Source organism: Streptomyces sp. NPDC091292 (assembly GCF_044757265.1).
GTDB lineage: Bacteria > Actinomycetota > Actinomycetes > Streptomycetales > Streptomycetaceae > Streptomyces.
In genome coordinates this window covers 1-56,361 of the sequence record NZ_JBIVUQ010000034.1, presented here as the reverse complement: position 1 = coordinate 56,361, position 56,361 = coordinate 1, and the positions used below count along the sequence as shown (strand labels likewise).

Genomic DNA, 56,361 nt, shown 5'->3' with positions numbered 1-56,361 from the left:
GACACGGCTGCGGCTTGAGTCGATCGTGGCCGGCTACGGCGACACCACCGTGCTGCGCGGCGTCGACCTCGCCGTACCGGCGGGCTCCGTCGTGGCACTGCTCGGTGCGAACGGCGCCGGAAAGACGACACTGTGCGCCACCGCGTCCGGTTCACTGCGACCACGCGGCGGAAGAGTGCTGCTGGACGGCCAGGACATCACCGCCTGGCCCGCGCACCGCCGGGCGCGCGCCGGGGTGTTCCTGGCCCCCGAAGGCAGAGGCGTCTTCCCCGCGTTGACGGTCGAGGAGAATCTCACGGTCAGCCTGCCACGCGAGTCGGACCGGCAGTCGGTGTACGAGCGCCTTCCGGTCCTGGACGAGCGACGACGTATTCCCGCGGGGACGCTGTCCGGGGGCGAGCAGCAGATCCTGGCGCTCGCTCCCCTCCTGGTCCACCCGCCGAAGGTCCTGATCGCGGACGAGCCGTCCCTCGGTCTCGCGCCGCTCGTCGTGGAGCAGATCTTCCGGCTCTTCGGAGAACTCAGGGACAAGGGCGTCGCCGTCGTCGTCGTGGAGGAGAGGGCCACCGAGGTGCTCGGCCTGGCCGACACCGTCGCGTTCATGAGCCTGGGGCGGGTGACGTGGCTGGGGCCGCGGTCCGATGTCGACGAAGAGCGCCTTGCCACGGCCTACTTGGGACTTGAGGGAAAGGAGCTGACCGGTGATCAGTATTGACGATGTCAGCGTCCGCTTCGGCGGCGTCCACGCCCTGACGGATATCGGGCTCACCATCGGCGAGGGCGGGATCTGCGGACTGATCGGTCCCAACGGTGCCGGAAAGACCACCCTGTTCGACGTGGTGAGCGGACTGCGCCGGCCGACCACCGGATCGGTGTGTATAGGCGGCGTGGATGTCACGGGCACCGGCGCACTGCACCGCTCCCGCCTCGGCGTCCGCCGTACCTTCCAACGTCCCCAGGTATTCGGCCGGTTGACGGTGCTCGACAACGTCCTCGCCGCGCTCGAATGGCACGGCGGACGCGGTGGACTCGCGGCCGACCTGGTCGGCTGGCGCCCCCGTCGCCGACTGGCGGACGAACGGCGCGCCCGCGCCGAGGAGGCGCTGCGCCGCTGCGGTATCGAGGAGTTCGCGGGCGTCTACGCCGCAGACCTGCCGATCGGCCGGCGCCGGATGGTCGAGCTGGCCCGCGCCATTGTCGACGACCCCGCCGTACTCCTGCTCGACGAACCCACCTCGGGCCTGGACGACGACCAGCGCGCGCTGTTCGCCGAGGTGGTCCGCCCGCTCGACACGACCATCCTGCTGGTGGAGCACGATGTGCCGTTCGTGATGAGCCTGTCCCGGCGGGTGGTGGTGCTGAACCTGGGCAAGGTCATCGCCGACGGCCGTCCCGACGAGGTTCGTGCGGATCCCGCGGTCAGAGCCGCATACCTGGGCTGACCGGCCGGCTGCCGGGCCCCCGCGAGAAGGGGCGGGCCGTCCGCGACTGGGGGGCGACGAGTTGCCCTCAGAAATCCGAGCCCCCGTCGACATTGACGTCGGCGCCCGTCATATAGGTGTTGGTGCGTGAGGCGAGGAAGGCGATGACCGGGCCGATCTCCCGGGGCAGTGCCACCCGTCCGAGCTGCGCGGGGTGCCCGAAGTCCGCTCCGATGACGCGCATCGCCGCGGCCAGATCGCCGTCCTCGATCCGACGTTCCGCCGGCAGTGCGGCGAGATAGTCCCGCATACCCTCGGACAGGAAGGAGCCGGGGGAGACCGTGTTCACGAGGATCCCCTCCGGGGCCAGTGTCTGGGAGAGGTTCTTGCTGAAGCTGGTCAGCGCCGCCTTGGCCGCGGTGTACGCGACGAGCCCGGGTGACTGTCTGCGTACCGAATGCGCCGACACGTTGACGACCCTGGCCCACTCCGCACGGCGCAGCCAGGGAAGCGCTGCCCGGGCGCAGCGGGCCGCGCTGACGATCCCGATGTCGAAGGTGGCATGCCACTCCTCGTCGTGGAGTTCACCGAAGGTGCGGCCCACGCCCACGTCCGTCGGGCCGGCGGAGTTGATCAGCACATGGATCCGGCCCCAGTGGGCCCCGACCTCCTCGAAGGCGGCGTCGACGGCGGAGCGGTCGCGGAGGTCGGTGGCGAGTCCGACCGCGTCAGCCGCTCCGCACGCACGCAGCGCGCGTACGGTCTCGTCCAGGGCAGGTCTGCCGCGCGCCAGGACAGCCACCTTCGCGCCTTCCGCGGCGATGACCTCCGCAGCCGCGCGGCCCATGCCCTTGGAGCCGCCGTTCACGACCACGACGGCGTCCTTCAAGCCGAGATCCACTCGTGCCCTCCCGTTCCCTTCCCGTGCGGTGCCGTACGGGGAACCTGTTCAGCGTGCCCGCCACGGGATGCGCCGACCCGAGGCGAACAGGGCCTGTCCGTCGGCCAGATCCTTCTCGTCGGTTCCGAGCTGCACCACCGCCTTGCCCACGTTTAGAGCCTGGCGGTAACCGAGTTCCTGCGCGTACCAGATGGCCCGGACGGTCGCCTGGACGGCGCGGGCCGGCTGTGAAGCGATCACTTCTGCGACGCGCGCCGCCGCTTCGGCCAGCTCGTCCGACGGCACGACTTCCTGGACCAGGCCGATCTCATGGGCTCGTCGGGCCGACATGCGCTCATGCGCCCCCATGAGCGAGATCCGCAGGGCCTCCCCGAGGGGGACGCGCTGCAGCAGCATCATCGACTCGAAGACGGCAGCCATCCCGTAGGTGGTGTGCGGGTCGAAGAACGTCGCATGCTCCGCGGCGATGATGATGTCCGCTTCGGCCAGCAGATAGAACGCACCTCCGCAGGCCATGCCGTTGACCGCCGCGATCACGGGCTTCCACAGGCGGCCCGCGGTCTTCGGCGGCAGCCAGTCCCCGGGGTCGTCGAAGTGGAGCGGAGTCGCGCCCTGTTGACCGAGGTCCCGGGGGCGGTCGGCGTCGCCGATCGCCGCGGCGTTGCGGTCCACACCGGTACAGAAGGCGGTGTCACCGGTCGCGGTCAGAACCACCGCGTTGACGTCGTCGTTGGTTCGCAGATCGGACCAGCACCGGTGGATCTCGTGCATCATCACGGTGTCGAAGGAGTGCAGTACGTCGGGGCGGTTCAGGGTGATCCATGCCACGCCGCCGCGTTCGTCGTAGCGCAGTGTCTTGAAGTCGTTCACCGTTCAGCCGTCCTTGGCCACGACCAGGGGCAGGGTCGCGAGCCCTCGCACATTGCTGTTGTACACCCGCGTGATGCCGGACTCGTCCATGCCGAAGTCCGGAAAGCGTTTGAGCAGTTCCTCGAAGGCGATACGGAGTTCGAGCCTGGCCAGCGGTGCGCCGAGGCACAGATGACGGCCGAAGCCGAAGGCCACATGCCGGTCGATCTCCCTGTGAATGTCGAACACTTCGGGATCGGGGTACTTGCGTTCGTCGTGGACGGCCGCACCGGTGATCAGGATGACCCGCGAGTCCTTGGGGATCACCGTCCCGTGCAGGGGGATGTCCCGCGTGCTCCAGCGGCCCTGGTAGTGGGACGGGGGATCCCAGCGGAGCATCTCCTCGACGGCGTTGGGGATCAGGCCCGGATCGGCGACCAGTTCGCGGCGCTGCTCGGGATACCAGCACAGGGCGACCACACCGTTGGGGATCATCCTGGCCACCGTCTCATGGCCGGCGAAGGCCAACTCCATGAGCCGCAGAGTGAGCTCGCCGTCATCCAGAAGCCGGGTGCTCCCGTCCGGCTCCTCGACCGGCGTGGTCATGAGCAGGGACATCACGTCGTCACCCGGGTTGCGCCGGCGCTCGGCGATCAGCTCCGAGAACATGCCGAGCAGCTCGATACTCGCGTTTCTGGCGTCCTCGGAGATCGAACCGTCCTCGCCGCGGTGAGCGAGCCGGTCGCTCAGCAGATGGACCCGCTCGCGCAGAGCGACCGGGATGCCGACGAGTTCGCTGATGACATCGAGGGGGAGCCGGAAGGAGAACTCGTGCACCACGTCGAAGGAGTCCCGGCCCACGACCTCGTCCAGGAGCCGTCCCGCTGTCTCGCGTACGAAGGCAGCCAACTGGTTCACGCGCCGGGGGGTGAACATCCGCATGGCCACCTTGCGGTGGAACGAGTGCTCGGGCGGGTCCTTGACGATGAGGAACGGAAGGCCGCGGTCCTGCCCCTCCAAAGTGACGCCCTGCGCACTCGAATAGATCTCCGGTGCGAGATGCCCGGCGACGACGTCCTCGTAGCGCGACAACGCCCAGAAGTCGTGCTTCTCGCTGTAGTAGGCGGGTGCCTCGTCCCTGAGGCGCTGGTAGACCGGGAAGGGATTGTGCGCGGTCAACCGGTCGAAGGGGTCGTACTCCAGCATCGGCTCTCCTGGTCGGGCTGCGTTGTCGCAGGGGGCAGGGTCGGTGGTCAGGATGCGGACTGCGAGAAGGTCGCCGCCGCGGCGGAGGGCGCGACGGTCAGCTCCTCGACGGTGACGGACGGAAAGGCGGCCGCCATGGAGAACAGCCCGACCAGCGCTCCCGCGACCGCATCCGGAGACATGTAGCGATCCACGAGAAGGCCGTCGTTGCCCCATGCCTCGAATGCCTTGCCGAGTGCCTCACCGTCGAACTCGCTGCCGAAGTTCGTGGGAAAGGTCTGGCCCACGCGTATGCGGGTGATGCGCAGCTCCGGGTGCTCGGACTGCCAGGCCCGCAGGATGCGTTCCAGGGCGAGCTTGCTCGTGGCGTACGCGCCCAGTGCGGCCCTGTGCTGGTCGACCGCCTCGGAGGAGAGAGCCGTGACCAGGGCGTTCGGCGCGAGGAAGGGCAGACTGGAGCACAGGACCCGATGGAATCCGACCGCGTTCGTCTCCAGCGCCCACCGCCAGTCCTCAAGACCGGTCTCCGCGATGGGCCGCAGGCGCGCTGCCCCGACACACGAGATCAGGAAGTCGATCGCGCCCAGCCGGTCGGCGGCCTCGCGCGCGAGACGCTCGCAGTCGGCCGGGTCCCGTACGTCGGCACAGACCGCCTGGCCGCCGGCCGCCTCCGCGACGGTCTTCTCCAGTTCGTCCCCGCGGCGGGCTGCCACGACCAGTTCGGCCCCTGCGGCCACGAGCCGGACGGCCAGGGCGCGCCCGATGCCCGCGGAGGCTCCCACGAGCAGGACGCGGCTTCCGGCCAGGGGCGCGGACGCACGGTCACTCAGCGGCGTCGTCACCCTCGGACCGCCTCAGCCATCGCTTTGATCTGGAGGTACTCCTCGAATCCCGCGACACCGCTCTCGCGCCCGATGCCACTGTTGCGGTAGCCGCCGAACGGGACGTCGAAGCCGTAGTAGTTGCCGCCGTTGACGGAGACGGTCCCGACCCGCAACCGCCGGGCCACGGCCTGCGCCCGCTCCGGCGACGCACTGATCACGCCACCGGAGAGGCCGTACGCGGAGTTGTTGGCGATCCGTACGGCCTCGTCGTCGCCGCCGTCGTACGGGATGACGCACAGCACCGGGCCGAAGATCTCCTCCTGCGCGACGGTGTCGTTCTCGCGGACGCCGGCGAGAACCGTGGGTTCGACGAACCAGCCCCTGGGGCGGGCGGCAGGGATTCCGCCGCCCAAGGCTATCCGCGCGCCCTCGGCCACCCCTCTTTCGACGTAGCTGAGGACGCGCCGGCGCTGGTGTTCACTGATGAGCGGTCCCATCAGGGTGCTCGGGTCGGTGGGGTCGCCGTACGGCCAGCCGCGCAGTGTCTCCACCAGCGTCGTCAAGGTCGCCTCGTACCGCGCCCGTGGTACGAGCAAGCGGCTCAGAATCGCGCAGCCCTGGCCCGCGTGGGTGGTGATGTGGAAGGCCGCGGTGACGGCGGCCGTCGCGGGATCGGCGTCGTCGAGTGCGATCAGCGCCGACTTGCCGCCGAGTTCGAGGAACACCTTGGTGAGGTTCTGCGCGGCGGCGCTCATCACTGCCCGGCCGGTGGCGGTCGATCCGGTGAACGAGACCATGTCGACCCGGGGGTCGGCGGCGAGTTGGTGGCCGATCTCGTGCCGGGAGGACGCCACGACGTTGAGGACACCGGCGGGTATGTCGGTCTCCTCGGCGACGATCCGGCCCAACGCGGTCGCTGCCCAGGGGCTGTCGGGTGCGGGCTTGAGGACGACCGTGCAGCCCGCGGCCAGCGCGGGGGCGACCTTGGCCAGGTTGATCTGGGTGGGGAAGTTCCAGGGGGTGATCGCACCGACGACACCGACCGGCTCGCGACGCAGCAGCCGCCGGGACGTCCCCGTCGGGCCCGGAGCTTCCCCCAGCTCGACCTCCCAGGCATAGCGTTCGGACAGGTCGGCGACCCAGCCGACGCCCTCCACCGGGGTGTCGAACTGGGGACCCCCGGTCAGGACGACCGGGGTCCCGATCTCGGCCACGAGGTCAGCCTTGAGTTGATCGGCGTTCTTGATCAGGGCTGCCTGTAGTTGACGAAGGCAGTGGACACGGAACGCCGGATCGGTGCTCCAGGAGGTGTTGTCGAACGCCTTGCGTGCGGCTGCGATGCCCCCGTCCATGTCCTCGGAGGTGCCGTCCGCGGTGGAGCCCAGAACCTCCTCCGTGGCCGGATTCACGTTGTCGAAAGTGCCGCCGTCGGAGGCGGGCACCAGCCGGCCGTCGATCAGCAGGAGCTCCGTGCGGCCTGTCCGGGGCATCAAGCCTCCCAAGGATTGGATTTTATATATCTTATGAAGTGCTGTATTCGCGGGCAATGCTCGGTACTCGGTGAGGTGTGGGGTCGCCGGGTGGCGTGCGAGTAGTCCGACGGCGGTCGGCTCGCGACCTGCTCGTCAGGCAGTGGCGTTCGCGGCCAGGTCCGCGAGTGTGGCCCCGGAACCGCTCTGCTTCCTGCCGCGCGCCTTGATCGAGACGTCGTGCCCGGCCGCCTCGGCGCGCAGGCCGCCCACGGTCGAGTTCTGAGGCGTGCGCCCGCCCACGAAGGGATCGAAGGAGTACCAGCGCATGGCGTTCCGGTAGGTGATCTTGTTGAGTTCGTCGTCCGGTACATCGGCGGCCACGGCCGACAACTCCTCGGGAGCGTGCGGCCAGGACGAGTCGGAGTGCGGGTAGTCGCATTCCCACGCGATGTTGTCGAGTCCGATGTCGTGCCTCAGCCTGATCCCGATCGGGTCGGAGATGAAGCACGTGAGGAAGTGCTCGCGGAAGACCTCGCTCGGCAGCTTCCCGCCGAAGTCCTGGCCCGTCCACAGCCGATGCATGTCGTACGTGCGGTCGATACGGTCGAGGAAGTACGGGATCCACCCCGTACCGCCCTCGGACAGCGCGAACTTGATGCGCGGGAACTTCTTGATCACCCGCGACCAGAGCAGGTCGGCCGCCGCCTGGCAGATATTGATGGGCTGGAGCGTGATCATCACGTCCATGGGCGCGTCCGGCGCCGTGACCGCCAGCTTGCCGGAGGAGCCGAGGTGGATCGACAGGACGACATCCTCGTCACTGAGCGCCTGCCACAGCGGATCCCAGTAGTCGCTGTGGAAGCTCGGGTATCCGAGAGTGGCGGGGTTCTCGGTGAACGTCATCGAGTGGCAGCCCTTGGCAGCCACCCGCCGTACCTCGGCGGCACAGGCATCGGCGTCCCACAGCACGGGAAGGGCCATCGGGATGATCCGGCCCGGGTGTGTGCCGGCCCATTCGTCGACATGCCAGTCGTTGTACGCGCGGATCACCGCGAGGGCGAGTTCCTTGTCCTCGGCCGCGGCGATCAGACGGCCGCTGAAACCGGGAAAGGACGGGAAGTTCATGGACGCGAGCAGCCCGCCGGCGTTCATGTCCTTGATGCGTTCGTCGATGTCGTAGCAGCCGGGCCGTATCTCCTCGAAGGAGGTCGGGTCGACGCCGTACTCCTCCTTGGGCCGTCCGGCGACCGCGTTGAGCCCGATGTTCGGGATCACGGCTCCGTTGAACGTCCAGACGTCCAGGCCGTCCTTGCTCACGACCTTGGGTGCGCGGTCGCGGTACTTGGCGGGGATGTGCGCGTCGAACAGGGTCGGGGGTTCGACGACGTGGTCGTCGACGCTGATCATGATGAGGTCTTCGGGATTCATGAACTCTCCCAGCGGGTGCCCGTCGCTGAACCAGGTTTCAGCGGAGTGAACTACGGTTCACTTCTCGCCGCAAGGGTTCGCGCAACAACTCATGGCCTCGACGATCGCCAGGTCTGCGGCCCGGCCTGCCGCCCGGCCTGACGGGTCCCGCCCTGGTGCCTGCGGCCGGCCGGGACCGGATCAGTCGGCGGCGAAGAAGGCACGCGCGAGCAAGGCGTGGAACTCCTCGGCGGGCAGGGGAAGCCGGGAGGAGTCCGCCGTGTCCAGCTCGGCCGTCTGATAGGCGGCGATGATCCCCGAGAACATGAGCGCGAGAACTGCGGGCGACCCGGCGATCAGCTCACCGGTGATTTGACCGCGCACGAAAAGATCTGCCTGCAACTGCTGTGCCTCATGGAAGTTCTTCATGATCTGCGGATCGGTCGTGGGCTCCGCCAGTGGTGGTGCGATCGCGCCACCCCGCAGGACGAGTCGGGCGAAGTTCCGGTGGGTGCGGAAGAACCCCACCTGCCAGTCCGCGAGCGCGATCAGTTGCTCGCGAGGCGATGGGTGGGAGGAGAGGATGGCGTGCATCTGCGGCATGAACTCCGCGCCGCGGCGGCGGAAGGTCTCGCGGTACAGATCGTCCTTGCCGCCCGGGAAGAAGGTGTAGACGGATCCGACCGCGTACTCGGCCAGCTCGGCTATCTCTCGAAGTGCCGCGTCGTGGAAGCCGTCGCGGGCGAAGACCTGCTCGGCGACGTCGAGGATCCGGCCCCGGCTCAGCTCCCGGCGCCGCTGGCGCCGCTCGTCGCGGAGGCTGTGCTGGGCCATGGATGCCGTCGTCTCCCTCGGGTCGTCCGCGGAGCTGGAGCGCTCCGAATCCGAACATCGTAGTCAGGCCCGCAAGGGTGGGGCGCAGGGAGTTGCATGTTATATAAAATATGCAACACACTTGAAGGGGGAAGGGATCTTGACCGAGGACGTGCTCTGGGACGTCGGTATCGACGGCGTTGCCCGGCTCACTCTGAACCGCCCGGAGGCGGGCAACTCGCTGACACCCGCGATGCGCGAGCGCGTCATCGAACGGCTTGAGCAGGTCGGCGCCGATCAGCGTGTCCGCGTGGTGGTGCTGGGCGCCGCGGGGGAGAGGCACTTCTGCACGGGCGCCGATCTGAGTGGTTCGAACGACGACAGCGATCTGCCCGCGGGGGCCCCGGCTCAGCCAGCGGGATCCGTGGCGCGCGCGATCGCGAGAGGCGCCCAGCGCCTGATCGCCGCGGTCCTCGACTGCGAGAAGCCGGTCATCGCCGCGGTCAACGGGACCGCGGCCGGCATCGGCTGCCATCTCGCGTACGCCTGCGACCTGGTGCTGGCGGCCGAAGGCGGGAAGTTCGTCGAGGTGTTCGCGCGGCGCGGTCTGGTCGTCGACGGGGCGGGAGCCTACCTGCTCACCCGGCTGATCGGGCCGCAGCGTGCGAAGGAGCTGATCTTCTTCGCGGATGACCTCCCCGTGGCGGACGCGCATCGTCTGGGTCTGGTCAACAAGGTCGTGCCGCGCGGCGAACTGGAGGCCGAGGCGGACAACTGGGCGAAGCGGCTCGCCGAGGGGCCGACGGTGGCGCTCGCCCTGGGGAAGCGGCTTGTCAATCAGGCACTGGACGGCGATCGTGGTGCGGCGTTCGCCCATGAGGCGATGGCTGCCGAGATCAACATGCGCAGCGCCGACGGGCAGGAGGGCCTGCGGGCCTTCATGGAGCGTCGCGCCCCCGTCTTCCACGGCTGGTAGCGAAGGACGGTGGTCAGCAGAGTCCGGACGGTTCTACGGTACGAGGGTGAGGGGCCCCGCATGGAACTGCGCTACACCGATGCCGAACTGGCGTTCCGCGAGGCGCTGAGGGACTGGCTCGCCGAGACACTGCCTACCGTGCCGCCTGCTCCGGACCGTGACGACTGGACCGGCCGAAGGGCGTACGACAGTGCATGGCAGCGCCGGCTGTTCGACGCGGGGTACGCGGGCGTCGACTGGCCGGCCGAGCACGGCGGGCTCGGCGCGTCACCGACCGAGCAGCTCATCTTCCTGGAGGAATGCGCGCGCATGCGGGCGCCGGGTGTCGGTGCCGGATTCGTCGGGCTGCTGCACGCGGGTCCGACGCTGATCGCCGCGGGGACACAGGAGCAGCGCGCACGCCATCTGCGCGGGATCCTGCGGGGCGAGGAGGTCTGGTGCCAGGGCTTCTCGGAGCCGGATGCCGGCTCGGACCTCGCTTCCCTCCGTACGTCCGCGATCCGGGACGGCGACTCGTATGTGATCAACGGGCGCAAGCTGTGGACGTCCTACTGCCAGGTCGCCGACTACTGCGAACTGCTCGTACGGACGGACCCGCACGCGCCACCGCACCACGGCATTAGCTGGTTGATCCTGCCGATGGACACACCGGGCGTCCTGGTGCGGCCACTGCGCAACGCTGTGGGGAACGACGAGTTCGCGGAACTGGTTCTGGACGAGGTGCGCGTTCCGGCCGAGAACCTGGTCGGTGCCGAGAACAACGGCTGGCGTGTGGCGATGGTGACCTTCTCCTTCGAGCGGGGCACGGCCTTCATCGCCGACGTCCTCGAATCCCGCCACCTCCTCGAAGAGATCGCCCGCATCGCCCGCGACAGCCCCGGTCCTCGCGGCGAAACGCTGTGGGCCGATCCGGGACTGCGCCGCGACGTCGGCCGCCTCACCGCCGAGGTCTCCGGACTCTGGTCCCTCATCCTGAAGAACGTCTCCGAGGCGTCGGCCGGCGCGGTACCGGAGCAGGGTGCCTCGGTCTTCAAGCTGCGATTCACGGAGAACCGGCAGCGGATCGGCGACCTCGCCGCCCATGTGCTGGGCCGCGCCGCCCTGTCCGTGAGTGAGCTGCCCGGCCTGGACAACGCCCGCATCGTCGTGGACCGGCTCACCACACTCGCGTACACCATCGCCGCGGGAACCTCGCAGATCCAGAAGAACATCCTGGCCGAGCGCGCCCTCGGCCTGCCCAAGGAGCCTCGATGGACCTCACGCTGAGCCCCGATCAACTCGACCTGCGCGCGGGCCTCGTCGACTTCCTCGACGGGGAGTGGTCCGCGGAGCGGCTGCGCGCCTGTCTGTCCGACCCGGCCTGGGACGGCGCGGCTTGGCGCCGGCTCGCCGAGTTGGGCCTGTTCGGGGTGGCCGTCCCGGAGGGAGCCGGCGGGATGGGGCTCGGCTGGACGGAAGCCTCCATTCTGTGCGAGGAGTTGGGCCGCTTCCTCGTTCCCGGTCCGCTGGTGCCGAGTCTGCTCGCGGCGGAGCGCGTGCCGGGCGTCCTGACCGGCGAATGTGTGGTCGCCGTCCTGGACGGACGCGACCCGGCAGCGGTGGCCGAGCATCTTCCGAATGCCACCCACGTGCTGGTGGTCGAGGACTCCGGGCTGTTCCTGCACCCGGTGGACGGCGTGCGGACCGTGGTCCCGGCCAAACCGCTCGACCCGCTCACGCCCGTCGCGGTGATCGCCGGACCTCTGGGACCGGGCGAACGGATCGGATCGGCGCGCGACGCCGCACACTGGCGCGAGACGGGCGCCCTCCTGACAGCGGCCCTCCAGACGGGCGTCGCCCGCGGAGCCCTGGATCTCGCCACGCGATACGCCACCGAACGCGTTCAATTCGGCCGCACGATCGGCTCGTTCCAGGCGATCAAGCACCTCCTGGCGGAGGCCCTTGTCCGGGTCGACCTCGCGCGCGCCGCGGTGTACGTCGCGGCGCTGACGCTCGACGAACCCGGCGTGGGAGACCCGGGCGAGGCCGTGGCCGCCGCCAAGGTCCTCGCGGACGACGCCGCCTGCGCCAACGGCCGCACCTGCGTTCAGGTCCATGGTGGAATGGGCTTCACCTGGGAGGTCCTGGCCCACCTCTACCTCAAGCGGGCGTGGGTCCAGGAGACCGCGTTCGGCAGCGCGGACGAGCACGCCCTGCGACTGGCGGAGACCGCACTCCGCTGAGCGCTCGGCTGGAACTCCGGTGCACTGCCCGCGGGTCCGTTGTGGCTGGTCGCGCGGTTCCCGGCGCCCCTTCAGGGCGCTGCCGAGCCGCAGCGGACTTCGCCGGACCCCCTCAGCGCGTTCCTCAAGTGGCGGCCTCTTTGAGCAGGCCGATGTCCCGTACGCGTTGTGCGTGCGTCGCGGCCAGGGGCCTGGCGTTGAGCTGGGTGACGCCGGCCAGGGCGAAGGCGGCGACGCGCTCCCTGATCCGGCCGATGGGGCCGATCAGTGAGACGCCGTGAACGAGCGCGTCCGGGACCGCTGCGGCGGCCTCGGCCCTGTGACCGGAGAGATAGAGGTCCTGGACCGTGGCGGCGGCCTCGTCGAAGCCGTAGCGTCTGGCCAGATCGTTGTAGAAGTTCTTGCCTCTGGCCCCCATTCCGCCCATGTACAAGGCAAGTTGGCGGCGGACGTACCCGGTCGCCTCGGCCATCTCGGCTTCGTCCTCGACCACGGCGACCTGGGTGTCGACGGCGATCCGCAGCGCGCCGAGCGACGGATCGCGAAGGGCGAGGCCGGCGTCGAGGGCATCGCCGAATGCGGTACGAGCGGCTTCCGGGTAGAAGAAAATGGGTTCCCAGCCCTCGAACAGCTCGGCCGCCAGGGCGACATTCCTCGGTCCCAGTGCGGCCAGGGTCATCGGGATCCGCTCCCGCACGGGCTCGTTGATCAGCTTGAGCGGCTTTCCGATGCCCGATCCGCCGTGGTCGCGATCCAGCGGGAGATGGAAGAACGTGCCGGTGTGCTCGACCGGCTCTCTGCGCCAGACCTTTCGGCAGATCTCCACCACCTCACGGGTGCGGGCGAGCGGCGACGTGTACGGCACCCCGTGGAAGCCCTCGACGACCTGCGGCCCGGAGGCGCCGATGCCGAGGGTGAAGCGCCCGTCTGATATGTAGTCGAGCCCTGCGGCCGTCATCGCGAGCAATGCGGGTGTCCTGGAGTAGATGTTGAGGATGTTGGAGGCGATCTCCAGCGTGCTGGTCCGCGCGGCGAGATAGCCGAGCTGGCTGACGGAGTCGAAGCTGTATGCCTCGGGCAGGAGCACGACGTCCAGGCCGGCCCGCTCGTAGTCGGTCAGCCGGTCCGCGGTCTCGGTGAATCCGCCGCTGTAGGCCAGCGGCATCCCTATACGCACGAAGGTGCTCCAGTCATTCGGTGGGGAGGGGCCGGTCGGAGTTCGACGCGTCCGGCGGCTACCACTCGTCGACAACTCAATGTTATATATAGTATTCAAAAATCTGGGATTCTTGAGTCGGAATCAGGGGAGGGGCCGCAGTATGCGCTTCAAGGACAAGATCGCGATCGTGACCGGGGCGGGTCAGGGGATCGGCGAGGTCTATGCCAAGTCGCTGGCCGCCGAGGGCGCCCGCGTCGCCGTCGCCGACCTCAACTCCGAGCAGGCCGACCGCGTCGCCAAGGAGATCGAGGCCAGCGGCGGCACCGCGCTCGCGGTCAAGGTCGACGTGTCCGACCCGGCGAGTGCTCTCGCCATGGCCGAGACCGTCAAGTCCGCCTGGGGCGGCATCGACTACCTGGTCAACAACGCGGCCATCTACGGCGGGATGAAGATCGCATCCCTCCTGACCGTGGACGCCGACTACTACAACCGCTTCCTCGCGGTGAACATGAACGGCGCGCTCCACTGCACGCGCGCGTGCTACGAGTCGATGGCCGAGCGCGGCGGCGGTTCGATCGTCAACCAGTCCTCGACCGCCGCATGGATGGCCGGCGGCTACTACTCGATCGCCAAGGCAGCTCTGAACGCGCTCACCGTGAACCTCGCCTCCGAACTCGGCGGCCGTAACATCCGGGTCAACGCGATCGCTCCCGGCCCCACGGACACCGCGGCCACGCGCACCGTCGTGCCGGAGGCGTACATCGAGCCTCTGGTCAACTCTCTGATGATCAAGCGTCTCGGTACTCCGGAGGACCATGTCGGTGCGCTGCTTTTCCTGCTGTCGGACGACTCGTCGTGGGTGACCGGTCAGATACTGGCGACCGATGGCGGGCAGATCGTCCGGCACTGACTGGCGATACGGGGGCGTGAGGGGCTGCGGTCACGCGACCGCAGCCCCTTCGGACCGCCCTCCGGCGAGTCGGAAGCGTTCCCGGAACGTCAGCGCCCGCGCTCACGTGCTGTCTTGAGGGCCTGCTTGGCGATGACCACCTGCTGCACCTGGCTCGTGCCCTCGTAGATACGGAAGAGCCGGGCATCCCGGTACAAGCGCTCGACCGCGACGCCCCGCATATAGCCGGTGCCGCCGTGCACCTGGACGGCGCGGTCGGCGACGCGACCGACCATCTCGCTCGCGAAGTACTTGGCGCAGGACGGTCCCAGCCGGGTGTCGGTGCCCTGGTCGTACGCCTCGGCCGCGTTCAGTACGAGGGCGCGGCCGGCGTACACCTCGGTCTGCGAGTCGGCGATGAGGCCCTGGATGAGCTGGAACTCGGCGATGGGACGCCCGGACTGCTTGCGGGCGAGGGCGTACGCGGTCGTCTCGTCGAGGAGCCGTTCGGCCATGCCGACGCACAGCGCGGCGATGTGCAGACGGCCGTGGGCGAGACAGGCCATGGCGGTGAGGTAGCCGCGGCCCTTGCCCTCGGGTCCACCGACAAGCGCATGGTCCGGGATCTCGACCCCGTCGAGACGGACCTCGGCGGTCCAGGCGCCGTGCTGGCCCATCTTGGCGTCCTTCGGCCCTACGGTCAGGCCGGGCGTGCCGGCGGGCACGAGGAAGACCGAGATGTCGCGGGTCGCACGCTCCTCGTCGCCGTGCCGGGCGAAGACCATGAAGATGTCGGCGACCGGGGCGTTGGTGATGAAGCGCTTGGAGCCGGTCAACGAGTAGCCCCCGGGGATCCGCTGTGCCGTCGTCCGCAGGCCGGCGGGGTCGGAACCCGCCTCGTCCTCGGTGAGCGCGAACGAAGCCGTCCATTCGCCCGATGCCATCCTCGGCAGATACTCCTTCTTCTGCGCCTCGGTCCCGCCGAGCATCAGGACGTGCCCGGCGATGCCGTTGTTGGTGCCGAAGAGCGACCGGAACGCCGGGGTCGTATAGCCCAGCTCCATCACGAGGCGGGCCTCGCGGGCCATGCTGAGCCCGAAGCCGCCGTACTCCTCGGGCAGCGCGAATCCGTAGAGGCCGACCTGCGCGGCCAGCGCCTTGAGGTCGTCCGGTATGCGGTCGGTCTCGTCGATCCCGGCCTCCGCGGGTACGACCTGCTCCCGCACCAACTGCCTGGTGGTGCGGAGCATCTCCTCGAAGTCCCCGTCGTCCATGGCGGTCATCCGGCCTCCTCAGCCTCGTGGTACCTCGCGCCACGGCTTGCCCTCCCAGGGGTCGGGCTCCTTGGGAAGGCCGAGCACGCGCTCGGCGAGGATGTTCTTGTTGACCTCGGTCGTGCCGCCCTCGATCGTGTTCGCGCGACTGCGCAGCATGGCGCGGACCTCGGCGGGCATGTCCTCGGCGTAGCCGCCGGGGTCGCCCGGCCACGCGGTCGCTCCCAGGCCGAGCATGCGCGCGGCGGTCTCCTGGAGCCGCTGGTTGAGTTCGGAGCCGTGGACCTTGCCGATCGAGCTCTCGGGGCCGGGCGAGAAGCCGGCCGCGATCCCGGCGCGGACACGGGAGTTGGTCCACGACCGGATCTGCTCCTCGCACCACAGCCGTACGAGCGTGTGGCGTGTGTCCGCGTCGTCCCAGCCGTAGAGGAGTCCCTGTTCCTCGCGCTCCTGTGCCAACCGGATGAGCCGTCCCGCTCCCGTGCCGCCGATACGGTCGACGCCGCCGGAACCCGCACCGGACACCATCTGCCGCTCTCCGCTGAGCGTGGAACGGGCCACCTTCCAGCCGGAGTTGACCTCCCCGACCCGCTGGACATCCGGCACCGCGGCCCCATCGAGGAACACCTCGTTGAAGTCGACCTCACCGCCGATGTGCCGCAGCGGGCGGACGTCGACACCCGGCTGACGCATGTCGATGAGGAAGTACGTGATGCCCTCGCGCTTGGGCACATCGGGGTCCGTCCGCGCCAACAGGACACCGAAGTCGGCCAGATGGGCCCAGGTCGTCCACACTTTCTGCCCGGTGATGCGCCACGTGTCGCCCTCGCGTACGGCCGCGGTGGCGAGGGAGGCGAGGTCGCTGCCGGCCCCCGGCTCGCTGAAGAGCTGACACCACACCTCCTCGTTGGAGACCAGCGGCGGCAGGAAGCGCAGACGCTGCTCGTGGCTGCCATGTGCGAAGAGCGCGGCGGCCGTGAGATTCAGGCCGAGCGGATTGAGCCGCGGCAGATGGTACGGGCGCAGCTCGGCCTCGGCGGCCTGGGCCAGTTCCATGGTCCAGCCGAGGCCGCCGTACTCCGCGGGCCACTGCGCGACGACCAGGCCGCTGCGGGCGAACTCCGGGTACCAGAGGCGGTATTCGTCGGGTGTACGGATCCGTCGCACCGCACTCCGGCCGCCGGACTCCGCAGCCGTGCGCCAGGGTGCCGGCACGCTCCGCCGTATCCAGCCGTGAACGGCGGCCCTCACTTCGTCGGCGGTTCGGCACCGCGCCAGCACGTCACTCATCGCGTCATCCCTCTCGCGTCGCTCAAGCCGGTCTCCCACGCGTGCCACAGGGCGGTCTTCCTCGCGGCGGCCGACAGCGGATGGCGGGCGGTCGCCTCGGCGAGTTCCTGCGCCCGTTCCTCCAGGCGGTCGGCCGCGACGACCTCGCCGACCCAGCCGAGGCGCAGTGCCGTCCGCGCGTCGATCCGTTCGTGCGCGCCGGTGAAGGCCATCCGGGCCACCGCACCGAACGCGGCACGGCGGGCGAGGCCGATCGTCTCGAACGCGCTCACCTGTCCGAGGCTCACATGCGGATCGAGGAAGGAAGCCGTCTCGGCGGCCACGACCAGATCGGAGTCGGCGACGAAGTGCAGACCGCCGCCGGCGCAGACTCCGTTCACCGCCGTGACGACCGGCTTGCTCACACCCAGGTGCCAGCCGGTCAGCCGCAGATCGGCCTGCTTGGTGCGGCGGGACATCGCGCGCAGAGCTTGCGGGTCCCGGCTGAGCTGGCGCACGTCGAGACCGGTCTGGAAGGAGGTGCCGCGCCCGGTGACCACGATCGCCCGCACCGCGTCATCGTCCTCGAACCGTTTCCAGGCTTCGGGTAGTTGCTCCATCATCCGGGCGTTCATGGCATTGCCCACGTCGGGCCTGTTGAAGACGAGCCAGCCCACGGGGCCGCGTCTCTCGATGAGGAGGGGATCGTCGCTCGGCACATTGATTGTATATCATATCGATGATACAAGATTCCTGGGTGTGGGCCGCTTCGAAGGCATGGGAGGCCGTGGATGTCGGAATCGGCGACCGTCGGAACGATCACGGATGAGGGAGTCGCCCGGCTGCGCGCGCGGATCGGGCTGCCACAGGTCTATCCGGTGCCTCCGCACTACCTACGGCCGGGAGCGGACGCCTTCCGTCATGTGGCGAGGTCGTACGGGGACGACAATCCGCTGTGGAGCGTTCCGTCCTACGCGCCGACCACGCGATGGAAGGAGCAGATCGCGCCGCCGCCGCTGATCGGCGGCGACAGCCTCATCGGTGAAGATCAGCTCACCGAGGCGGAGTGGGAGCAGCAGAAGGAGCTGCGCGGTGATCCCCTGCGCGGGGTGCACGCCTTCTACGCGGCGAGCGAGCGCGAGTGGTGGGCCCCGCTCACCGCAGACCAGCGGATCTTCCGCAGGACCGCCCTGGTCGGCGTGGTCGACAAGCCGAGTGAGTTCGGTGGGCGCGGCGTTCAGGAGTGGACATCGCAGGCGTACCGCACTGAAGCCGGGGTGCTCCTGGGCGTACAGCACCGCATGATGTACCGCACCGAACGCAGCAAGGCGCGTGAGCGCAAGAAGTACGCGGACGTCACCGTCGCACCGTGGGACGAGGACCAACTGGCCGCGCTGGACGAGCAGTTGGCCGCCGAAGGCCCACGGGGGAGCGAACCACGCTGGTGGGAGGACGTACGGGTCGGAGACCCGGTGGGGCCCTTGGTGAAGGGCCCGCTGACCGTGACCGACATGGTCTGCTGGCACGTCGGCATGGGGATGGGCATGTACGGGGTGGCCCCACTGCGTCTGGCCCACCGGAACCGCCAACGGATCCCGCGCTTCTATCACCGCGACGAACTCGGGATACCCGATGCGATGCAGCGCGTGCACTGGGACCCGTCGTACGCCCGCAGGTCCGGCAACCCCACGACCTTCGACTACGGCCGCATGCGCGAGTCCTGGCTCATCCACGCGTGCACCGACTGGATGGGCGATGACGCCTGGCTGTGGCGGTTGCGCGTCGAATTCCGCAAGTTCAACTACGTAGGGGATGCGCAATGGGTCGAAGGCGAAGTGACCCGGCGCTACCTCGCCGAGGGTGACCGGCCGGCCGTCGACCTGGACCTGCGCACCCGTAACCAGCGCGGGGAAGTCACATCGCCGGCGAGCGCCACGATCCTGCTGCCGAGCCGTGAACACGGGCCCGTGAGACTCCTTGACGCGCCTGGAAGCACCCTCGACGAGGCATTCGACGCGACCATCGAGTCCTTCTCCGGGGGCCGGGCATGACGGCCGACGACCTCCGGATGCTCCGGCGGACCGCACGTGAGGCGCTCGCCGACCTCTCGTCCTCGGAGGAAGTGCGCCGGCAGATGGCCGACGGCTGGGACAAGGACACCTGGCGACGGCTGTGCGGCGAACTCGGTGTGACGGGGCTGACCGTACCCGAGGAGTACGGCGGCGCCGGGCTGTCGGCTGTCGAGCAGGGCGTCCTCTTCGAGGAGGCCGGGCGGCGCATGCTCTGCGGACCCCTCCTGTCGACGGCGGGCCTGGCCATTCCCCTCCTGCTGCTCTCGGACGACGACGCGGCCCGCAAGCGCCACCTCCCGGGCCTCTGTGCCGGCACGATCACCGGGACCGTTGTCACCAGCGACGGGACGGGCCGTCCCGCACACCTCGGCCGTCCGGTCGAGGCGCGGGCCGACGGCAGTGGATACGTACTGGACGGTGTCGCCGGTCATGTGGTGGACGGCTGCACCGCGGACCTCATCTTCTGTCCGGCGCGACTCGGTGGTGATCTCGCCCTGTTCGCAGTCGAGGCGGGAGCCGACGGGCTCGACCGTCAGCCGCTCGTCTGCCTCGACCAGACCCGTCGCCAGGCGCGGCTCACGTTCTCCCGCGTACGGGCGACGCTCCTGGCAAGTCGGGAGCCCGCGCTCACCCTGGAGAACACCCTCGATCTGGCACGGGCCATGCTCGCGTGCGAGCAGGCCGGAGGCGCTGCCGAGTGCCTGAACATGCTCGTCGACCACGCCAGGAACCGGGTTCAGTTCGGCCGCGCCGTCGGCTCCTTCCAGGCCACCAAACAGAAGGCGGCCGACCTCCTGGTCGCGGTGGAGTCCGCCAACTCCGCTGCGATCGCCGCTGCCCATGCGGCGGCCGGGCTCCTGTCCGGCCAGGGCGTGGGCGCGCCTCCACCCGACGGGAGCCCGCTGACCGACGTACCGGAACTCGCCGTGACCGCGGCCGTCGCGCAGGTCTTCTGCTCGGACGCCTTCGTGTCCGTCGCCAAGGAGAGCATCCAGGTGCACGGAGGGATCGGCTTCACCTGGGAGCACGACGCCCATCTCTACCTGAAGCGGGCGTGGACCAGCAGGGAGTTGCTCGGCAGGCCGGAGGAGCACCTGGAGACCCTCGCACATCACTTGGCGGCTGCCCGATGAACCTGAGTTCCTTCCTCCTCGACTATCCGGGTACGCCTGACCTTCCGGTCGCGCACTGGCCACAAGGAAGCCTCACCCTCGGTGAGCTGACCGACAGGGCGCGGACGCTGGCCCGCCTGCTCGGGCCGGTCGAGCGCGCGCCTGTCGCCTGTGTGGTCGACAGCGGTCCGCTCGCGCTCACGGCCATGTTCGCCACCTGGCTGGCAGGCGGTGTGTACGTACCTGTGAACGCCCGCCTGACCGATCCGGAACTCGACCAGCACTTGGCCGCCACCGTTCCCGCAGCAGTCATCACGAGCGGACGGCAGTCAGGGCGTGTACGCGCGGGTTGGAGACGGCTCGTTCAGGACGCTGACCGCTGGTCGGTCACGGATGCCGAACAGCCGTGGCAGGGCGAGGAGGCCGGCGAATCGGTCGCGCTCGTGATGCGCACCTCGGGTACGACCGGTGCGTCCAAGCCCGTGGTCCTTGAGCACGACGGCGTGTGCAAGGGCATCGACACGGTCATCGAGAAGCTGCGGGGCGCCGGCAGGAAGGGCGCCGGGCGCCCCATGCCGAACCTGATGCCCAGCTCGCTCGCCCTCTGGGCAGGCATCTGGAACACGCTCTTCGCCGTGCGTCTCGGGGCCGAGGTGGTGCTCCTCGACCCGTTCGATCCCGCTGAGTACGCGGCCATGGTCAAGCGCTTCGAGATCCGCTCCACGATCCTGGCGCCACCCATGATGACCATGCTCTGCGACGAGCCCCGCGTGACGGATCTGGGCCCCCTGCGCTACGTACGGTCCGTCACGGCGCCGCTCTCCCCGGCCCAGGCGCGCCGCTTCCACGCGCGCTTCGGGGTGGGCGTCATGAACTCCTACGGGCAGACCGAACTCGGCGGAGAAGTGGTCGGCTGGACCGCGGCGGATCTACGCGAGCACGGGTCCGAAAAGCTCGGCGCGGTCGGCAGACCGCACGCGGGCGTCAAGATCCGGATCCTCGGCGCATCGGCGGCGGACGTCGAGCGGGGCGCGGTCGGGGAGATCTGGATCAGCTCACCCTTCGCCTCGTCCGAGGAGGAACTGCCCCCGGACCGGGTGAGGGACGGCTATCTGCGCACCGGCGACCTCGGCCGACTGGACCCCGAGGGCTTCCTGTGGATCGAGGGCCGGGTCTCGGACATGATCAATCGTGGCGGGTTGAAGGTGGTCCCGTACGAGGTCGAAGAGGTGCTGCGCGATCACCCCGAGGTGGCGGACGCGTCCGTGGCCGGAGTACCCGATGAACGCCTCGGGGAGGTACCGGTGGCCTGGATTCGGGCGGTGCCGGGGCGCACGCCCGCACCGGAGGAGGTGAGGTCGTTCGTCCGTGGCCGCCTCGCCGGATACAAGGTTCCTGTCGCGGTGCACCTCGTCGACGACTTCCCCAGAACAGAGATCGGAAAGGTCCTGAAGCGCGAGCTGGTCGCGCGCCTGGCCGCCGAGGATTCCGAAGGGACGGACCCCGCATGAGCTACGCGACCCTGGATGTCGTCCGTCAAGGACCGGTCGGCTGGCTGGTGTTCAACAGGCCCGATCGCCGTAATGCCATGAACAACGCGATGCGCGACGAACTGCGGGCGGCATGGACCGAACTCGCGGCGGACCCGGGCGTGCGGGTCATCGTCAACGCCGGGCGCGGCTGTGACTTCCAGACCGGCGCGGACGTCGTCGAACTCGCCACCGACGGCCAGGGCATGGAGCGCTACCGCGAGTCCATGGAGAACTTCGACCTGGGCTTCACCGCATGGCATCTCGGCATCGACAAGCCGGTGATCGCGGCCGTCAACGGCATCTGCGCGGGCGGCGGTCTGCACTTCGTCGCCGACGCCGACATCGTGCTCGCCGCCTCCGACGCCGTGTTCACCGATCCGCATGTCTCGGTCGGCCAGGTGAGCGCCGTCGAGACGATCGCGCTGCTGCGCAAGATGCCGGCCGAGGCCGTATTCCGTATGGCACTGGTCGGATCCCATGAGCGGATGGGTGCCGACAGGGCGTACGGACTCGGCATGGTGAGCGAGGTCGTCGACCCCCCGGAGCGCCTTCACGACGCCGCGCAGGAGCTGGCGGAGAAGATCGCCCGGAACTCACCCGCGGCTCTGCGCGCCACCAAACGCGCACTGTGGGGCGCCCTGGAACAGGGACTTACGGACGCGTGCAAGGCGGGCGCCGCCGAGCTGGCCGGCCTGTGGGGACACCCGGATCAGACCGAGGGTCCGGCGGCGTTCGCCGCCAGGCGTGCACCGATCTGGAAGGAAGAGTGAAGAGTGAGGACTGCGTGCGCGACGTGGTCGCCTGGTTCAGCCGTCACCAGCCGTAGCAGACCAGGCACAGCAGACCAGGCACAGGGGACCCGGTGGAGTCGGCCCTGCGTCAGCGGCCCTGGAATTCGGGATCGCGACGCTCCGCGAACGCCTTGAGGCCCTCGCGGAAGTCCGGGCTGCGGCTGCTGAGTTCCATCGCGTACGCCTCGTCGGCCAGGTGCAGGCGTAGATCGCGGTCGGCGCTCGCGATGAGCAGCGCCTTCGTCAGACCGAGCGCCACGGTGGGGCCTTCCGCCAGCTCCCGGGCCAGCCGCTCGGCGGAGGGCATGACTTCGTCGTCGGGGACGGCAGCGTGGGCTATGCCCCACTCCGCTGCCTCGCGGCCGGAGAACTCCCGCCCCAGCATGAGCAGTTGACGGGCGCGCAGCGGCCCGACGACGCGAGGGAGAAGCCAAGTGCTGCCCGAATCCGGGGTGAATCCGCGGCGCAGGAACGGATACCAGAAGCGGGTGTCGTCCGCGGCGATCGTGAAATCGGCGGCGAGCGCGAACTGCGCTCCGATCCCGACAGCGGCACCGCGGACCGCGCAGACGACCGGGAGTTGGATCTCCAGCAGCAGCGGGATGAGCCGGTTGGCCTGGGTGGGAAGTCTGCGCTGGATGCTGCCGGTACGGGGTTTTGCGGCGCCGTTCCGTGCGGCGTTGCGGCCGACGATGTCGAAGCCGCTGCAGAACACCGAGCCGGCGCCGGAGAGCAGCACGGCACGCAACTGCTCGTCCGTCGCGGCCCGTTCGAGCGCTGCGATGAACGCCGCCATCGAGACGTCGTTGAGTGCGTTGCGCCGTTCAGGATTGTCCAAGGTGATGCGCAGGACGGCGTCGTCGACCTGTATGTCCAGGCCCTGCGCCGACGTGTAGATCGAGTTCACGCAACCTCCTGAATATTATATATAGTTACGGTACTGCTCGAACGGAGGGAGTCGCAAGTGACCGACGACGCACCAGTGGGATCCCGGCTGCTGGCCGGGTTCAGGGTGGTGGAGTGCTCGATGCTCGGTCCGGGGGCGGTCTCCACACCGCTCGCCGACCTGGGCGCGGACGTGATCAAGGTGGAGCCGCCGGGCGGCGACTACATACGCGAGATGAGCTGGCCCATCGTGCGGGGTGACTCGCTCCTGCATCTGCACATCAGCCGCGGCAAGAACAGCATCGTGCTCGACCTCCGTACGGAGGCGGGCCGGGACATCTTCCTGGAACTCGTGGCGGGCGCCGACGTCGTGATCGAGGCCATGCGACCCGGCGGGCTCGACCGCAGGGGCCTCGGCTTCGAACGGCTGAAGGAAGTCAATCCGCGCGTCGTGCTGTTCACCATCTCCGGATACGGCATGACCGGCCCGTACCGCGATCTGCCCAGCCACGGGATCGCGTACGACGCGTGGGCCGGGACGGTCGCCCCGGTGTCGGGCCCCGAAGGTCTTCCTTCGATCCCGGACCACACCTCCATCGGCATCACCGCCGGTCCGCTGTACGGCACCGCGGCGATCCTGGCCGCGGTGCTGCGCGCCCGTGAGACCGGCGCCGGCTGCCATCTGGAAGTCGCCCAGTCCGACGCCTCGGCCGCCTTCGACTGGCTGCGCAGCGAAGGCCACCGCGCCTACGAGCGGCCCGCCGACGAGGTCACCGGCAACCCGTCGGACGATCTGGAGCGGCGAGCCCCCGGAACGGCGGGTATGGCCGATGGCGTCCGCTACCAGTTCTACGCGTCCGCGGACGGACACATCCTGTTCATGGCCTCCGAGCAGAAGTTCTGGAAGAACTTCTGCTCCGCCGTCGGCCGCGACGACCTCTACGAGACCCGGCCCGGAGCGCATCTCGCCGACCACGCGCGGGGCGACCTGTGGCTTCGCCGAGAGCTGGTGGACGTGTTCCGGCAGCGTACGACCGCGGCCTGGATCGAACTGGGCCTCGCCCACGACGTACCGATCGGCCCGGTGAACACACCGGCGACGATCGTCGAGGACCCGCAGTTCGGCGAGCGGATGCCGTGGCAGAGCGCTGAGCGCCTAGGCGCGGATCAACTTCCCTTTCCCGTACGAGTGGTGGGGGAGGGGCCGCCCGCGGCCGGCGGGAGGGCGCCGGCCGTCGGCGAGCACGCCGAGGAGATCCTGCGTGACCTCCTCGGCTACGACGAAGCGCGGATCGAGGCGCTGCGGACGGCCGGGGCCTTCGGTGCGACCTGATCAGCTCTGGGAAGCGGAGGAGGCAGCGGAAGCGGTGGTGGAGGGAGAGGCGAGGCGTTCGCGCAGTTCGCCCTTGAGCACCTTGCCGGAGGCGTTGACGGGCAGGTCCGCGACCACGTGGACCTGCCGGGGCACCTTGTAGTTGGCCATGCTCTCCTTGGCCCAGCCGATGACCTCGTCGGGGTCGAGCGTCGTGTCGCGGCGGGGCACGACGAACGCCGCTCCCACCTCACCCATCCGCTCATCGGGGACTCCGACAACCGCCGAGCGTGCGATGCCGGGGTGGCTGTCGAGCATGCGCTCGATCTCCGCGGGATAGGCGTTGAACCCGCCGACGATGTACATGTCCTTCATCCGGTCGGTGATGCGCAGCCGGCCGTCGGCGTCGAGCAGCCCGATGTCGCCCGTGTGCAGCCAGCCGTTCGCGTCGATGGTGGCCGCGGTCTCGGACTCGTTGCCGAAGTACCCCTTCATGACCGTGTATCCGCGCACGACGATCTCGCCTTCGCTCCCCACCGGAAGCGCTGCGCCGCCGGGGTCGAGTACCGCTACTTCGAGGCCCGGCAGCGGGTGGCCGCACGTGGTCGCCACGACCTCGGGCGGATCGTCGTAACGGCACATCGAGACGATCGCGCACGACTCGGTGAGGCCGTAGCCCGTGACGATGTGCTCGAAGCCGATCTCCCGCTTGACACGGGCCAGCAGGCTGGGCGCCACACTGGCCGCCCCCGTTACCGCGAGCCGCAGACGTGCGACGTCCGCCGCGCTGAAGTCGGGGTGTTCCAGCATGGTCTGGTAGAGCGTCGGCGTGCCGGGAAGGACAGTCACGCGCTGCTCGCGTACGACCTTGAGCACATGCGGCACGTCGAGCGTACGCTCGGGCAGGACCGTGGCACCGACGATCAACGAGGCGAGCCAGCCCGCCTTGTAGCCGAAACCGTGGAAGAACGGATTCACCACCAGGTACCGGTCGCCCGCGCGCAGGCCCACGACCTGGGCCCACACCGCGTACGCCCGCAGTGTCTGGCCGTGGGTGCACATCGCGCCCTTGGGATGCCCGGTGGTGCCCGAAGTGAAGAGCATGTCGGACAGGTCGTCGGGCCCGGTGGCGGCGGCCCGGCGGAGCACGTCCTCCTCGTCCACCGTCTCGCCGAGGTCCTCGAACCGCGTCCAGCTCAGGACGGGTTTTGTCGGCTCGCCGTCCATCAGCACCACCGTCTCCAGCAGCGGCAGTCCGGCGAAGGGGAGTTCGCCGTCTGGTGGTCCGGCCGCGTGGGCGAGGCCGGCCGCGTAGTCGCGGCCCAGGAACTCCCCGGTGACCACGAGCATCCGCGTCCCGCTCTTGGCGAGGATGTACGCGGCCTCGGCGGGCTTGAAGCGGGTGTTGAGCGGCACCAGCACGCCACCGGCCCGCTGGAGGGCCAGTGCCGTGACGATCCACCTGCCGCTGTTCGGACCCCATACCGCCACACGGTCGCCCTGGACCAGGCCCGCGGCGAGGAACGAGCGTGCCAGACGCGTGACGTGGGCATCGAGTCCGGCGTACGTCCAGCGGTCCGTGCCGTCCACCACGGCCTCGGCCGAACCGAGGCGGGCGGCCGCATCGCTGAGGAGCGCGCTCGTGGTTCCCCAGCGCAGGTCGGCGCGGGGATCGGAAGTGGGCCTATCTGTTGTGGGCATGCTGTATCCCCTCTGAAGACATTGATAATATATATAGTCTGCAATCACTCTCGGGAGGTCTGAATGCCCCGTCTTCTTGAGGACAAGGTCGCGATCGTCACGGGCGCCGCCCATGGGATCGGCCGCGGCCATGCCCTGGAGCTGGCCCGACACGGCGCACGCGTCGTGGTGAACGATGTCGGCTCCTCCGTACGCGGCGAGGGAGAAGGCAAGGACGCCGACGAGGTCGTCGAACTCATCACCGGTCGCGGTGGGGCGGCGTTGGCCGACTACTCGGACATCGCCGACGCCGATCGCGTGGAGGCGCTCTTCGAGAACACCGTCGCCGAGTTCGGCCGGGTGGACATCGTGGTCAACAACGCGGGCATCGCGCGGGACCGCATGATCTGGAACATGACGCCGGACGACTTCGACACGGTGATGCGCGTGCATGTCCGCGGCTCCTGGCTGACCACCCACCACGCCGCCCGCCACTGGCGCGAGCGTGTGAAGGCGGGCGAGAGGATCCGGGGCCGGATCATCAACACCACGTCCGGTGCCGGTCTGAGCGGCAACATGGGCCAGTCCAACTACGCGACGGCCAAGGCGGCCGTCGTCGGCCTGACGCTCACCACGAGCCTTGAGCTGTACAAGCTCGGCGTGACGGTCAACGCCGTCGGCCCCGGCGGCATGACACGCCTCACCGCGACGATGGGGGCGGACCTGGTGCCGTTCGAGCCGGACGAACTGGGGGCGGACGAGTACCACCCGATGGACCCGGCAGGCAGCTCCCCGTTGGTGGCGTGGCTCGCGAGCGACGAGGCCCAGCATGTGACCGGCCAGGTGATCCGCGCGATCCACGACAAGATCCACCTCATGGGCGGCTGGCACGAGGCGCGCAGCATCTGCAGCGGCGAGAAGCGCTGGGAAGCGACCGCACTCGGCGCCTCGATCGCGGCCGATCTGTTCGGCACCCGCGCGGCCGGGCTGCGGTAGGGACTGGTCGTGGGGAATGAGGAGACGGCGACTGCGTCCGGGCCGGCACTTTTCCAGGTGTGTGCTCAGGTCGAGATCCGGAATGTGCTCGCACGGATCGCGCACGCCTCGGACGAGGGCAGCCTGGACGAGTACGGCGCGTGCTTCACCGAGGACGCGCGCTGGGAGATGCCCGGCCTGGTAGTACGCCACGGACGTACCCAGATCTGCCAGGCCGGCGCCGAACGGAGGGCATCCGCCATCGCCGGGCCGGGAACCCACACGCGGCATCTGATCAGCACGACCGCGGTGACGGTCCAAGGAGACGAAGCGGTCGCGGAATCCTGCTGGCAGTTCTATGTCGGGACCGGCGAGCGCCCGGTGCCGGCCTCGATGGGCACGTACCGGGACACCCTCCGCCGCACCGACGAGGGCTGGCAGGTGGCGGAGAGGATCGTGCGCCCGGGGTGAGCGCGTACGACCCGTGCGGGTGGCCGACGGGAGGGACGGCCACCCGCACGGACGCGTCTGCCGGGCACCGGCGCACTCATCTGCGCGGCCCGCCTGTCACCTCCGGCACCGCACCGGCAGCAGTCCGTACGCGGAGTCGTGGGCACGCGGCGTCGTCCGTACACGGTGATGTCTGTACGTGGTGATGTCCGCCGGTGGCTACGCGGGGATGCGCTCGAAGACCGCGGTCAGGCCCTGGCCGCCTCCGATGCACATCGTCTCCAGGCCGTAGCGCCCCTGCCGGCGGTCCAGTTCGCGCAGGAGCGTCGCGAGGATCCGGCAGCCGGTGGCACCGACGGGATGGCCCAGCGAGATCCCCGAGCCGTTGACGTTCGTACGATCCCAGTCGGCGGCCCCGAAGCCCCACTCCCTTGTACAGGCGAGGACCTGGGCGGCGAATGCCTCATTGATCTCGATCAGATCGATGTCGGCGAACTTCAGCCCCGCACGCTCCAGAGCGATCCGAGTGGCGGGGACCGGGCCGATGCCCATGGTCCTGGGCGGTACGCCGGCAACCGCGCAGGAGACGAACCGGGCGAGGGGTCGCAACCCCAGCCGCTGCGCGTTGTCCGGATGCGTGACGACGCAGACCGCGGCGCCGTCGTTCTGGCCACTGGCGTTGCCGGCCGTGACCGTCGCCTCGTCGTCCTGTGCGGACAGCACCGGACGCAGCCGGCCCAGCGACTCCAGGGACACCTCGGGCCGCGGGTGCTCGTCGGCGTCGACGAGCCGTGTGCCCCTGTGCTCGGAGACCTCCACCGGCACGAGTTCGTCGGCGAATCGACCCGTGCGCTGGGCAGCCACGGCGCGCAGATGGGAGGTGAGCGCCAGCTCGTCCTGTTCGAGCCGCGAGATGCCGTACTCGCGTCGCAGGTTCTCCGCGGTCTCCAGCATCCCGCCCGGCACGGGATGGAACCTGCCAGCCGCCGTTGTGCGCCCACGAGCCAGCGCGTCGTGAAGGGTGAGCGCCCCGCCCTTCGCTCCCCAGCGGGCCTCAGTCGTGTAGAACGCGGCGCAGCTCATGCTCTCCGCGCCGCCGGCGATCACCAACTCCGATACGCCCGTCCGCACTTGCATGGCGGCATTGAGGACGGCCTGCAGACCGGACCCGCACCGCCGGTCGATCTGCAGGCCCGCGACGCTCTCGTCCAGGCCGGCGTCCAGGGCGGCGACCCGGCCGATCGCAGGCGCCTCGGACGTCGGATAGCACTGCCCGAGCTGCACCTCGTCGATGTCGGCCGAGGTCAGCCCGGTGCGCTCGACCAGCGCACGCAGGACGGTGGCCGCCAGGCCGACGGCGGGCAGGTCGCGCAGCGCACCGCCATACCGGCCGACGGGCGTACGCAATGGCTCGCAGACAACCGCTTCACGCATGACGACTCCACCCCTCACCCTCACCCTTCTCCTCCCGCTCAGGCGCTGTACCGCAGCAGCATGACCGCCACGCACGCCGGTTTGGCCCCGCCTTCGATCTCCCAGGTGAAAGCCATCCGTACCTGGACGCCGCCGGGCACGTCCTCGACCGCCTCAAGCACCGCGCCCACGCGCACCTTCGAGTCCACGGGGACGGGGGCGGGGAATCGGATGCGGTCGTAGCCGTAGTTCACGCCCATGCGCAGCCCGTCGATACGGAAGACGTCGTTGACCATCCGAGGGCCGAGCGAAAGGGTCAGCAGTCCGTGCGCGATGGTGCTGCCGAAGGGCCCGTCCTCGGCGCGGTCCGGGTCCACATGGATCCACTGATGGTCGCCGGTCAGCTCGGCGAAGGCGTTGATGTCGCCCTGGGACACCTTCCGGTAGCCGCTGTACCCGAGGTGTTCGCCGACGGCCGCCCGTAGCTCGTCGATCCCGGTCAGGACACGCATCGAACCCTCCATAGAATGAATATCATATATAATCTGTGTCTATCATGGTTCCCCCTTGGGGGTCTATGGGGAGGGAGCCCGGCGTGATCCGAACGAGAGGCCCTGGGGAGGAGTCCGCCCGGTCGTCCCGCGCGACCGGGTCAGCCGAGGAACGAGCCGCCGCCGTCGATCATGATCGTGCAGCCGGTGACGAAGGAGGCATCGGGGCCGGCCAGATAGACCGCGGCCCGCCCGATGTCGCTCTCGGTGTCTCCGGTCCGCTTGATGGAGAGGCTGGACAGGGCCGCGGTCAGGTCGTACGGCCGGGCCTCGAAGTGTGCCTGTGCGGCCTCACTGAGCGCGAAGGGGCAGATCGCGTTGACGGTGATGCCCTGTTGGCCCCATTCGCGGGCCGCCGCGCGGGTGATACCTCCCACGGCGGCCTTCGCGGAGATGTAGGAGCCGTAACCGGGCAGCCCTTGGATCTCCGAGCCGGACCGGAGGTTGATGACTCTGCCGCCGTCCTTCAGGTGCGGGTGGCATGCCCGCATGAAGTAGACGGTGGCCATCGGCCCTGTGCGGAAGGCGAGTTCGAGGTCGTCGTCGCTGATGTGCTCGATCGGCACACCGGTTCGGGCGGCCATGGCGTTGTTGACGAGGATGTCGACGGTGTCGAACCGCCGCACGGTGGCGTTCACCGCGGCGTCGACCGCGTTCCGGTCGCGGATGTCGCACGGCAGGGCGAGTGCGTCAGCCCCGAACTCCCTGATCTCCTCGGCGGTGCGTTCGGCGGCCTCGGCGTCCACGTCGATGACAGCCACGGCCGCTCCCTCCTTTGCGAGGGCCCGCGCTATCCCCCTGCCGATCCCTCCGCCCGACCCGGTCACGATTGCGGTCTTCTGGTCCAGGACTCCCATGGCACACCCCATCAGGATTTGCCTACGACTGTAGGTTTTCATACAGGTGTCGGCGACCTTACAGTGAGCAGGTGCTGACTCGGCAAGAGGTCAAACGCAAGAGCGTGGGGGATCCCCGGGTGGCGAGGTCGCGCGCCGGACTCCAGGCCGCCCTGCGCGAGTTGATCAAAGAGAAGGAGCTCCAACAGATCTCCGTCGCTGACATCGCCAAGCGCGCCGGGATGGCCCGCTCGACGTTCTACGACCACTTCACCGACATCGACACGCTCGCGGCATCGGCTTGTACGGAGTACTTCGACGCCCTCATGGCCGCAGCGCCGACGCTCGGTCTGTACGTCACCGACCTTCCCGAGCCGCACGAGGACACCCTGCCCCCGCTTTTCGCGCATGTGGCTGAACATGCCCGGCTCTACCGCACCTTGCTCGGGCCGGACGGCTCGGCCCGGGTGCTGAACCATCTGAGGGAACGGATGACCGTCGCGATTCATGTGAGCCGACACCACTCCGCAGACGCGCCTGGAACGCATGCGCACGACCCTGGCACCGTTCCTCATGACGTCGATTCGGCGTTCATCGCCGGGGGAATCCTGAGCGTCGTCGTCGACTGGCTGCTCCGTGGCACCCCCGGGTCGCCGGAGCAGATGGCGACCGTGGCCTGGCCCGTACTCGTGCGTTCGGCCGGCGGCGAGTAGGCGCGGCGGCCCACACCGGCGTCACCCGCCCCCGCCACGCATCCAGATCCCCTCTCCCCTCTCGCCCCCGTCACGTATCAAATATTGAATTGCGAGGCTGATGCTCCATGGCAGATCAACGGCCTGACGGCGACTTGCGTGAGCTGGCGGCGCGCTACGCGCACGCGGTCGATCGGCGCGACCGGGAAGCCTTCCTCTCGGTCTTCCACCCCGAGGCGACGCTGGTTGTCGTACCGCCGTCCGGCGCGGTCCGCCGGATGCGCGGGTACGAGCAACTCGGTCTTGTCACCGAGCGGATAGCCCGCTACGACCGCACCTTCCACCTGCTCGGTCAGTCGATCCACTCCGCCGACGGCGCCGACGAGGCATCCGGCGTGACCTACTGCGTCGCCCACCACATGTCCGGCGGAGCGGACCCGGTGGATCACGTCATGTACATCCGCTACCAGGACCGTTTCCGCCGTGACAGCAGCGGTTGGACGATCGACCACCGCGAGGTCCTGATCGACTGGACCGAGACCCGGCCCGTCGACATCGTGCGGGAGGCGTCCCATGGCTGAACGTCTGGACGGGCGGCGGGCGATCGTCGTGGGAGGCGGGTCCGGGCTGGGCCTCGGCTGTGCTCGGCTGCTTGCCGAGGACGGCTGCCGTGTCACGATCGCCGGGCGCACCGGGACCAAGCTCAAGGACGCCGCGGCGCTGCTCCGCGCCGATGGACTCCTGGTCGACTTCACGGTCTGCGACGCCTTGGACGGGGCCGCGGTCAAGGCCGCGGTCGCGGTCGCCTCCGACACGGACGGCGCCCTGGACATCGCCGTCGTCGTGCCCGGGGCCGGGGCGGTCAGCCCGGTGCTGCTCTTCGACGACGAGGAGTTCAGCAGGCAGGTGGACGGAAATGTGCGGCCCGTCTTCCTGTTCCTGAAGTACGCCGGACAGGCGATGGTGCGGCGCGGCTCGGGATCGTTCGTCGCGATCTCGTCGACCGCCGCGGCGTTCTCGGCCCGCTACCTCGCCTCGTACAGCGCGGGAAAAGCCGCCGTCGATCAGTTGGTACGTGTCGCCGCCAACGAGCTGGGCCACCTCGGCATCCGTGTCAACTCCGTGCGCCCCGGCATGACCGAGACCCCTGCGACCGCGGCCACCTTCGCCGACGACCGGCTACTGTCGGCGTTCGTCGAAGGGCAGCCGATCGGCCGGCCCGGCGCGGTCACGGACGTCGCCGCCGCCGTCCGCTTTCTCGCCGGACCCGAATCGTCCTGGATCACCGGCCAGCAGTTGGCGGTCGACGGCGGACACACCTTGCGCAGCTTCGTCGACTACGCCGAGCTGCTTCCCCTCCCCGACACCCGCGCGGTCGTCCTCGGCCGCACCACGGAAGGCGGCACCGATGGCCGATGACCCACTGATCCAACTGTCCACGGGTTTCACGTCGTTCGCCACGCACGACCCGGGCAGTTGGGACGCCCACCTGCGCCGCGCCCGGCTCCTGGACGCCGCAGGCGTCGACCGGCTCGCGGTCTCCGACCATGTGGTGTTCGGCGAACGCATGGAGGAGTACGGGAAGCCCGAACTCGGCGGCCGGGCCGGCGGCTCCCAGCCGACGGGGCCCGACGGCCACTGGCTGGAGCCACTCACGCTGCTGTCGGTACTGGCGGGGATGACCACACACATCAGGCTGGCGACCAACATCCTCATCGCCGCGCTGAGGCGCCCCGTCGTCCTCGCCAAGAGCACCGCGACTCTCGACGTGCTCTCCGCGGGACGCCTGGACCTGGGTGTCGGCGTCGGCTGGCAGCGAGAGGAGTACGAGGCCGCCGGGCTCGACTTCCAGGGGCGCGGGCGGCTCCTGGACCACACGCTGGAGGTGTGCCGAACGCTCTGGCGCGAGCCCCGCGCGGCGTACCACTCCGACGAATTGTCCTTCACGGCCATCCACATGATGCCCAAGCCGACGGCGGCCGACGGTGTGCCGGTGTGGATCAGCGGGACGGTGAACCCGCGAGTGATCCGCCGTCTGGCGCGCTTCGGCACCGGCTGGATTCCGTGGGGTCCGGACGCCGATGACCTCCCGGCGGCCATCCGCCGGATGCGTCAGGGACTTGAGGATGCCGGACGGGACCCGGCGGGACTGCAGGTCGTGGGTGGGCTTCCCGTCCGCCGTGGGGACGGAGGTGGCATCGACCTGCGGCACACGATCGAGGCGATTCCGCGCCTCGTGGAGTCGGGCGCAACGGACTTGCGCTTCCAGCTCTCGCTCCCGGACGACGACGCCCAGGCGGCCGATCAAGTGCACGCCTTGGTGGCGGCGTTCCGCGCCGAGGTCGGCCGACCCGGTCCGGAGCAGGTCTGAGCGGGGTGCGCGACTGCGCCCTCCTGCTGTCGGACCACCGACGCATGGAGACGGCGCTACGCATCACACGGGGAGGGCCCCCCGTCGCGGTGGCGACCGACACGGGGGACATGGTCACCGTGCGATTCCTGGCCGGTCGGCCGACAGGAGGCGGTCCCGCCCGGACGCCGGCGGTCGGTCAGGCGGCGCGGACGTCGGGAATCACAGGTTCCAGACTCGCGTCGCGTTTCCCGACACCATCAGCTTGCGCTCGTCGTCGGGTATGTCCTTGAACTGCTCCTCGACGATGCTCCTGGAGTGGGGCCAACTCGTCACCGGGTGCGGGAAGTCCGTGGACCACATGATGTTCTCGACACCGATCACATCCCGCATACGGTGCAGTCCGAGGCTCTCGTCGATGAAGGTCAGATGGACGTTCTGGTGGAAGTAGTGGCTGGGGAGCTCCGAGATCCCGGGGTACACGTATCCCTGCCGCTTGACCATGTCGTCAACGGTCTCCAGCCACCACGCCACCCATGCGAGACCCGGCTCCACGAAGACCAGCTTGAGGCGTGGGAAGCGCGCGAGCACGCCGCCCATGATCCACATACCGAACGCCTCGGCGGTCATCAGCGGGGTGACCGGGACCATGATGCCCTTGTTGGGGGTCGGGTCCCGCTTCGCCAGATCCGCGAGCGCCGTCTTCATGCCGATGTGGCAGCAGACGGGCAGACCGGTCTCCTCGATCACTGAGAACAGGGGTGTGTAGCGCTCGTCGAAGTAGTCCGGCTGGCCCAGCTCGTCCGGGAACACGGGCAGTTGAAGTGATTTCGCGCCGCGCTCCGCCACCCGCCTGACCTCGGCGACCGCCAGATCGATGTCATGGACCGGGATCTGGTACGAGACGATGAGCCGGTCCGGATCGGCCTGGCTGAAGTCGTACATCGCGTTGTTGAACGCCTGTACCGCCTCGCTCACGCCGCCGGTGACGTTGCTGAGGTAGCGGAACGCGCTGACCTCGCTGTACAGCACCTCGACCTGCACGCCGTCCGTGTCCATGTCCTTGAGCCGCGCGGCCGGATCCCAGTAACCGTCCCGGGAGAAGGCCGAGTTCGACGCCGCGATCTTGTCGGTCCGCTGCTGCTTCGCGCCCGCCCGGTTCGCGGCGCCGACGCCGGCGCTCATCCGGGCCTCGTAGGCGCCGGAGGCATCGTCGTACGGCTCGTGCAGGCGCCGTGGCAGATAGCTCTTGACCTGGTCGTGGGTCATCTTCACATGGGAGTCGGTGGAGATCAGCAGTTCAGGCATGGTGACCCGCCTTAGATCGTGGCCTGGAGCGGCGGCCGTCCGGCCGCTCACATAGTAGTCACTATGCCAGGGCTCCGAAGTCAGTCAAGGTCCGCAACCGGGCTTGGGCTCCAGGGTGCGATGCCGTGTCGAGATCCTTGTCGCCACGGTGCCGGGCGGCTAGCGTGCGGCTCACATAGTAATCACTATGCGCAGAGGTGGTGGGCCCGTGGCCCGAGTAATGGTCCCGATTCCGGATCTTGACGATCAGTACTTCTGGGAGGGAGTCGCCCAGCGGAAGCTGCTCGCCCGGGGGTGTGCCGAGTGCGGTCGCCTCCAGCAGCCGCCCAGCCCCATGTGCCCCCGCTGCGGATCGGTGGACTGGACGGTCCGCGAGTTGTCGGGCCGCGGCACGGTCTACACCTGGATCGTCTCGCGCCACCCCGCGCAGCCGGAGGGTGAGGCCAGGCTGGTCGCCGTGGTCGAACTCGTCGAAGGAGTACGGCTGGTGAGCAACCTGTACGAGGTGTCCACGGCGGATGTCCGCAACGGATTGCCGGTGGAAGTGACCTTTCGCGAAGTCGGCGAAGTGCTGCTTCCGGGGTTCAGGCCCGCCGCGGACGGGGTCGCCTGATGGCGCGCCGCCGCGACAAGGGCCGGGCCGCGATCGCGGGCATCGGGCAGACCGAGTTCTCCAAGGAGTCGGGGCGCAGCGAACTGCGGCTGGCCTCGGAAGCCGTCCGTGCCGCTGTCGCCGACGCGGGGCTCACACCCGCCGACGTCGACGGGCTGGTCACGATGGTCCACGACCCCAACGACGAACTGGCACTGATGCGCAGCGTCGGTGTGCGAGAAGTGCGGTGGAACTCCCGGACCCCGTTCGGAGGCGGCGGTTCGGCGGCACTGATGCAGCACGCCGCCGCGGCCGTCGAGAGCGGGGCCGCGGACGTGGTCGTCATCTACCGTGCGTTCAACGAACGCTCGGGTTCGAGGTTCGGTCAGCCCACCCGGAACACCGCCGTCCCGGGCATGAACTGGCACATTCCGTACGGCCTCGATACGCCGGCCACCATGTACGCGCTCTGGTTCCAGCGTTACATGCATGAATACGGCCTGACCAATGAGGACTTCGGCCGCTATGCGGTGGTCGCCCGCAAGCACGCGGCGAACAATCCCCACGCCTGGTATCACAAGCGCCCGATCACCCTGGAGGAACACCAGCGCTCGCGCTGGATCGTCGAGCCGATCCTGCGGTTGCTCGACTGCTGCCAGGAGAGCGACGGCGGTGTCGCGCTGGTGGTGACAAGCGCCGAGCGGGCGCGCGACCTGCCCCGGCCACCGGTCACGATCGATATCGCCACGACGGGATACGTGAGGGACGGGGACACCCTCTTCAACTACTACGCGGGCGATCTGGCCCGCTTCCCGCAGGCGGAGTACACGGCGCGGCAGATCTGGGCGGGAACGGGCCTGGGGCCCGCCGACATCGACGCCGCGATGATCTACGAGCACTTCAGCCCTGTCGTCTTCTACCAACTGGAGGCGTACGGGTTCTGCGGCCGGGGCGAGGCGAAGGACTTCATAGCCGACGGCCGGATCGAACTGGGTGGACAGCTTCCGGTGAACACCCACGGCGGTCTGCTCGGTGAGGCGTACATCCACGGCGTGAACAACATCATCGAGGGCGTGCGTCAGATCAGGGGCACTTCGTACAACCAGGTGCCGGACGCCCACCGGGTGTTGTGCTGCGCCGGCCAGAGCGCCGTGCTGTTGAGCGGGGGCGACTGACCGGCGGGCACCGCCGGCGGTCAGTCCCGCGACACGGCTGGAGCCAGCGCGTCGAGCCAGTCGAGGAGCCGCTCCCACAGCAGCCGGCGGGCCGATCCCAGGAGCAGGTTGTGTCCGGTGCCGGGTGCGGTGAACGAGGTCACCGTGGGCGCGGAGCGGTAGGGGGTCGGATCGGGCCCGCCGTCCGTCAGAGTGTCCTTCTCGCCGTTGGCGAGGAAGACGGGGACGCTCAGGCGGGCCACCTCGGCCGCCACATTCCCCGGCAGCAGCGAAAGGAGCCCGCCCGCGGAGAGGCTCGCCGTACGGAACCCATTGATCACGTCAGGGACTTCCGGGTCGTCCAGGTGGAGTTCGGTATACGCGGCGCCGAACATCCGCACTGCGAGCGCGGCCAGCTCCTCGTCTCCGGGCGGCCCGTCGGCCACGGCTGCCAGGATGTCCGGCGGCAGGACGGCAGGGAGGCCCGCGGTGGAGAACCCGAGCAGGGCGAGCGCGGTATGCGTGGGATGGCGGTCCTGTTGGCGGATGGTGAGCGTCGAGCCCATCGAGTGCCCGACGCCGACACTGCGCAAGCCCGGGATCTGCTCCCGTAGCTCACCCAGAAGCTGCTGGAACGCCAGGTGATTCGCCGCAAGGACCTGCCCGAGCAGGGGAGGAGGCGCGCCCTGCGGCAAGATCGAGTCGCCCGTGCCCAGGTGGTCCACGCTCAGTACGGGATATCCCGCGCCCGCCATGACCGCGGCGAAGCTGAAGGATTCGTCTTTGCCTGCCCCTGTATCGTCACTTTCGGGCGTGATATCCCAGTACCGTTTGGAGGCCCCGCCGCCCGACAGGCAGCACAGGGCCAGAGGGCGTGGCGACCCGGCGGGCAGGAAGAGGTCGGCGGCGACGTGGTGGCCGGCCGGCTCCGGGAGTGCGGCTGACACATCGATGCGCCGATGCAGGCGAGTTACGGGCATGGGGCCTCCGGTTGCGTACGAGCTTGGGCCAGTACCTGGAGTCTGCACGCTTCCCCGCACTGTGCATAGTAGTTACTATGTAGCGAGTTCGGTCGATGGATGCGACCGTGCGGCCGCGGCCGCGGGGCGCGATGGTGAGGAGCCGCGTATGGATATCGCCGGTGTCGGGAGCACATTGAAGGAACCCGGATCGGGCGCCGAGGCAATCGTCATCCGCAAGGCGTCGGACCCGGGGCTGCGGCTGGGTCCGGGCGGAGAAGCGCTGCTCGGCAAGCGCTACCGGTGCGCGAGCTGCGGCGCCGAGGTTTTGGTGAGCAAGGGCGGGGGTGCGCAGGCCGAATGCCACGGTGTGCCCATGGCGATGGCCGAGGCCAAGCGGCTGCCGTCCTCCGACTGAGCCGTGACGGCGTGCTAGCTTCAAGCCGCTGGTGAGGGGTTCATCAGTGGCTGCGGCCGGCGAGTCGAGAGAGCGGAACCGACCCCATGGCGAGGGCGATCAAGGTCGATGATCCGGCGCGCGAGCGGATGCTGTCCGCGGCGGTCGAGATCATCATCGAAGAGGGCTACTACCGCGCGAGCTCCAATCACATCGCCAAGCGGGCGGGGGTGAGCTGGGGCGCGATCCAGCACCACTTCGGTTCGCGTGAGCAGTTGCTCCTTCAGGTCGTCCATGCCGGAACCCTCTCGCTCATCTCTTCGCTGAAATCCGCCCGTATCACCGGGGAAGGCATCGAGGAGCGACTGGAGTCCTTGGCCGACGCGGTGTGGAGGTGCTATCGGCGGCCGGATTTCCTGGCATCGATGGAGATCCTGCTGAACCTCACCAAGGAGCCGCGCACCTCTGCGGACACCATTGAGGAACTGGCCGCCACCGAACGCCAGGTGAGCGAGTTGTGGCATGGCTTGGTCGACCAGGCCGTACCGGCCGAGCACCGCCGCCCCGAACTCGGCGGTGTCGTGTTCCAGTTGATCCGCGGCCTTGCCATCGGCTCCAACCTGCTGGACGCCATCCCGCAGGCGAACAAGACGAGTGACGACCGGCAGGCGCGTGATGTGCTGGTGAAGTCGCTCAGCCTGTACATCGGCGGCATCTGACGCGCGGTCCTCACTTTTTCAGCGACATGGCGGTCACGACGTTCCGCATGCATAGTGATTGCTATGCACCTCTGAGGGGAACTGGCATGGCGGAAACATCAGCGCACGGCCCGCTCCAGGGCGTGCGAGTTCTTGATCTCTCCTGGGGCATAGCCGGCCCCATCACCACGATGCTGCTCGCCGACAGCGGCGCCGATGTCACCCGGATCGAGTCCCCGCACGGGGATCCGGTGCGCGACGAGGTCGCGTACCGCGTGTGGAATCGCGGCAAGCGAAGCGCCGTGGTCGATCTGACCGACCCGCTCCAGCGGTGGGCCTTCATGCGGCAGGCCGCGACGGCGGACGTCCTCGTCGAGTCGTTCGAGCCCGGAGTCACCGCCCGCCTGGGCATCGACGCGGCGCAGCTGAGTGTCCTCAACCCGCGGCTGATCCACTGCTCGATCACCGGCTACGGCCCCGATGGCCCCGACGCGCACCGCCCGGCCCTCGATTCCCTGGTCGCCGCCCGCACCGGACTGCAGTGGGACCAGCGCGGACGGACCGGGACGAGTCTCACCCTGATCGCAGGCGCTCCGGTGCCGCTCGACGGTCTCGACGTTCCGGAGCTGCCCGCCAGTCGTCTCGCGCAGGAGGGCCCCGCGTTTCTCCGGTCGACGTGGGCGAGCCTCGGAGCCGCGTACCTCGCGGGCGTCGGTATCGCGGGCGCCCTGCGCGCCCGGGAGGTGACCGGCCGTGGCGAGCAGGTGTCCACCTCACTCCTCCAAGGCGCCATGGCGGCCGCCGGTCCGACCTGGATGCGCGCGGAGCACGTCGACGCCCCAGGATTCTGGATGTGGGTGACCGACCGCCGCGCGCCCGAGGGGCTCTTCGAGTGTGCCGACGGGCGATGGATTCATTTCTGGACCATCCGTCCCACCTTGGTACTTGAGGCTGCCGAGGCCGATGTGCTGCCCATCGAGGGCGAGAAGGACGACATGCGGTCCGGCGTACGGATCGGCATGGAGGCGGAGGATCTGGTGGTCCTCCATCACTACCATCCGCTGCTCGCCGCGGCTTTCCGTAAGTTCCCCAGCGACCAGTGGATGGCCTTCGGTGCGGCGCGCAACCTGGGCATCATGCGCGTGCGTTCCCCCGAGGAGGCGTTGAACGATCAGGCGCTGCTCGATCAGGGCTGCGTCGTCGAGAGCGTCGACCCGCAGGTGGGCCCCATCCGGCATGTGGGGAAGCTGCTCGAATTCTCCGCCTCGCCGGCAGCCGTACGCGGCCCCGCGCCGCGCCTCGGCGGGCACACGCGGGACTTCCTCACCGTCTCGCCCGGGCCCGCCGCCGAGACCGGCCCGCACACCGGCGGCGCACTGGACGGGCCACTGGCAGGCATTACGGTCCTTGACCTGGGGCTGGGAGTTGCCGGCCCCTGGGGCGCCCGGGTCCTTGCCGACCTCGGCGCCACCGTGATCAAAGTGCACGCTCCACACGACGGCTATTGGACCCGTACGAGCATGGCCATGGCCACCAACTGGGGCAAGCGCAGCATCGCGGTCGACCTGAAGAGCGCCGAGGGCCGTGAGCTTCTGGAACAGCTCATCTCCCGGGCCGACGTGCTCGCCCACAACATGCGTCCGGGCGCCGCCGAGCGCCTGGGCATCGGATACGAGCAACTGCGCGAGCGCTACCCGGCGTTGATCTACTCCCACACGCGGGGCTTCGAGGACGGACCGCGTTCGCTGCTGCCCGGCACCGACCAGACCGCGAATGCCCTGGCCGGTACGGAGTACGAGGACGGCGCCTGCGCGACGGGCGCCCCACCGGTGTGGAGCCGCGTCAACGTGGGCGACACCGGCAACGGCTTCCTGTGGGCCACCGCCGTCATGCAGGCGCTGTACCACCGGGAGCGGACCGGCCTCGGCCAGCGGGTGGGCACCTCCATCATCAACGCATGCCTGCTCACCACGTCGTTCGCCTACGCCCGTGTGGACGGAGAGCCCGTGGACCGGCCCCGTGTCGACGCCCGGCAGCGAGGGCTCTCCGCACTGCACGGCCTCTACCGGCTCGCCGACGACGAATGGGCGTGCATCGCCGTACTGCGCGAGCGGGAGTGGCCCGAGCTGTGCGCCGCACTGGGCGCCCCGGACCTGGTCCAGGATCAGCGATTCGGCACTTCCCCGGCACGTCGCACGCACGACGGAGAGCTGAGGGCGGAGCTGGAGCCGCTGTTCGCCCGGCTGTCGACGGCCGAACTCGGTGAGGCATTCGACAAGCGGCACCTGCCGTACGAGATCTCCTCGCGGACCTTCGCGGCCGAACTCTTCGACGACCCGGAGATCGCCCGGCGGAGCTGGATCGCCTCGGCACAGGTGCCGGGCGTGGGACTCCTGGAGCAGCCCGCCCGCCTGGTGGAGTTCGCGCGCCATGTGCCGCCCGCGGTGTCCGGTCCCTGTCAGGCGGGGCAGCACACCCGGGAGATCCTGGCCGAACTCGGACTGCCGCAGGACGAGATCAACCGGCTGATCGAGCAGCGTGTCGTCGTGGCGCAGTGAACCGCGTGCCACGCAGGAAGACCGCGCGCACAGGCGATGCGGGCAGCCTGGACAGCGCTGTGTCGAGTGGGGCGTCGAGCAGGACCAGGTCGGCCGGCGTCCCACGGCGGACCGTCCGGGGCCGCAGATCCGGTCCGGTCAGATAGGTGGCCAGTGCCTGCGCCGGCGTCAGCGCCTCCGCCGCCGTGACGACCTCACCCGACCGCGTCCGGCGGTCGACCGCCGCGGCCATCACGGCCCAGGGATCCACCGGTCCGTACGGGGCGTCACTGGACAGGGTGAGAGGGACCCCCGCGTCGTTCAGTGAGGCGCAGCGGTAGAGGTCCTGAGGCGCGGGCTCGTCGCGCAGGTAGTCGTCGCCGCGCGCCCGCAGGAAGCCGGGCTGCGTGACCACATGGAGCCCCCTTCTGCTCAGTTCCGGCAGAAGGGCCGCCGGCACCAAGGAGGCATGCTCGATACGGTCGCCCGACCGTACGCCGGTCGCGGAGAACGCGCTGAGGAGCAGCACGAGCGCTTCGTAGCTCACGCAGTGGACGGCGACCGCGCGACCGGCGGCGTGCGTGGCTTCGATCGCCCCGGTCAGCTCCTCGGGCGAGGGCAGGGAGGAGTCGGCGATGACGATCTTGCGCGGGCCGACCGTGATACCGGGTGCGGTGTGTCCGGTCGGGGCCCCGAGCAGATGCAGGCGCTGGGGGATCGCGCCCGACGCGACGGCGTTGCCCAGCGTGGCGAGTGACCGGGGGTCCAGGTCGGGTGTCGCGTCCGTGAGCGAGGTGAGTCCGAGGAGGGCCAGGGAGATGCCGGTCGCGCGGAGGTCGTCGGGCGGGCCTTCGGGCAGACGGGTACGCAGCCAGGCGTCGGCGCGCCAGAGGCGCCCGGTCGGCTCACCTCGGGCGTCGCGTTCGATGCCGGGATGACCGCCCTGGGCGAGCCGGGTGGCCCGTACCGCCGCCGAGTTGAGAATCCACAGTGCACCGCTGCGATGCTGCACCCGCACGGGCGTGTCCCGGCGGACGGCGTCGAGCCTGCCCGCGTCGAGGTCGCCGACGGTCGACTCGTGGTGGTCGACGCCTCTGATCCAGCCGGTCGGGTCGGGTGCGGCCGTGACGAGCCCGGAAAGGTCCGGGCCGCACGGTACCGAGCGCTGCCAGGCGGCCAGGGCCAGGAGGTGCAGATGGTGATCGTGCAGGCCCGGGAGCAGAGCGGCTCCCTCGCAGTGGACCGACTCCTCGCCGTCGTTCTCCAGTTCACCCACGGCGGTGATCACGCCGTCACGCACTCGGACGTCCACGCGGCGCCCTCCGACCTCGGCATCCCGGAACAACAGACCGCTCATCGGCGCCGCTCCGGTACGGCCACGGGGAGGGGCCCGTCCGGTGTGTCCAGCAGCCAGCCATCCGCGCCGGGTCGGGCCGCCGGGGCCTGTCCGGCGCCTTCGGCGGGAAGAGTGGCCGCGACGACATCGGTCATCGACACATCCCACAGCACCCCCCGCCCCGGATCCGGCAGCGTCGTGGCCAGGACCGCGGCCGTGAGTCCGGTCAGCGGGTCGGCCAGGGCGTCACCGCAGAACACGGGCTGCCCTTCGCCGTCCCGGGCCACGAGCCCGGCCGACGCGGCCACATCGTCACCGAAGCCGACCCGGTTGTGCTCCCGGCCGTGCGACGTGATCGAGATCCAGGTACCCCCCGCCGATACGAAGGACTCCGCGTCCAGCCCGAACCGGGCCAGCGCACGCGGCCGGGACGCCTCGATCACCACGTCAGCGGACGCGACGAGCGACGCCAGCTTGTTCCGGCCCTCCGGTGTGTCAGGATCGGTCACCACCGACCGGTGCCCCAGATGGAGCAGTTCGAAGAAATCGCGATGGCCCCGGCGAGCACCGTCCGGTCTGCCCGGCGTCTCGACCTTGGTGACCCGCGCACCTGCCAGTCCCAGCAGATGGGCGCAGAGCGGGCCCGCCCACAAGGCGCTGAAGTCGACGATGTGCAGCCCGCGCACGGAACGGGGGAGACCCGGGACCGGAACCCGGGGGGACCGCGGCCGGGTGACGGGACCCGCTGCCACCCCGAGGAGTTCCGCGCGCTCCGCGAGCGCCGCGCCGTCGTGCGCGGCCAGCCACCGGGCCACCGCGGCCTCGGGCCGCTCGCCGTCCCCGGCGAAGGCGAGCGCGGCGAGCAGCGCCGGATCGTCGGGCCGGGCGCAGGACACCGCGGCCCACCCGTCGGCGGTCGGCAGCAGGCGGCAACTCCCGCCGACGGACACCGGCCCGCCGCGGGAACGTCCGGTGTACGCGGCGCGCTCGGACAGCAGGCGCGCACCGTCCACAGTGACTCCCGTATGCGCGGCAAAGACCGAGGCGAGCTGCTCGGCACGGAGGGCGCCACTGCCGGGCGGGATCAGGGGCGGGCCCTCCGGGTGGCCGGTCAGCGGAACGATGCCGCTGTGGGCCCAGGCCGCCACCTCCTGCCGGCGGTACACTCCGCTGCCCTGAGCCGTCATCGAGGAGGTCCTCCATGCGTATCGATCTCGCCGCCTTCGCGGACGGGGCCGCGGACGAGGAGTATTTCGACGAGGACCTCGGACCCCGCCGTCCGCTCATCATCGTCGGTCTTGATGCGACTGTCTCCCCTGCGACCTGGGAAAAGGCGACAGAGCGGATCAGAGGGCACGACGGTCTGCTCGTAGGCTGTGCGCAGCGGCCCACCGAGCAGACCGTACTGCTGTCCCGCCACCTGGACCTGACCGTGGCGCGGGAGGCCCCCGAGCGGACGTTCGTCGCGGTGGACGACCCGGAGCAGGAAGCACACGAACTGGTGGCGGCGGCCGGTGCGCATCCGCAGGCGACCGCCGTACTGGGACAGGTACTGCGCGCGACCGAGCGGCTCACCGTCGCCGAGGCGCTCGACGTCGAGTCCTTCGCCTACTCGACCCTCCTCGCGGGGCGGGAGTTCGAGCGCTGGCTCGCCCTGCGCCGTGAGCGCTCCGATCCGCCCGTGGTGCCGCAGCCGGTGCTCCTCGCCCGGGAGGGCGACATCCTCCGCATCACCTTCAACCAACAGGACCGGCGCAACGCCTACGGGAGCGCCATGCGCGACGCCCTGGTGGAGGCATTGGCCTTCGCGGAACGTGACCCCTCGCTGAAGGAGATCGTCCTCGCGGGCAGCGGACCGGTGTTCTCCTCCGGCGGGGATCTCGCCGAGTTCGGCCGTGCACGCGACCTCGCCACCGCGCACCTGGTGCGGACCCGCGGAGGCGCCGCACGGGCCCTGCACCGGCTCCGGGACCGCACGACCGCGCAGGTCCACGGAGCCTGTGTGGGCGCGGGGGTCGAACTGCCCGCATTCGCCGGGCGGGTGACAGCCGCGGAAGGGACCACCTTCCGGCTTCCCGAGATCGGCATGGGTCTCATCCCGGGCGCCGGCGGCACAGTGAGCATTCCTCGCCGTATCGGACGCCGCCGCACGCTTCATCTCGCCCTGACGGGGCGGCGGCTGACGGCCGAGCGGGCGCTCGACTGGGGACTCGTGGACCGGATCGACGCCCCGGGGCCGTCGTAGGAGACCGTACGCCGCCGTGCAAGCCTCGATTGATCTACCCTCCAACTTATATTCAATATACAATGCCGTGGACTCGCCGTGCTGGATCAGCCGACCCAGGAGACGTCCGTGAACATCACCATGCTGCTGGAGATGGCCGCCGAAGCACATGGCGACCGGATCGCCGTGGGATCCGCGCACACGGGGCGGGAACTGACCTACCGTGAACTGCTCGCTGCGAGCCGTGAAGGCGCTCGTGTCCTGGCGGGCGCGGGCGACGGGCCCCGTACGCTCGCGTGCCTCGGAGTCTCCGGCCCCGCGGCGGTGATCGGGGTCTTTGCCGCGGCCGGCGCCGGATCGACCTTTGCCCCGCTGAACCACCGCCTGCCTGAAGGGTCCTTGAAGGCGCTCGCCGAGCGGGTGCTGCCGGCGCTCGCTCTCGCGGGGCCGGACGAGTGGGCGGCCGCCGAGAGCGCCGGCGCTGATCCGGTGGTGGAGGAAGGGAGCTGGCTGGCGCGGTGCCTCGCCGACGCAGCGGGAGGAGAGGCTGCTGAGGCCGAGCCGCCGCAGATGCCGGTCGCACCCGCGGTGCTCCTCTTCACCAGCGGAACATCGGCCGAACCCAAGCCGATCGCGCTGCACCACGACAACCTCCTCGCCTACGTGCTCAGCACGGTCGAGTTCGGCTCGGCGGCGCCCGACGAGGCACAACTGCTGGCCGTTCCGCTCTTCCACATCGCGGGCGTCGCGTCGGTGCTCAGCTGTGTCTACTCGGGACGACGGATAGTTGCGCTCCCGGCCTTCTCGGCCAAGGGCTGGCTGGACACGGCTCGCAGGGAAGCGGTGACACATGCCTTCGTCGTGCCCACCATGCTGGCGCGCATCGTCGATGAACTGGCAGCGGATCCGTCGCTCACGGTCCCCAGCCTGCGACATCTCGCCTACGGCGGAGCGCGGATGCCGCTGCCGGTCCTGGAGAACGCGCTGCGGCTGTTCCCCGACACGGACTTCGTCAACGCCTACGGGCTCACCGAGACCAGCTCGACGATCGCCGTCCTCGGACCCGACACCCACCGCGCGGCGGCCCAGGGCGATCCCGTCGCTCGCGAACGGCTCAGCTCGGTCGGTCGGCCGGTCGACGGCATTGAGATCCGTATCGTGACCGACGAGGGCGGCGAGGCGGGCCCGGGGGAGCGCGGTGAACTGCACCTGCGCGGTGCGCAGATCGCCGACGGGGCATGCACCGACGCCAGAGGATGGTTCCGTACCGGCGACTCGGCCTCCCTGGACAGCGGCGGCTATCTGTACGTGCACGGCCGCCGCGACGACACCATCATCCGCGGTGGTGAGAACATCGCTCCCGGTGAGATCGAGGACGTGCTGCTCCGGCATGAGGGCGTGGCCTCGGCCTGTGTGGTGGGCCTGGCCGACGCCGAGTGGGGCGAACGCGTCGAAGCCGCCGTGACACCCGTACCCGGTCACGCACTCGACACCGAGGCGCTGATCGCCTGGACGCGCGAACGTGTGGGCACGCTCAAGGCCCCCCAACGGATCCACGTCATGCACGAGTTGCCGCTCACCTCCACGGGCAAGGTGATTCGGCGCAGCGTCGGTGAGGCCCTGGGAGCCGGTGCCGAAAGCGCCGGTTCGGACGGGCGACCGCACGGAGCACGGGAGCTGTCATGACGCGCACGCCCGTTGATCCCGAGCTGCGCCGCGCCGCCCGGCGCGTCCCGCCCTTGCCGATCGGCAACCGCCTGATGCGGCGGCTGATGCGCAGCGCCCCCGGTCCACGACGTGCTGCCGGGGTCGACATCCGGACCTGGGAAGTCAGGGACGGCCACCTGAAGCTGCTGCTGTACGCGCCCAGGGAGCGCCCGGCATCGGCGGCGCTCCTGTGGATCCATGGGGGCGGGTTCGTGATCGGCAACGCCGCCATGGACGCCGCGCACAACGCCGATGTCGCCCGGCTGGGAATCACCGTGGTCGCGGTCGACTACCGACTGGCACCCGAGCACCCCTTCCCCGCACCGCTCGACGACTGCCTGCAGGCATGGCTGTGGATCCACCAGCACGCCGATGACCTGGGCGTGGACCCGAAGCGCGTCGCGTTGGGCGGCAGTAGTGCGGGTGGTGGACTGGCGGCCTGTCTGGCCCAACGCCTGCACGCCTGCGGTCACCCGGAACCGGCCGCGATGTGGCTGTCCGCGCCCATGCTCGACGACTGCACCGCGGCCCGCCGCGAACTGGACGCCGTACGCCATCGGATCTGGAGCAACCGGCATAACCACATCGGCTGGCGCAGCTATCTGAACGCCGCACCCGGCACGTCCACCGTGCCTGAATTCTCCGTGCCGGCCCGCAGGGAAGACCTGTCCGGTTCCGCACCCACCTGGATCGGCGTCGGTGATCTCGACCTCTTCCACGACGAGGACCTCGCCTACGCGGAGCGCCTGCGCGCAGCAGGAGCGGACGTCACGGTCGACATCACACCCGGTGCCCCGCACGGCTTCGAGAGCTGGGCGTTCAGGGCTGACATCAGCCGTCGTTACCGCGAGCGGGCGAACGCCTGGCTGGCCCGCTCCGTACAGCTCGCGGACCTTGAATGATCGGAGAGGGCATGCTCGAATTCGAGGAGCAGCAGGGAGTGACCGTGGTCCGGATACGCCACGGCAAGGTCAACGCGCTCGACGTGGAGCTGCTGGACGCCCTGCGCGGCGCGATGAGCGATCTGGAGAGTGCACCGGCCGTCGTGCTCACGGGCACGGGCCCGGTGTTCTCGGCCGGGGCCGACCTGGACCGCATCGGCGCGGGCGGCCGGGCCTACGCGAAGGAGTTCCTGGACGCGCTCTCTCTGACCTGCATGGCCGTCTTCGACCACCCGAGGCCGGTTGTGACGGCGATCAACGGGCATGCCGTCGCCGGAGGCTGCGTCCTGGCCGCGGCCGGCGATCTGCGCATCATGGCGCAGGGCACGATCGGTCTGAGCGAACTCGGCGTCGGAGTGCCGTTCCCGACCGCCGCCCTGGAGATCATGCGGCACGCGACGGGTTCCGCGCTCCAGCGCATGGTCATGAGTGCGGCACTGCTTACACCGCGGCAAGCCCTGTCCCTCGGGCTCGTCGACCAGGTCGTCGAGCAGCCGGACAGGCTGTCCGCGGTAGCTGTGGACGCGGCAGCGCGGCTGGCGGCGGTATCCGCCGAGGTGTTCACGTTCAGCAAGCGGCAGCTCCACCGTCCCGTACACGAACGCATCGCGGCAGCCGAAGGCGATGACCGGTTCGTCGAGGACGCGTGGTCATCGGATGCGGTCCAGGAGTCGATCCGCGGCTATCTCGAAGGGCTGCGGAGGCCGAGCCCTGATGCGGCGCGCACACGAGGAGCGGCGCACACACCCGGGTCAGGCGCGGCGCGCCCACCGAGGCCCGACGCGGTGAGCGCCCGGAAGCCGCTCCGCCGACAAGCGGAGTGATCACAGCCCCTCGGCCGCGAGCAGGCACGCGGGCACCTCCACGTACCGCGAGCGCAGGTATTCACCCAAGCCCTTGGCCTGCGGGTCGGGGCGCGTGGTGGATGCCACGCCCTCACCGAGCAGGCCGACCACCACGAAGTTCAGCGCGCGCAGGCGGGGCAACGCATGGCGCCGTACCACCAAGTCGCGCGCCTCGGGCAGCAGGTCCCTCAGACGTTCGGTGGTCAGCCAATCGCGCAGCCACGTGTACGCGGCATCGTCTCGGGTCCACACACCGATGTTGGCGTTGCCGCCCTTGTCGCCGGACCTGGCGCCGGCGATGAGGCCCAGCGGGACACGGCGGGTAGGGCCGGTCGGCGCCGGGGCGCTCGGCGTCTCGTGCCGGAGGGTGCGGGGCTCCCCGCTCGGGCTGTGTTCGACGACGCATCGCCTGCCGTCGGGCAGGACCACCACGTGCTCCACCGCCTCCCGCCGCACCAGCGCCGGCCAGTAGGAGCCGAAGGCGGTGGCCGGGGTCGGCGGGGTCGTCGTGTGCAGTCCGGCGTAACTGCCCACGGCCATCGCGGTGGTGAGCGCGGAGAACGCCTTGCCCACCCGGCGTTCGTCGGGTCCCTTCACGGTGATACGCAGATGTGCCACGGCTTCGGTGTTGTCGTCCGCGTCCTCGTGGTCGAAGCGCAGCAGCCTGAAGTCGAGGTCGTCGAAGCCTGCCGGGCCGTCCAGGAGTTCGAGGAACTGCTCGCGCGCCAGGTCGGCCTTGGCCTCGATGCCGAGGCCGGTGATCACGAAGATCATCGTGTTGCGGAAACCCTCACTGAAGTTCATCGCCACCTTCAGCCGCTCGCCGGGCGGGCTCCCCTGTGCGCCCGAGATGCGCACCCTGTCCCCGCCGACCGATCGCAGCGAGACGGAGTCGAAGTGGGCGATCACATCGGGGCCCTCATAGGCGGGCGAACCGATCTCGTACAACAGTTGCGCGGTGACGGTACCGGGAGAAACCAGCCCGCCGGTCCCCGGATGCTTGGTGATCACACTGCTGCCGTCGTCATCGACCTCGGCGAGCGGAAAGCCCGGGTAGCGGCGGTCGCGGATCTCCTCCAGGAAGGGGTAGTTGCCGCCGCAGACCTGCGGTCCGCACTCGATGACATGCCCGGCGATCACAGCCCCGGCGAGCCTGTCCCAGTCGGTCCTCGACCAGCCGTGCCACCAGGCGGCCGGACCGGACACGAGAGCGGCGTCCGTGACGCGCCCGGTGACGACGATGTCCGCGCCCGCGGCAAGCGCCTGCGTGATTCCCCAGCCGCCCAGGTAGGCGTTGGCCGTCACCGGCGGCTCCGTCCGTACGGACAGGGGCCTGCCGTCGTCGAGATGGGCGAAGTCCTCGCCCCCCTTCCGCAGGCGCTCCAGGTGAGGGGTGAGGTCGTCCCCCGCGACGTACGCGATACGGGGAGCGAGGCCGAGTCGCGACGAGAGGTGCCCGATCTCCTCGGCGAGCAAGGACGGTGCCAGTCCACCGGCGTTGGCGACGACACGGATGCCGCGCTCCAGGCAGGTGCCGAGCACCTGCTCCAACTGGGTCAGGAACGTGGTCGCGTACCCTCTGCCCGTCCTCTGCCGCGCCTTGTGCAGCAGGAACATCGTCAACTCGGCCAGATAATCACCGGTCAGGACGTCGATCGGCCCGCCCTCGACCATGTCCCGGGCGGCGGAGAGCGTATCTCCGTAGAAACCCGAGCAGTTGGCGATGCGGACGGGGCGGCGCCGCGGACCTGCGGTGACCGCCTGTGCTTCGTGCGGCATCAGTGCCCCTTCCACTGCGGAGTGCGCTTCTCGGCGAACGCCCGCGGGCCGTTCCGGGCGTCATCGCTGAGATATACCGGCTCCCAGAGGCGTTCGGCCGCGGCGAAGGCATCGTCGAGCGCGAGGGCGGGATCGAGCAGGACGGTCTGCTTGGCGGCGCGTACGGACAGGGGTGCGTTGCCGGCGATGGTCCGGGCGAGCCGGGCTGCCGCCGCGCGCAGTTCGCAAGCGGGGACGACCTCGTTGACCAGGCCCAGCTCGTAGGCCCGCCGGGCGTCGATGGGATCGCCCGTCATCAGGAGCTGAGCGGCGATCCGGCGCCCGACGATACGGGTCAGCGGAACCGCCCAGGGCGCGCCGCGGCCGACCTTGGCCTCCGCGATCGCGAAACGGGCGTGCTCGGCCGCGACCGCCAGATCGCAGTTCTGGACCAGCATGAACCCGCCGCCGTACGCGATGCCGTTGACCGCGGCGATCACCGGCTTGTCGACCGTGATGTTGCGGCCGAGCTGCGGCACGTAGTCCGGCGGCGGTACGAGCAGACCGTCCTCGGCCATCTCCTTCAGATCACCACCGGCACAGAACGCCCTGTCCCCTTCGCCCGTGAGGATCAGAACGGCGGCGGCCGAGTCGTCGGCGTACCGCGCGAATCCGTCGAAGAGGCCGCGCCGTACGTCGTGGGAGAGCACGTTGAGCGCTTCGGGGCGCTCGATGGTCAGCCAGGCGATCGCGTCATCGCGCCGGTACGTGACGGTCATCGTGGTCCTTCCTTCGGTTAGGTCAATCCAGCGATGTGAATGAGGATTTACCAACACGGGCGATGCTAGCGCTCTAGCCGGAACAAAGCTCCACCGATACGGTCTCTAGTGAATCAACATTCACTTCACCGTTCCAGGGGCATGTCGGCCGACGGGCCTGCCGACCACGAGGAGGCTGATGCCATGCCGGTCATTGCGTCGCGGCTCGACACGGCGAGCGAGGCATATCGCCGCAACCGCGCCACCCAACTGACCCTGCTCGATCAGCTCGGCGAGCAACTGGACGCCGCCCTCGCCGGCGGCGGGGAGCGCTACCTGCGCCGCCATGTCGAGCGCGGCCGGCTCCCGGTCCGCGAGCGGATCGAACTGCTCGTGGACCCCGCAAGTCCGTTCCTGGAGCTGTCCACCCTCGCGGCCTGGGGCACACAGTTCACCGTCGGGGCCAGCGTCGTCACGGGCATCGGAGTCGTCGCCGGAGTGGAGTGCGTGATCATCGGGCACGACCCCACCGTGCGGGGCGGCGCCATGAATCCGTACTCACTGCGCAAGACCCTGCGCGCACTGGAGATCGCCAGAATCAATCGCCTGCCGGTGGTGAACCTGGTCGAGTCCGGCGGCGCGGATCTGCCCACCCAGGCGGAGCTGTTCGTGCCCGCGGGCCGCATCTTCCACGAGCTGACCGAGCTGTCGGGCCTCGGCATCCCCACGGTGGCCCTGGTTTTCGGAAACTCGACCGCGGGTGGCGCCTATGTGCCAGGCATGTGTGACTACGCGGTCCTGGTCGACCGGCAGGCCAAGGTGTTCCTCGGCGGTCCGCCGCTGGTGAAGATGGCCACGGGCGAGGAAGCCGACGACGAGGCACTGGGCGGCGCCGAGATGCATGCCCGGGTCTCGGGACTCGCGGACTGCTTCGCCGCCGACGAGCGGGACGCGATCCGTCTCGGCCGGAACATCCTCTCCAGGATCAACTGGCGCAAACTCGGCCCGCCGCCCTCGGTCGACCCCGCGCCTCCTGCGTACAGCCCGGACGAGATCCTCGGAGTCGTGTCGGCGGACACGAAGGTGCCCTTCGACCCGCGCGAGGTGCTTGCGCGGGTCGTGGACGGCTCCGAATTCGACGAGTACAAAGCGCTGTACGGCACGTCACTGGTGACCGGGTGGGCCCGAATCCACGGCTTCCCCGTCGGCGTACTGGCCAACCAGCGAGGGGTGCTCTTCAGCGAAGAGGCCAAGAAGGCAGCCGAGTTCATCATGCTGGCGAACCAGACGGACACCCCGCTGGTCTTCCTTCAGAACACGACGGGCTACATGGTCGGCACCACATACGAACAGGGCGGCATCATCAAGGACGGCGCCAAGATGATCAATGCCGTCACGAACAGCACCGTGCCGCATGTGACGGTGAACATCGCCTCCTCGTTCGGCGCCGGCAACTACGGCATGTCGGGACGGGCCTACGACCCCCGTCTGATGTTCGCGTGGCCGGGCGCCAAGCTCGCCGTCATGGGGGCGACCCAGCTCGCCGGCGTCCTGTCCATCGTCGGGCGGGCATCGGCGGCCAAGTCGGGACGGCCGTACGACGAGGACGCGGACCGCGCGCGTACGGCGGCGATCGAAGCGCAGATCGAGGCCGAGTCGCACTCCTTCGCCGTCACCGGCCGCCTGTACGACGACGGCATCATCGATCCCCGCGACACCCGGTCCGTCCTGGGCATGGCCCTGTCGGCCATTCACTCCCAGACCGTTTCCGGACGCCGTGGCTACGGCGTCTTCCGGATGTGACGAGCGTGCTGAAACGGAAGGTGAAACCGATGCCGCCTGCGAGGCCGATTCGTAGACTCCTCATCGCGAACCGGGGGGAGATCGCCGCGCGAGTCATCCGTACGGCGCGATCCCTGGGGATAGCCACGGTCGCGGTGTATTCGGACCCCGACGCACGGGCGCCCCACGTCACGCTGGCCGACGAATCGGTCCGGCTGCCGGGCGCGGCGCCCGCCGACACGTATCTGCGCGGTGACCTGATCGTCGAGGCCGCGCGCGAGCGCGGAGCCGACGCGATCCATCCCGGGTACGGATTCCTCTCCGAGAACGCCGACTTCGCGCGGGCCTGCGGGGACGCGGGGCTGACCTTCGTAGGACCGTCGCCCGGGGCGATCGCCGCCATGGGATCGAAGCTGGAGGCAAAAGCACTGATGGAGGCGGCCGGCGTCCCTGTGCTGCCCGGCGCCCAAGTGACGGACGACGCGGCGCTGTTCGCGCTCGCCGCCCCGGTCGGCTACCCGCTCCTGGTCAAGGCCGCCCATGGGGGAGGCGGCCGGGGGATGCGGCTCGTACGCGAGCGTGAGGAACTGGCCGATGCGGTCGACCGCGCCCGCGGCGAGGCCGCTTCCGCCTTCGGTGACGGCACGGTCTTCCTGGAACGGTTCGTCGAGGACCCGCGCCATGTCGAGGTGCAGATCCTGGGCGACACCCACGGCAACGTCGTCCACCTCTTCGAGCGCGAGTGCTCCATCCAACGCCGCTACCAGAAGATCATCGAGGAGTCGCCGTCACCGGCGGTCGACGAGGAACTACGTGCCGAACTCGGCGCCGCCGCCGTGGCCGCGGGCAAGGCCATCGGCTACGTCGGTGCGGGCACGGTGGAGTTCGTACTGGACGCGGCCGGCCACTTCTCGTTCCTTGAGGTCAATACGCGGCTGCAGGTGGAGCACCCGGTCACCGAACTGGTCACGGGCCTCGATCTGGTCGCGCTCCAACTCCGTATGGCCGAGGGCGAGGCGATCCCGCCCGAGGTACTCGACGCACGCCTCGCCGGGCACGCCATCGAGGCACGCCTCTACGCCGAGGACGCAGAGGCCGGCTTCGCCCCCGCCACAGGCACACTGCACCGGTTCGCGACCCCTGAACTCCCTGGTATTCGCGTCGATTCGGGCGTCGCGGACGGCTCCGTCATCAGCCCGCACTACGACGCCATGCTCGCCAAGGTGATCGCCCATGGCCGCACCCGCACGGAAGCCGCCCGGCGACTGGAACAGGCCCTGCTCCACAGCACCCTGCACGGCGTGACCACCAACAGGGACCTCCTGGTGGGCATCCTGCGCGAGCCCGAGTTCCTGGCCGGCGGCACCGACACCGGCTACCTCACCCGCCACGACCCGAGACACCTCTGCGCCGAACCGGACGGGAAATCGCCGGGGGAGGCGCACGCCGTCGCCGCGGCGCTGGCCTGGCAGGCAGGCCACCGAAGCGCGGCGCCCGTGCTGCGGACCATGCCGACAGGGTGGCGCAACGTGCCGTCGGCGCCTCAGCGGGTGACATACGTCCGAGGCGCGCAGACACTCGAAGTCGCGTTGCGCTTCGACGCGGCCGAGACGCATGACACGGCTGACGTGGTCGAAGTCACTGTCAATGGCGGGGAGTTCGGTGGGCTCGTACGCGTCCGGAAGGCCACGCCGGACCGTGTCGACCTGGAAGTGGACGGCTCTCGCCGCACCTACACCGTGCACCGGGTCACGGCGGGAGCCGACCGCACAGAGGTGTACGTCGACGGTCCCGACGGCTCCAGTGCGCTGACGGAAACACCGCGCTTCCCGGAGCCGGCGACAGCAGCCGCAGCCGGTTCGCTCACCGCCTCGATTCCGGGCGTCGTGGTGCGGGTGCTGGCCGATCCCGGCACAGCGGTCGCCGCGGGCCAGCCCCTCCTCGTCCTGGAAGCCATGAAAATGGAACACACGGTGACCGCCCCGACGAGCGGAGAGCTGGCCGAGGTGCGGGTCGAGCCGGGCCGGCAGGTCGACGTCGGGCACATACTCGCGGTGGTCATACCCTCCGCATCGGACTGAAGGCGACGCAGCTCGTCCTCTGCGGCCCGCCGGCAACCGCCCCGTACAGTGAGCGAACCTTCACCACGAACCAGAGAGGGAACATGAACGATGGCACACTTGCCGCCGTGACGACCGAGGGAGCCACGCGCCGCCACCGCGACCCGGACCGCAAGCAGCGCATTCTCGCGGCGGCCGCCGCCCTTGGCGCACGGCGCGGATTCCACTCCATCTCCATGGCGGACATCGGCGCCGAGGCCGGCATCGTCGGCTCCGGGATCTACCGTCATTTCGACGGCAAGCACGCCATCCTGGTCGCGATGCTCGACCAGGTCATGGACCGCCTCGCGGACCGCTGCGTCGAGATCATGTCCGCGGAGACCACCGACGAGGAACGCCTCGCGGCCTTGATCCGCGACCACATCGACGTGGCCATCCGTGACCGCGACGTGCTCAGCGTCCACCACCGCGAGGCCCACACCCTGCCCGAGACGGACCGGCGCCGACTGCGCCGCCGACAACGCATGTACGTCGAGGAGTGGGTCCACCTGCTGGCTGCGCAGCGCCCTGATCTGGCCGATGCGGAGCTGCGGGTCGCGGTCCACGCGGCCGTCGGCGCGATCCAGTCGATCCTCACCTTCCAGAGCGGAGTCACGGACGCCCGTGCCGCCGAGTTGCTGGAGACCATGGCCCACGCTTGTCTGGGCACGGCGGCGCCTGCTGTTGGTGAATCCGTTGCGGCGCGGTAGCGGCTGTCGTGGTCCGCGACGGCAGGATCGCTGGGTGGGCCGGGCAGTCGGGCACCTGAATGGCGAGGGTTCGCGTACGGATGTGACGTTGCCCGCGAGGTCTGACGTGCGCGCCGCGGCAGCGCCGGAATGAGTGCTCACATAGCCAACCACCCTGGCCGGAACGGAGATTGACGCCGTTCGGCGCGACGCGCGCACCACCGCTGCCTTCGACGGGACCACGCCGGCGTCCACGGTCCTCTCCCGCGGCCGGAAGGCAAGCCGCGAGTAAGAAGTTATCTCATTTGGTCGAGTAAGCTCCTGGTCGTGGCAGGGATCGTTGAGCGGCTGGTGCCGGACGAGTTGTGGGAGCTGTTCCAGCGCGTGGTGCCGGAAGCGCCGTCGCGGCCTCAGGGCGGTGGCCGGCGTCGGCACGGCGATCGTGAAGTGCTGGCCGCAATCGTCTTCGTGGCAACCTCTGGCTGTACGTGGCAGCAGGTGCCGACCGCCTCGTTCGGACCGTCCGGCGCGACGGCTCACCGCCGCTTCACCGAGTGGACCAAGGCCCGGGTGTGGGCCAAACTCCACCGCCTGATCCTTGATGAGCTGGGATCCCGCGGCGAGCTGGACTGGTCCCGGTGCGCGATCGACTCGGTCAACATGCGGGCCCTGAAAAGGGGGAACTGACAGGTCCGAATCCTGTGGACCGAGGCAAGTACGGGTCGAAGATCCACTTGATCACGGAACGGACCGGCCTGCCCCTGTCCATCGGCATCTCGGGCGCCAACATGCATGACAGCCAGGCCCTGGTCCCGCTGGTGAAGGGCATACCTCCGATCCGCTCGCGACGAGGACCCAGGCGACGCAGGCCGCACAAACTCCACGCCGACAAGGGCTACGACTACAACCACCTGCGGCGATGGTTAGCCGACCGAGGCATCCGGCACCGCATCGCCCGCAGGGGCATCGAGACCTCGCAACGGCTCGGCCGCCACCGCTGGACCATCGAACGCACCATGGCCTGGCTCGCCGGATGCCGACGCCTGCACCGCCGCTACGAACGCAAGGCCGAGCACTTCCTGGCCTTCACCAGCATCGCCTGCACCCTAATCTGCTACCGCAGACTCACCAAATGAGATGCCCCCTTAGTAGGACTCCGTTAGGTCTTCCTGTTGGTCCTGATCACGAGCATGTTGGGTGTGTGGACGTATATGAAGTGAACCGTGTTCGGGCGAAGTTGGCGT

The 56,361-nt window shown here is 69.6% G+C and carries 52 protein-coding genes (1 of these 52 only partly in view); 30 read left to right on the top strand and 22 right to left on the bottom strand.

Going from position 1 to position 56,361, the window contains the following annotated elements; all coding sequences use genetic code 11:
• Positions 1–715 carry the end of an ATP-binding cassette domain-containing protein gene (locus ACIQNU_RS42050; RefSeq protein WP_401377492.1) on the top strand. 1,970 nt of this gene lie to the left of the window's left edge, so 715 of the gene's 2,685 nt are visible here — the last part of the coding sequence; the start codon falls outside the window, past its left edge; its stop codon occupies positions 713–715.
• Positions 702–1,442 (top strand): ABC transporter ATP-binding protein, encoded by a 741-nt coding sequence (locus ACIQNU_RS42045; protein ID WP_401377489.1) that lies wholly within the window; start codon positions 702–704, stop codon positions 1,440–1,442. The genes ACIQNU_RS42050 and ACIQNU_RS42045 overlap by 14 nt, the downstream gene beginning before the upstream one ends.
• A 67-nt stretch (positions 1,443–1,509) precedes the next feature.
• Here the strand turns inward: ACIQNU_RS42045 and ACIQNU_RS42040 are convergent, their stop codons facing one another.
• From ACIQNU_RS42040 to ACIQNU_RS42010, 7 genes are all read right to left on the bottom strand, one after another.
• The gene (locus tag ACIQNU_RS42040; RefSeq protein ID WP_401377486.1) at positions 1,510–2,322 is read right to left on the bottom strand and encodes an SDR family NAD(P)-dependent oxidoreductase; all 813 of its coding nucleotides are present in this window, start codon (positions 2,320–2,322) and stop codon (positions 1,510–1,512) included.
• A 48-nt stretch (positions 2,323–2,370) separates the two neighbouring features.
• The gene (locus tag ACIQNU_RS42035; protein ID WP_401377483.1) at positions 2,371–3,192 is read right to left on the bottom strand and encodes an enoyl-CoA hydratase/isomerase family protein; all 822 of its coding nucleotides are present in this window, start codon (positions 3,190–3,192) and stop codon (positions 2,371–2,373) included.
• A 3-nt stretch (positions 3,193–3,195) separates the two neighbouring features.
• A complete protein-coding gene (locus tag ACIQNU_RS42030; protein WP_401377480.1) occupies positions 3,196–4,377 on the bottom strand; it encodes a cytochrome P450 in 1,182 nt (393 codons plus the stop codon).
• Between the two features lie 47 nt (positions 4,378–4,424).
• Entirely contained in the window at positions 4,425–5,219 is a 795-nt protein-coding gene (locus tag ACIQNU_RS42025; RefSeq protein ID WP_401377477.1) for an SDR family oxidoreductase, read from the bottom strand.
• Positions 5,216–6,691 (bottom strand): aldehyde dehydrogenase family protein, encoded by a 1,476-nt coding sequence (locus ACIQNU_RS42020; protein WP_401377474.1) that lies wholly within the window; start codon positions 6,689–6,691, stop codon positions 5,216–5,218. The genes ACIQNU_RS42025 and ACIQNU_RS42020 overlap by 4 nt, the downstream gene beginning before the upstream one ends.
• A 135-nt stretch (positions 6,692–6,826) precedes the next feature.
• Positions 6,827–8,101 carry an amidohydrolase family protein gene (locus ACIQNU_RS42015; RefSeq protein WP_401377472.1) on the bottom strand — a complete coding sequence of 425 codons (1,275 nt, stop codon included), beginning with the start codon at positions 8,099–8,101 and terminating at the stop codon, positions 6,827–6,829.
• Between the two features lie 180 nt (positions 8,102–8,281).
• Positions 8,282–8,914, bottom strand: a complete 633-nt coding sequence (locus tag ACIQNU_RS42010) for a TetR/AcrR family transcriptional regulator (RefSeq protein ID WP_401377469.1) — start codon at positions 8,912–8,914, stop codon at positions 8,282–8,284.
• Positions 8,915–9,053: 139 nt separating this feature from the next.
• Here ACIQNU_RS42010 and ACIQNU_RS42005 point away from each other — a divergent pair, with 139 nt between their 5' ends.
• From ACIQNU_RS42005 to ACIQNU_RS41995, 3 genes are read left to right on the top strand one after another with little or no spacing between them, the layout of a single operon-like run.
• Positions 9,054–9,869: an enoyl-CoA hydratase/isomerase family protein gene (locus tag ACIQNU_RS42005; protein ID WP_401377467.1), complete on the top strand. Its 816-nt coding sequence runs from the start codon at positions 9,054–9,056 to the stop codon at positions 9,867–9,869.
• A 60-nt stretch (positions 9,870–9,929) separates the two neighbouring features.
• Positions 9,930–11,135: an acyl-CoA dehydrogenase family protein gene (locus ACIQNU_RS42000; RefSeq protein WP_401377464.1), complete on the top strand. Its 1,206-nt coding sequence runs from the start codon at positions 9,930–9,932 to the stop codon at positions 11,133–11,135.
• Positions 11,120–12,091 carry an acyl-CoA dehydrogenase family protein gene (locus tag ACIQNU_RS41995; RefSeq protein WP_401377462.1) on the top strand — a complete coding sequence of 324 codons (972 nt, stop codon included), beginning with the start codon at positions 11,120–11,122 and terminating at the stop codon, positions 12,089–12,091. The genes ACIQNU_RS42000 and ACIQNU_RS41995 overlap by 16 nt, the downstream gene beginning before the upstream one ends.
• Before the next feature lie 124 nt (positions 12,092–12,215).
• On the opposite strand, the gene ACIQNU_RS41990 is transcribed toward ACIQNU_RS41995, so the two are convergent.
• On the bottom strand, positions 12,216–13,268 hold the full coding sequence (locus ACIQNU_RS41990; protein WP_401377460.1) for an LLM class F420-dependent oxidoreductase: 1,053 nt from the start codon (positions 13,266–13,268) through the stop codon (positions 12,216–12,218).
• A 142-nt stretch (positions 13,269–13,410) separates the two neighbouring features.
• Here ACIQNU_RS41990 and ACIQNU_RS41985 point away from each other — a divergent pair, with 142 nt between their 5' ends.
• Positions 13,411–14,160 carry an SDR family oxidoreductase gene (locus ACIQNU_RS41985; RefSeq protein ID WP_401377457.1) on the top strand — a complete coding sequence of 250 codons (750 nt, stop codon included), beginning with the start codon at positions 13,411–13,413 and terminating at the stop codon, positions 14,158–14,160.
• Between the two features lie 89 nt (positions 14,161–14,249).
• Here ACIQNU_RS41985 and ACIQNU_RS41980 read toward each other — a convergent pair whose 3' ends face one another.
• The 3 genes from ACIQNU_RS41980 to ACIQNU_RS41970 are packed head-to-tail and all read right to left on the bottom strand — an operon-like array spanning position 14,250 to position 17,401.
• The gene (locus ACIQNU_RS41980; protein WP_401377454.1) at positions 14,250–15,422 is read right to left on the bottom strand and encodes an acyl-CoA dehydrogenase family protein; all 1,173 of its coding nucleotides are present in this window, start codon (positions 15,420–15,422) and stop codon (positions 14,250–14,252) included.
• Between the two features lie 9 nt (positions 15,423–15,431).
• On the bottom strand, positions 15,432–16,703 hold the full coding sequence (locus ACIQNU_RS41975; protein ID WP_401377452.1) for an acyl-CoA dehydrogenase family protein: 1,272 nt from the start codon (positions 16,701–16,703) through the stop codon (positions 15,432–15,434).
• Positions 16,700–17,401, bottom strand: a complete 702-nt coding sequence (locus ACIQNU_RS41970; RefSeq protein ID WP_401377450.1) for an enoyl-CoA hydratase/isomerase family protein — start codon at positions 17,399–17,401, stop codon at positions 16,700–16,702. Before ACIQNU_RS41970 ends, ACIQNU_RS41975 begins: the two co-directional genes overlap by 4 nt.
• A 72-nt stretch (positions 17,402–17,473) precedes the next feature.
• On the opposite strand from ACIQNU_RS41970, the gene ACIQNU_RS41965 reads away from it, so the two are divergent.
• From ACIQNU_RS41965 to ACIQNU_RS41950, 4 genes are read left to right on the top strand one after another with little or no spacing between them, the layout of a single operon-like run.
• A complete protein-coding gene (locus ACIQNU_RS41965; RefSeq protein ID WP_401377447.1) occupies positions 17,474–18,733 on the top strand; it encodes an acyl dehydratase in 1,260 nt (419 codons plus the stop codon).
• Positions 18,730–19,887, top strand: coding sequence for an acyl-CoA dehydrogenase family protein (locus ACIQNU_RS41960; protein ID WP_401377444.1), 1,158 nt, complete (start codon positions 18,730–18,732; stop codon positions 19,885–19,887). Before ACIQNU_RS41965 ends, ACIQNU_RS41960 begins: the two co-directional genes overlap by 4 nt.
• The gene (locus ACIQNU_RS41955) at positions 19,884–21,377 is read left to right on the top strand and encodes a class I adenylate-forming enzyme family protein (protein WP_401377441.1); all 1,494 of its coding nucleotides are present in this window, start codon (positions 19,884–19,886) and stop codon (positions 21,375–21,377) included. The genes ACIQNU_RS41960 and ACIQNU_RS41955 overlap by 4 nt, the downstream gene beginning before the upstream one ends.
• Entirely contained in the window at positions 21,374–22,168 is a 795-nt protein-coding gene (locus ACIQNU_RS41950; RefSeq protein WP_401377438.1) for an enoyl-CoA hydratase/isomerase family protein, read from the top strand. Before ACIQNU_RS41955 ends, ACIQNU_RS41950 begins: the two co-directional genes overlap by 4 nt.
• A 109-nt stretch (positions 22,169–22,277) precedes the next feature.
• On the opposite strand, the gene ACIQNU_RS41945 is transcribed toward ACIQNU_RS41950, so the two are convergent.
• Positions 22,278–23,096 (bottom strand): enoyl-CoA hydratase/isomerase family protein, encoded by an 819-nt coding sequence (locus tag ACIQNU_RS41945; RefSeq protein WP_401377435.1) that lies wholly within the window; start codon positions 23,094–23,096, stop codon positions 22,278–22,280.
• Positions 23,097–23,153: 57 nt separating this feature from the next.
• Here ACIQNU_RS41945 and ACIQNU_RS41940 point away from each other — a divergent pair, with 57 nt between their 5' ends.
• Positions 23,154–24,407, top strand: coding sequence for a CaiB/BaiF CoA transferase family protein (locus tag ACIQNU_RS41940; RefSeq protein ID WP_401377433.1), 1,254 nt, complete (start codon positions 23,154–23,156; stop codon positions 24,405–24,407).
• On the opposite strand, the gene ACIQNU_RS41935 is transcribed toward ACIQNU_RS41940, so the two are convergent.
• Complete coding sequence (locus ACIQNU_RS41935; RefSeq protein WP_401377430.1) at positions 24,408–26,087, bottom strand: FadD3 family acyl-CoA ligase; 1,680 nt, start codon at positions 26,085–26,087, stop codon at positions 24,408–24,410.
• Positions 26,088–26,150: 63 nt separating this feature from the next.
• Here ACIQNU_RS41935 and ACIQNU_RS41930 point away from each other — a divergent pair, with 63 nt between their 5' ends.
• Both ACIQNU_RS41930 and ACIQNU_RS41925 read left to right on the top strand, forming a co-directional pair.
• The gene (locus ACIQNU_RS41930; RefSeq protein WP_401377427.1) at positions 26,151–27,062 is read left to right on the top strand and encodes an SDR family NAD(P)-dependent oxidoreductase; all 912 of its coding nucleotides are present in this window, start codon (positions 26,151–26,153) and stop codon (positions 27,060–27,062) included.
• A gap of 9 nt (positions 27,063–27,071) precedes the next feature.
• On the top strand, positions 27,072–27,512 hold the full coding sequence (locus tag ACIQNU_RS41925; protein WP_401377424.1) for a nuclear transport factor 2 family protein: 441 nt from the start codon (positions 27,072–27,074) through the stop codon (positions 27,510–27,512).
• 198 nt (positions 27,513–27,710) lie between these two features.
• Here the strand turns inward: ACIQNU_RS41925 and ACIQNU_RS41920 are convergent, their stop codons facing one another.
• The 3 genes from ACIQNU_RS41920 to ACIQNU_RS41910 form a co-directional block, all read right to left on the bottom strand.
• Positions 27,711–28,925 carry an acetyl-CoA C-acetyltransferase gene (locus ACIQNU_RS41920; protein WP_401377421.1) on the bottom strand — a complete coding sequence of 405 codons (1,215 nt, stop codon included), beginning with the start codon at positions 28,923–28,925 and terminating at the stop codon, positions 27,711–27,713.
• Between the two features lie 38 nt (positions 28,926–28,963).
• A complete protein-coding gene (locus ACIQNU_RS41915; RefSeq protein ID WP_401377418.1) occupies positions 28,964–29,416 on the bottom strand; it encodes a MaoC family dehydratase in 453 nt (150 codons plus the stop codon).
• A 140-nt stretch (positions 29,417–29,556) separates the two neighbouring features.
• Complete coding sequence (locus ACIQNU_RS41910) at positions 29,557–30,312, bottom strand: SDR family NAD(P)-dependent oxidoreductase (RefSeq protein ID WP_401377416.1); 756 nt, start codon at positions 30,310–30,312, stop codon at positions 29,557–29,559.
• Positions 30,313–30,383: 71 nt separating this feature from the next.
• Between ACIQNU_RS41910 and ACIQNU_RS41905 the strand changes: the two genes are divergently transcribed.
• The 4 genes from ACIQNU_RS41905 to ACIQNU_RS41890 all read left to right on the top strand — a co-directional run bounded on the left by ACIQNU_RS41905 (position 30,384) and on the right by ACIQNU_RS41890 (position 33,354).
• Positions 30,384–31,004 (top strand): TetR/AcrR family transcriptional regulator, encoded by a 621-nt coding sequence (locus ACIQNU_RS41905; RefSeq protein WP_401377412.1) that lies wholly within the window; start codon positions 30,384–30,386, stop codon positions 31,002–31,004.
• A 107-nt stretch (positions 31,005–31,111) separates the two neighbouring features.
• Entirely contained in the window at positions 31,112–31,564 is a 453-nt protein-coding gene (locus ACIQNU_RS41900) for a nuclear transport factor 2 family protein (protein ID WP_401377410.1), read from the top strand.
• Positions 31,557–32,402, top strand: coding sequence for an SDR family NAD(P)-dependent oxidoreductase (locus ACIQNU_RS41895; protein ID WP_401377407.1), 846 nt, complete (start codon positions 31,557–31,559; stop codon positions 32,400–32,402). Before ACIQNU_RS41900 ends, ACIQNU_RS41895 begins: the two co-directional genes overlap by 8 nt.
• Positions 32,392–33,354, top strand: coding sequence for a TIGR03619 family F420-dependent LLM class oxidoreductase (locus ACIQNU_RS41890; protein ID WP_401377404.1), 963 nt, complete (start codon positions 32,392–32,394; stop codon positions 33,352–33,354). The genes ACIQNU_RS41895 and ACIQNU_RS41890 overlap by 11 nt, the downstream gene beginning before the upstream one ends.
• A gap of 201 nt (positions 33,355–33,555) precedes the next feature.
• Here the strand turns inward: ACIQNU_RS41890 and ACIQNU_RS41885 are convergent, their stop codons facing one another.
• The gene (locus ACIQNU_RS41885) at positions 33,556–34,641 is read right to left on the bottom strand and encodes an amidohydrolase family protein (RefSeq protein ID WP_401377402.1); all 1,086 of its coding nucleotides are present in this window, start codon (positions 34,639–34,641) and stop codon (positions 33,556–33,558) included.
• 208 nt (positions 34,642–34,849) lie between these two features.
• Here ACIQNU_RS41885 and ACIQNU_RS41880 point away from each other — a divergent pair, with 208 nt between their 5' ends.
• Entirely contained in the window at positions 34,850–35,254 is a 405-nt protein-coding gene (locus tag ACIQNU_RS41880) for a Zn-ribbon domain-containing OB-fold protein (protein ID WP_401377399.1), read from the top strand.
• On the top strand, positions 35,251–36,408 hold the full coding sequence (locus ACIQNU_RS41875; protein ID WP_401377539.1) for a thiolase C-terminal domain-containing protein: 1,158 nt from the start codon (positions 35,251–35,253) through the stop codon (positions 36,406–36,408). The genes ACIQNU_RS41880 and ACIQNU_RS41875 overlap by 4 nt, the downstream gene beginning before the upstream one ends.
• Positions 36,409–36,428: 20 nt before the next feature.
• Here ACIQNU_RS41875 and ACIQNU_RS41870 read toward each other — a convergent pair whose 3' ends face one another.
• Positions 36,429–37,367, bottom strand: coding sequence for an alpha/beta hydrolase (locus ACIQNU_RS41870; RefSeq protein ID WP_401377396.1), 939 nt, complete (start codon positions 37,365–37,367; stop codon positions 36,429–36,431).
• A 148-nt stretch (positions 37,368–37,515) separates the two neighbouring features.
• Between ACIQNU_RS41870 and ACIQNU_RS41865 the strand changes: the two genes are divergently transcribed.
• The 3 genes from ACIQNU_RS41865 (at position 37,516) to ACIQNU_RS41855 (ending at position 40,999) form a co-directional block, all read left to right on the top strand.
• Positions 37,516–37,764 (top strand): hypothetical protein, encoded by a 249-nt coding sequence (locus tag ACIQNU_RS41865; RefSeq protein ID WP_401377395.1) that lies wholly within the window; start codon positions 37,516–37,518, stop codon positions 37,762–37,764.
• An 86-nt stretch (positions 37,765–37,850) separates the two neighbouring features.
• Entirely contained in the window at positions 37,851–38,462 is a 612-nt protein-coding gene (locus tag ACIQNU_RS41860; protein ID WP_401377393.1) for a TetR/AcrR family transcriptional regulator, read from the top strand.
• Positions 38,463–38,548: 86 nt separating this feature from the next.
• Positions 38,549–40,999 (top strand): CaiB/BaiF CoA transferase family protein, encoded by a 2,451-nt coding sequence (locus ACIQNU_RS41855; RefSeq protein WP_401377391.1) that lies wholly within the window; start codon positions 38,549–38,551, stop codon positions 40,997–40,999.
• Here ACIQNU_RS41855 and ACIQNU_RS41850 read toward each other — a convergent pair.
• Positions 40,959–42,335 carry an amidohydrolase family protein gene (locus tag ACIQNU_RS41850; protein ID WP_401377388.1) on the bottom strand — a complete coding sequence of 459 codons (1,377 nt, stop codon included), beginning with the start codon at positions 42,333–42,335 and terminating at the stop codon, positions 40,959–40,961. The two genes, ACIQNU_RS41855 and ACIQNU_RS41850, sit on opposite strands and share 41 nt — an antisense overlap.
• Positions 42,332–43,501: a CoA transferase gene (locus ACIQNU_RS41845; protein WP_401377385.1), complete on the bottom strand. Its 1,170-nt coding sequence runs from the start codon at positions 43,499–43,501 to the stop codon at positions 42,332–42,334. Before ACIQNU_RS41845 ends, ACIQNU_RS41850 begins: the two co-directional genes overlap by 4 nt.
• A 14-nt stretch (positions 43,502–43,515) precedes the next feature.
• On the opposite strand from ACIQNU_RS41845, the gene ACIQNU_RS41840 reads away from it, so the two are divergent.
• From ACIQNU_RS41840 to ACIQNU_RS41825, 4 genes are all read left to right on the top strand, one after another.
• The gene (locus tag ACIQNU_RS41840; RefSeq protein ID WP_401377382.1) at positions 43,516–44,559 is read left to right on the top strand and encodes an enoyl-CoA hydratase/isomerase family protein; all 1,044 of its coding nucleotides are present in this window, start codon (positions 43,516–43,518) and stop codon (positions 44,557–44,559) included.
• A 78-nt stretch (positions 44,560–44,637) separates the two neighbouring features.
• Complete coding sequence (locus ACIQNU_RS41835) at positions 44,638–46,224, top strand: class I adenylate-forming enzyme family protein (RefSeq protein WP_401377379.1); 1,587 nt, start codon at positions 44,638–44,640, stop codon at positions 46,222–46,224.
• Positions 46,221–47,147: an alpha/beta hydrolase gene (locus tag ACIQNU_RS41830; RefSeq protein WP_401377376.1), complete on the top strand. Its 927-nt coding sequence runs from the start codon at positions 46,221–46,223 to the stop codon at positions 47,145–47,147. Before ACIQNU_RS41835 ends, ACIQNU_RS41830 begins: the two co-directional genes overlap by 4 nt.
• A gap of 11 nt (positions 47,148–47,158) precedes the next feature.
• Positions 47,159–48,010 carry an enoyl-CoA hydratase/isomerase family protein gene (locus tag ACIQNU_RS41825; protein WP_401377374.1) on the top strand — a complete coding sequence of 284 codons (852 nt, stop codon included), beginning with the start codon at positions 47,159–47,161 and terminating at the stop codon, positions 48,008–48,010.
• Here ACIQNU_RS41825 and ACIQNU_RS41820 read toward each other — a convergent pair whose 3' ends face one another.
• The gene (locus ACIQNU_RS41820) at positions 48,011–49,810 is read right to left on the bottom strand and encodes an acyclic terpene utilization AtuA family protein (protein WP_401377371.1); all 1,800 of its coding nucleotides are present in this window, start codon (positions 49,808–49,810) and stop codon (positions 48,011–48,013) included.
• Positions 49,810–50,568, bottom strand: coding sequence for an enoyl-CoA hydratase-related protein (locus ACIQNU_RS41815; protein WP_401377369.1), 759 nt, complete (start codon positions 50,566–50,568; stop codon positions 49,810–49,812). Before ACIQNU_RS41815 ends, ACIQNU_RS41820 begins: the two co-directional genes overlap by 1 nt.
• 183 nt (positions 50,569–50,751) lie before the next feature.
• Between ACIQNU_RS41815 and ACIQNU_RS41810 the strand changes: the two genes are divergently transcribed.
• The 4 genes from ACIQNU_RS41810 to ACIQNU_RS41795 all read left to right on the top strand — a co-directional run bounded on the left by ACIQNU_RS41810 (position 50,752) and on the right by ACIQNU_RS41795 (position 56,253).
• The gene (locus ACIQNU_RS41810; protein WP_401377366.1) at positions 50,752–52,350 is read left to right on the top strand and encodes an acyl-CoA carboxylase subunit beta; all 1,599 of its coding nucleotides are present in this window, start codon (positions 50,752–50,754) and stop codon (positions 52,348–52,350) included.
• A gap of 29 nt (positions 52,351–52,379) precedes the next feature.
• Entirely contained in the window at positions 52,380–54,410 is a 2,031-nt protein-coding gene (locus ACIQNU_RS41805) for a biotin carboxylase N-terminal domain-containing protein (RefSeq protein ID WP_401377363.1), read from the top strand.
• A 107-nt stretch (positions 54,411–54,517) separates the two neighbouring features.
• Complete coding sequence (locus tag ACIQNU_RS41800) at positions 54,518–55,138, top strand: TetR/AcrR family transcriptional regulator (RefSeq protein ID WP_401377360.1); 621 nt, start codon at positions 54,518–54,520, stop codon at positions 55,136–55,138.
• Positions 55,139–55,453: 315 nt separating this feature from the next.
• Positions 55,454–56,253 (top strand): IS5 family transposase gene (locus ACIQNU_RS41795; RefSeq protein WP_401377536.1). Its coding sequence is split into 2 segments (ribosomal slippage): positions 55,454–55,789 and positions 55,792–56,253, totalling 798 coding nucleotides; the frame shifts between segments, so codons are not numbered across the junction.
• Positions 56,254–56,361: the final 108 nt, after the last annotated feature.

Bases quoted from the DNA above. Each gene is read 5' to 3' on its own strand.
- ACIQNU_RS41840 (WP_401377382.1), top strand. From the start codon at position 43,516: ATGCGTATCGATCTCGCCGCCTTCGCGGACGGGGCCGCGGACGAGGAG.
- ACIQNU_RS41890 (WP_401377404.1), top strand. From the start codon at position 32,392: ATGGCCGATGACCCACTGATCCAACTGTCCACGGGTTTCACGTCGTTC.
- ACIQNU_RS41865 (WP_401377395.1), top strand. From the start codon at position 37,516: ATGGATATCGCCGGTGTCGGGAGCACATTGAAGGAACCCGGATCGGGC.
- ACIQNU_RS41995 (WP_401377462.1), top strand. From the start codon at position 11,120: ATGGACCTCACGCTGAGCCCCGATCAACTCGACCTGCGCGCGGGCCTC.
- ACIQNU_RS41980 (WP_401377454.1), bottom strand. From the start codon at position 15,422: ATGACCGCCATGGACGACGGGGACTTCGAGGAGATGCTCCGCACCACC.
- ACIQNU_RS41815 (WP_401377369.1), bottom strand. From the start codon at position 50,568: ATGACCGTCACGTACCGGCGCGATGACGCGATCGCCTGGCTGACCATC.
- ACIQNU_RS41820 (WP_401377371.1), bottom strand. From the start codon at position 49,810: ATGCCGCACGAAGCACAGGCGGTCACCGCAGGTCCGCGGCGCCGCCCC.
- ACIQNU_RS41860 (WP_401377393.1), top strand. From the start codon at position 37,851: ATGGCGAGGGCGATCAAGGTCGATGATCCGGCGCGCGAGCGGATGCTG.
- ACIQNU_RS41805 (WP_401377363.1), top strand. From the start codon at position 52,380: ATGCCGCCTGCGAGGCCGATTCGTAGACTCCTCATCGCGAACCGGGGG.
- ACIQNU_RS41985 (WP_401377457.1), top strand. From the start codon at position 13,411: ATGCGCTTCAAGGACAAGATCGCGATCGTGACCGGGGCGGGTCAGGGG.
- ACIQNU_RS41900 (WP_401377410.1), top strand. From the start codon at position 31,112: ATGGCAGATCAACGGCCTGACGGCGACTTGCGTGAGCTGGCGGCGCGC.
- ACIQNU_RS41935 (WP_401377430.1), bottom strand. From the start codon at position 26,087: ATGCCCACAACAGATAGGCCCACTTCCGATCCCCGCGCCGACCTGCGC.
- ACIQNU_RS41830 (WP_401377376.1), top strand. From the start codon at position 46,221: ATGACGCGCACGCCCGTTGATCCCGAGCTGCGCCGCGCCGCCCGGCGC.
- ACIQNU_RS42010 (WP_401377469.1), bottom strand. From the start codon at position 8,914: ATGGCCCAGCACAGCCTCCGCGACGAGCGGCGCCAGCGGCGCCGGGAG.
- ACIQNU_RS41810 (WP_401377366.1), top strand. From the start codon at position 50,752: ATGCCGGTCATTGCGTCGCGGCTCGACACGGCGAGCGAGGCATATCGC.
- ACIQNU_RS41910 (WP_401377416.1), bottom strand. From the start codon at position 30,312: ATGGGAGTCCTGGACCAGAAGACCGCAATCGTGACCGGGTCGGGCGGA.
- ACIQNU_RS41965 (WP_401377447.1), top strand. From the start codon at position 17,474: ATGTCGGAATCGGCGACCGTCGGAACGATCACGGATGAGGGAGTCGCC.
- ACIQNU_RS41870 (WP_401377396.1), bottom strand. From the start codon at position 37,367: ATGCCCGTAACTCGCCTGCATCGGCGCATCGATGTGTCAGCCGCACTC.
- ACIQNU_RS41855 (WP_401377391.1), top strand. From the start codon at position 38,549: ATGGCGGAAACATCAGCGCACGGCCCGCTCCAGGGCGTGCGAGTTCTT.
- ACIQNU_RS42030 (WP_401377480.1), bottom strand. From the start codon at position 4,377: ATGCTGGAGTACGACCCCTTCGACCGGTTGACCGCGCACAATCCCTTC.
- ACIQNU_RS41950 (WP_401377438.1), top strand. From the start codon at position 21,374: ATGAGCTACGCGACCCTGGATGTCGTCCGTCAAGGACCGGTCGGCTGG.
- ACIQNU_RS41920 (WP_401377421.1), bottom strand. From the start codon at position 28,925: ATGCGTGAAGCGGTTGTCTGCGAGCCATTGCGTACGCCCGTCGGCCGG.
- ACIQNU_RS42015 (WP_401377472.1), bottom strand. From the start codon at position 8,101: ATGAATCCCGAAGACCTCATCATGATCAGCGTCGACGACCACGTCGTC.
- ACIQNU_RS42000 (WP_401377464.1), top strand. From the start codon at position 9,930: ATGGAACTGCGCTACACCGATGCCGAACTGGCGTTCCGCGAGGCGCTG.
- ACIQNU_RS41955 (WP_401377441.1), top strand. From the start codon at position 19,884: ATGAACCTGAGTTCCTTCCTCCTCGACTATCCGGGTACGCCTGACCTT.
- ACIQNU_RS41845 (WP_401377385.1), bottom strand. From the start codon at position 43,501: ATGACGGCTCAGGGCAGCGGAGTGTACCGCCGGCAGGAGGTGGCGGCC.
- ACIQNU_RS41885 (WP_401377402.1), bottom strand. From the start codon at position 34,641: ATGCCTGAACTGCTGATCTCCACCGACTCCCATGTGAAGATGACCCAC.
- ACIQNU_RS41850 (WP_401377388.1), bottom strand. From the start codon at position 42,335: ATGAGCGGTCTGTTGTTCCGGGATGCCGAGGTCGGAGGGCGCCGCGTG.
- ACIQNU_RS41895 (WP_401377407.1), top strand. From the start codon at position 31,557: ATGGCTGAACGTCTGGACGGGCGGCGGGCGATCGTCGTGGGAGGCGGG.
- ACIQNU_RS42020 (WP_401377474.1), bottom strand. From the start codon at position 6,691: ATGCCCCGGACAGGCCGCACGGAGCTCCTGCTGATCGACGGCCGGCTG.
- ACIQNU_RS41930 (WP_401377427.1), top strand. From the start codon at position 26,151: ATGCCCCGTCTTCTTGAGGACAAGGTCGCGATCGTCACGGGCGCCGCC.
- ACIQNU_RS41825 (WP_401377374.1), top strand. From the start codon at position 47,159: ATGCTCGAATTCGAGGAGCAGCAGGGAGTGACCGTGGTCCGGATACGC.
- ACIQNU_RS41975 (WP_401377452.1), bottom strand. From the start codon at position 16,703: ATGAGTGACGTGCTGGCGCGGTGCCGAACCGCCGACGAAGTGAGGGCC.
- ACIQNU_RS41960 (WP_401377444.1), top strand. From the start codon at position 18,730: ATGACGGCCGACGACCTCCGGATGCTCCGGCGGACCGCACGTGAGGCG.
- ACIQNU_RS41915 (WP_401377418.1), bottom strand. From the start codon at position 29,416: ATGCGTGTCCTGACCGGGATCGACGAGCTACGGGCGGCCGTCGGCGAA.